Source organism: Streptomyces sp. NPDC048278 (assembly GCF_040652195.1).
Classification (GTDB): Bacteria; Actinomycetota; Actinomycetes; order Streptomycetales; family Streptomycetaceae; genus Streptomyces.
The window spans coordinates 57,672-115,342 of the sequence record NZ_JBEZLP010000030.1 but is presented as its reverse complement, the minus strand read 5'-3'; the positions used below and the strand labels follow the sequence as shown (position 1 = coordinate 115,342).

Below are 57,671 nucleotides of genomic sequence, written 5' to 3'. Positions count from 1 at the left end.
CGCCCGGTCCGTGCCGATGAGGTCCGGATAGGTCACCCGGACGACGTCGATGCCGTCGGTGGCGAGCCGGTCCAGGCGCCGGCGGACTTCTGCATGGTCTTGATCGCTCACCGTTGTCTCCTTGGGCGGACGGACGTCGGGACACCACGAACAGCCAGATGGTGCGGGAGGTGAGGGCGGGCGGCCGGGGTGCGGTGGCGGAGGCTCCCCGCAGCGCAACGGCCTGCTGTTTGAAGCCAAACGGTAGGCAGGGGTGCACCTTGCCGCAAGAGGGCGGCGCAAAGAATTTATCCATACGGATAGGTATTGACCAGGGGGTGACGGCTGCCTACCTTGTTTGAAGCCAAACGAGTCCGGACCGCGGTCCGCCGCAGTCCGTTGGCAGGGCCCGGTCGGCAGGACCGGCCGGGCCCACTACTTCTCTCCGTTCCCCCGTTCCCTTCGCTTCCGCTCCCCCAGGAGGACCGGCCATGAAGGTCGTCGTCGACATGAACAAGTGCCAGGACCACGGCCAGTGCGTCTTCGCGGCCCCCGACGTCTTCTCCCTCGACGACGCCGGCCACCTCGCCTACGTCTCCGACCCCGACGACGCGCTGCGCGACGAGGTCGAGGAAGCGGCCGACGTCTGCCCGCTCCAGGCGATCCGGATCGAGGGCTGACCGTGAACGCGCGCATCGTGGTGGCCGGCGCCTCCATGGCCGGCCTGCGCGCCGCCGAGCAACTGCGCGCGGCCGGCTGGAGCGGCGCCGTCACCCTCGTCGGCGACGAACCGCACATGCCCTACAACCGGCCGCCCCTGTCCAAGGAGGTCCTGGCCGGCCGGGCGTCCTTCGAGTCCCTCGCCTTCCGGCCGCGTACCAGTGTGTCCGATGTGGAGTGGCGGCTCGGCAGGACGGTGGTCGCCGCGCGACTGGACGAGCGGACGGTACGGCTCGACGACGGCACCGAGCTGCCGTACGACGGACTCGTCGTCGCCACCGGAATGCGCCCCCGACGCCTGGGCTGCCCGGGACCCCGGGCCGGGCGCCACACGGTCCGCACCCTCGACGACGCCCGGGGACTGCGCGCGGCGCTGACCCGGCCCGGTGTCCGGGTCGTCGTGGTCGGCGCCGGGTTCATCGGCTGCGAGGTCGCCGCGACCGCGGTGGGTCTCGGCGTCGCCGAGGTGACGGTCGTCGATCCGCTGCCCCTGCCGATGGCCGGGCCGCTCGGCGAGCTGCTGGGCCGGGCACTGCTGAAGCGGCACGAGGAGCGCGGGGTGCGTTTCGCACTGGGGTCCGGGGTGTCCGGCTTCCTGGGGGACGAGCAGGTGACCGGGGTGGAGCTGAGCGACGGTTCCGTGCTGCCCGCCGACGTGGTGGTCGAGTCGGTCGGTTCGGTCGCCAACACCGAGTGGCTCGACGGCAACGGGCTCGACCTGACCGACGGGGTGCTCACCGACTCCTGCCTCCGGGCCGGCGGCCGGCCGGACGTGGTCGCGGTCGGCGACGTGGCCCGGTTCCCCAACGCCCGTTACGACGGTGTGCCGCGCAGGGTCGAGCACTGGTCCATCCCGACCGACACCGCCAAGCACGCGGCGCGGACCCTGGTCGCCGACACCGCCCCGGTGCCCTTCGCGCCGCTGCCCACCTTCTGGAGCGACCAGCACGACTTCCGGCTCCAGTCCTTCGGGGCGCCGGCGCTCGGCAAGGACGACGTCCGCGTCCTCGACGGAGATCCGGCGGGGGACGTGCTCGTCGGCTACCACCACGACGGCCGGCTCGTCGGTGTCGTCGCGCTCGGCGGGCAGGCCGTCGCCGCGTCCGCCGCCCGTTACCGCGCCGAGCTGCTGAACCAGCCCGCCCTCACTGTGTAAGGAGCCCCAAGTGGCAAGTCTCCGCGGTTACTTCCATCCGAAGACGGCGAGCGGTGCCTCGTCGCTGATTCCCGCGCCACCGTGGCGGTACTCCGGTGACCTGCTGACCGTCGAGTACCGGACGGATCCCGCACGGGTGCGCGAACTGCTGCCCGAGCCACTGGAGCCGGCCGACGAGGATCCCGGCGCCGTGGCTCTGATCTGGGCCGACTGGCAGTCCTGCTCGGCCTCGGGGGACGAACTGCTGGACCCGGTGCTCTCCCAGTACAAGGAGGCCTTCGCGGTCGTGCGCTGCTCCTACCGGGGACAGACGTACTCGCGCTGCGTCTACATCTGGGTCGACAAGGACTTCGCGATCGCCCGCGGGCTGCACCAGGGGTACCCCAAGAAGCTCGGGTCGATCCATCAGACGCGACCGCATCCGTACGGGCCCGCTCCGCGGATCGAGCCGGGGGCGCGGTTCGGGGCGACGCTGGCGGCGGCCGACCGGCGGCTGGCCCAGGTGCTGGTGACGCTGCGCGAGCCGTCCGGGACCAACGGGTTCGTCAACGGGCATCCGATGGCTCATCACCGGTGGCTGCCGTCGATCGAGAAGGGGAAGGGGCTGGCCCTTGACGAGCTGATCGAGTCGGGGGCGGCGGAGTTCGAAGGGGGTCAACCGTGGGTTGGAGAGGCCGAGTTGGAGCTGTTCGAGGCGCCTACGGAGGAGCTGGCCCGGCTGGAGGTGCGGGAGCCGATCGCGGCGTACTACCGGCAGGTGGGGGTGGTGTGGGACGGGGGGCGGCTTCTTGAGTCCGGAACGTCGGGAGGGGGCGCCGAGTGAGGTGCGTGGTCGGGTGCGGGTGCGTGGGGGTTGGTCGCGCAGTTCCCCGCGCCCCTAGGTAAGCGGCAGTAACCTCAGTCGAGATTGGACCCTTGCTCATGTCTCACAAGATCATTGTCGCCGGAGTTCCCGTGGACACCCGGCACTGGATCGGTGGTGAACGTGTGGCTTCCGCCGAGACGTTCACCGACAACTCGCCCATCGACGGAAAGCCGATCGGGGAGATTGCCCGCGGCGGTCCCGCCGAAGCTCAAGCCGCCGTCGCCGCCGCCAAGGCGGCCTTCCCGTCCTGGGCCGCCACCCCCCGCGCCGAGCGCGCACGCCTTCTCCATGCCGTGGCCGACGGGGTCGAGAAGCGGATCGAAGAGCTCGCGATCGTCGAGACGACGGACAACGGCGCGCTGCTGCGGTCGCACCGCCGTGGGGTCATGCCCCGCGTCGCCCACAACTTCCGGTTCTTCGCGGACTGGCTGCTGACGCTGGAGCACGACGACTTCGAGACCCGCGGGCACACCAACCACGTCAGCTGGGACCCCGCCGGGCCCTGTGTGCTGATCACGCCGTGGAACGCCCCGCTCATGCTGGCCACCTGGAAGGTCGCCCCGGCCCTCGCCGCCGGGAACACGGTCGTCCTCAAGCCCGCCGAGTGGTCCCCGCTCACCGCCTCCCTGCTCGCCGACATCGCGGCCGAGGCCGGGCTGCCGGCCGGTGTGCTCAACGTCGTGCAGGGGTACGGCGCCGAGATCGGCGACGCGCTCACGTCCCATCCGGACGTGCGCCGGATCAGCTTCACCGGGTCCGTGCCGACGGCCCGGCGCATCGCCGCCTCGGCCGCCGCCAACCTGACGCCCCTGAGCCTCGAACTCGGCGGCAAGTCACCCCTGCTGGTGTTCGCCGACGCCGATCTCGACCTGGCCGTCGACCTCGCGGTGGAGCAGTACGACAACGCCGGGCAGGTGTGCCTGGCGGCTACCCGGCTGCTGGTGGAGGAGCCGGTCGTCGAGGAGTTCACCCGGCGGTTCGTGGCGAAGGCCACCGCGCTGCGGCAGGGCGATCCGCGCGACGAGGCCACCGACGTCGGGCCCAACATCCACCCCCGTCAGCTGGAGAAGATCGACGGGTTCGTGCGGCGGGCGATCGGCGCGGGGGCGCGTGCCGTGCTCGGTGGGCACCGCCAGGACGGGCAGTTCTACGCGCCGACGCTCCTCACCGATGTCGCACAGGACAGCGAGATCGTGCAGGAGGAGGTCTTCGGGCCCGTTCTCACCCTCCAGTCCTTCGCCGACGAGGAGGAGGCGGTCCGGCTCGCCAACGACACCCGGTTCGGGCTCGCGGCCACCCTCGCCACCGGCGACCCCGAGCGCGCCGAGCGGGTCACCGCGCGGCTGGTCGCCGGCACCGTGTGGGTCAACTGCTTCTTCGTACGGGACCTCCAGGCGCCGTTCGGCGGCTCCCGGCTCTCCGGGGTCGGGCGCGAGGGCGGTACCTGGAGCTTCGACTTCTACTGCGACCTGAAGAACACCGTCACCGCACCGAAGGGCTGGAACGACCATGGGTGAGATCGTCGGGGCGGGCCTCCTCGCCCACGTCCCCACCATCGTGCTGCCGGAGGCCGAGCGGCTGGAGCTCAACGAGGGCAAGGAGATCACCCTCGTCACCGGCCTCCGGCAACTCCGGGCGGACGTCTTCGAGCGGGACGACTACGACACCGTCGTCGTACTCGACTCGCACTGGGCGACCACCGTCGAGTTCGTGGTCGCGGCCCAGCAGCGCAGGGCGGGCCTGTTCACCTCCGAGGAACTGCCGCGCGGGATGTGCCGGATGCCGTACGACTTCCCCGGCGACCCCGAACTCGCCCGCAACATCGAGAAGTTCGCGGACAAGCACGGCACCTGGATCACCGCGATCGACGACGAGTACCTGCCCGTCTACTACGCCACGATCAACCTCTGGAAGTTCCTCGGCGAGGGCCTGCCCGACAAGCGGTGGGTGACCATCGGGGTGTGCCAGACCGGGGACATGGAGGACCATCTGCGGCTCGGGCGGGCACTCGCCGACGGCATCGCGGCCACCGAGGGGCGGCGGGTGCTGCTCATCGCCTCCGGTGCCCTCTCGCACACCTTCTGGCCGCTGCGCGAGCTGCGTGACCACGAGGCCAGTGACCCGGCGCACATCCGCACGCCCGAGGCGCGGGAGGCGGACCGCGAACGCATCGGGTGGTTCAAGGAGGGCCGGCACGACAAGGTCCTCGACACCATGGACGCGTTCTGGAAGGTCAAGCCCGAGGCGAGGTTCTCGCACTACCTGATGATGGCCGGCGCCCTCGGCGAACAGGGCTGCGTGGCCGGGGCCCGGCAGTACGGCGAGTACGAGAACTCCGTCGGCACCGGCCAGGTCCACCTCTGGTTCGACCGGCCGGCCGACGGCTGGACCGGCACCGGCACACCCGCCCCGCGCACCCCGCACAGCCGCCACTAGGAGCACCCATGCCCGAGTACCGCCGTATCCTCCTCGACGGCGCCGCCGTCCAGGTCACCGTCGACGGGGACGAACTCGTCGCCGGGGACGGGCGCCGCGTCAGGACCGAGGAGGCGCGGCATCTGCCGCCGGTCGTCCCCTCCAAGGTGATCGCCGTCCATCTCAACCACCGCAGCCGGGTCGAGGAGTTCCGGATCGGGCTGCCCGACACCCCGACCTACTTCCACAAGCCGACCTCCGCCCTCAACTCTCACCGGGGCGCCGTCGTCCGGCCCGAGGGCTGCAAGTGGCTCAACTACGAGGGCGAGGTCGCCATCGTCATCGGGAGGACCGCGCGGAACATCGCGCCGGCCGAGGCGGGGGAGTACATCGCCGGGTACACGGTCGCCAACGACTACGGCCTGCACGACTTCCGGGACACCGACGTCGGGTCCATGCTGCGGGTCAAGGGGTCGGACACGCTGTGCCCGCTGGGCCCCGGCCTGGTCACCGACTGGGACTTCCACGGCAAGCGGCTGCGCACGTACGTCAACGGCGAGGTCGTCCAGGACGGCTCCACCGACGAGATGAAGTGGGACATGCACTATCTCGTCGCCGACATCGCCCGCACGATCACCCTGTACCCCGGCGACGTGCTGCTCTCCGGCACCCCGGCCAACTCGCGGCCCGTGCAACCCGGCGACGTCGTCGAGGTCGAGGTGGAGGGGCTGGGGCGGCTCACCAACCACATCGTCACCGGGCCCACCCCGATCCGTACCGACGTCGGCGCACAGCCCACCGAGTCCGAGGAGGTGCTGTCCACCGCGCTGGGCGGGGACTGGGAGTTCCGTGGCGTCCGTGCGCCCCGCAGGTAGCCGCCACGGCAGGCGCCGGGAACCGGCGGGTAGGGTCGCGGCCATGACCGAATCCGCCGAGACCCCGCACCGGCCCGACGACCGGCCGCACGAGCGGCCGGAGGACCGGTCCGACGACCGGTCGCGCAGGCGGCTCGGCTACGGCGAGGGGCGCGAGGCGCTGCTCAAGGCCGCCGTGCGGGTCGTCGGCGCGCGGGGACTGCGGCACCTCACCTACCGGGCCGTGGCCGAGGAGGCCGGGGTCACCCACGGCCTGGTCGTCCACCACTTCGGCTCCCGGGACGCGCTGATCGAGGAGTCCCTCGCCTACGCCGTACGCCTCAGCCTGAGCAGCAGCCTGCTGGAGCCCGGCACCGGGGAGCCCGAGGACTTCGTGGCCGGTCTGACGGACATGGTCGAGGACGACGCGGACGGCCAGGCGTACCAGTACGAGCTGCTCCTGGAGGCCCGCCGCCGGCCCGAGCTGCTCCCGCAGGTCCGCGCCCTGTACGACGAGTACTTCGGCGCCTCCCAGCGCGAACTGGCCCGCATCCTGCCCGGCGGCGCGAGCCCTGCCTTCAACCGACTGGTCTTCGCCGCGCTGGACGGTCTGGTGCTGCACCAGCTCACCGGCATAGGCGACCGCGCTGACACCGAGGCCGCCCTGGCCGAGCTGCGTTCCCTGCTGCGGGCCCTGGGCGAGCGGTCGCCGGACGGTCGCGCCTGAGCGTGCCCGGCCCGGAACCCCCTGTCGCGGTCGCGCCGGGGGGTTCGCCATGCCCTGGGCGCGGCGGTTTCCCCGGCGTAAATTCCCCCTCCCACCCCCTTGCCAGATGGATAGTTCGGGCCCACCATGAGGCAACTCGTTTGGCTCAAAACGAAAACTCTCCCTTCCCCTCAGCAGGTGATCCGAGTGGACAGTCAGACGGTCGACGCCTCTCCGCAGGCCGGAGCGGGCGACCAGCCCGCGGCCACCCTCAAACGTAACGCCCTGGGTGTCCTGGGCATCCTCTTCTTCGTCCTGTCCGCCCAGGCACCGCTCACCGGCATCGCGGGCGCCGTCCCGATCGCGGTCGCCGTCGGCAACGGCGCCGGGGCCCCGGCCGCCTACGCCCTCGCCGGAGCGGTGATCCTGCTGTTCTCGGTGGGCTTCGTGGCCATGGGCCGGCACGTCGTCAACGCCGGCGCCTTCTACACGTACATCGGCAAGGGACTCGGCCGGACGACCGGCAGCGGCAGCGCCGCCGTCGCCCTGTTCGCCTACTGCACGGTCCAGGCCGCGATGTACGGCCTGTACGGCGCCACCGTCAGCGGGCTCGTCGAGCACTACTCCGGCGCGCACATCGCCTGGTGGGTCTGGGCCCTGGTGACCATGGCCGTGGTCCAGGTGCTCGGCGCCGCCGGGATCGAACTGGGCGCCAAGGTCCTCGCGGTGTTCGTGCTCTCCGAGTTCAGCATCCTGCTCGCCTTCGCCGTGGTCACCTTCGTCAAGGGCGGCGGACCCGAAGGACTCGACTTCGGCGGTACGTTCGCGCCGCACGCGGTGCTCCAGGGCGCGCCCGGCGTGGCCCTGATGTTCGCCGTCGCCTCGATGTTCGGCTTCGAGGCCACCGCCATCTACGGCGAGGAGGCCCGCGAGCCCCGCAGGACCGTCCCCCGCGCCACCTACCTCTCGGTCGCCGTGGTCACCGGCTTCTTCGCCTTCGTCTCCTGGATGCTGGTCTCCTCGTACGGCCCCTCGAAGGTCACCGCCGCCGCGGGCAAGGCCCTCGCGGGCGGCGACTCCACCGTCTTCGTCTTCGCGCCCATCGCCGACCAGTTCGGCGGCTGGGTGAACGACGTCCTGCCGATCCTGCTCGCCACCTCCCTCTTCGCCGGCATCCTCGCCTTCCACAACTCCGCCAACCGCTACCTGTTCTCGCTCAGCCGCGAGGGCCTGCTGCCGGGCGGCCTGCGCACCCTCAACCACCGGCACTCGCCGCGGGCCGCGGGCCTGGTGCAGACGGCGATCGCCGTACTCCTGGTGATGCCCTTCGCCCTCGCCGGCAAGGACCCCGTCCTCACCCTCTTCTCCTGGTTCAGCGGCGTCGGGGTCCTCGCCTGCATGCTGCTGTACTTCCTGACCTCGGTCTCGGTGATCGTCTTCTTCCGCCGCGAACGCCTCGACACCCGGCTCTGGAACACACGGATCGCCCCGGCCCTCGGCGCCCTCGGCATCGCCGCCATGATCTGGGTCATCCTCGCCAACTTCACGACCCTCATCGGCGGCGCCACCACCACGGCCGTCTGGCTCGTCCTCGCCGTCCCCGCCGTCCTGCTCCTCGGGGCGGGCACCGCACGCCTCGTCCACCGCCGCTGACCCACCCCGCCGGGCCCGGCCCCGCACGGCCGGGCCCCCGCCCATCGATGGGGAACCCCATGCTCGACCTCACCCCCGACGAACTGATCGGCCGGGCCAAGGCCCTCGACCTGCCCGCACACCACCACATCGACGGCACCGACGAACCCGGCGGAGGAGCAGCCTTCGCCGTCGTCTCGCCCCGGGACGGACAACTCCTCGCCCAGGTCGCCGACGCGGGACAGGCCGAGGTCGACCACGCCGTGGCCGCCGCCCGCCGCGCCTTCGACACCGGGCCCTGGCCGCGGACGGCGCCCGCCGAGCGCGGCCGGATCCTGCTGCGTCTGGCCGACCTCCTCGAAGAGCGGCGGGAGGAGCTCGCCCTCACCATCACGCTGGAGATGGGCAAGCCGATCACCGAGGCGTACGCCATCGAACTGCGCGCCGCCATCGCCACCTTCCGCTGGTACGGGCAACTGGCCGACAAGCTCACCGACGAGTCCCCGCACACCCCCTCCGACGCCCTCGCCCTGGTCACCCGCGAGCCGACCGGCGTCGTCGGCGCGGTGGTCCCCTGGAACTTCCCCCTCACCCTGGCGAGCTGGAAGGTGGCCCCGGCGCTCGCGGCCGGATGCACGGTCGTCCTGAAGCCGTCCGAGTCCTCCCCGCTCTCCGCCCTCCTCCTGGGCCGCATCGGCACCGAGGCCGGACTCCCGCCGGGCGTGCTGAACGTCGTCACCGGCGACGGGCCGACGGCCGGGCGGGCCCTAGGCCTCCACCCGGACGTCGACGTGCTGGCCTTCACCGGCTCCACCGCCGTCGGCCGCCACTTCCTGCGCTACTCCGCCGACTCCAACCTCAAACGGGTCTGGCTGGAGCTGGGCGGCAAGTCGCCCAACATCATCCTCCCGGACGCCCCCGACCTGGACCGGGCCGCCGCCACCGCCGCCTGGGGCATCTTCTTCAACCAGGGCGAGATGTGCACCGCGCCCTCCCGGCTCCTGGTCCACTCCTCGATCGCCGAACGGGTCACGGACGCCGTCGTGCGCCGCGCCGAGGAACTCCGCATCGGTGACCCGCTCGACCCGGCGACCGAGATGGGCGCGCTGGCCGGGGAGGCACATCTCGAGCGCGTGCAGGGGCATGTCGACGCCGGACGCGCGCAGGGGGCCCGGCTGCGCACGGGGGGCGGCCGGACCCTGACGGACACCGGCGGCAGCTATCTGCAACCGACGGTCTTCGACCGCGTCGACCCGGGGATGCGGCTGGCCCGTGAGGAGATCTTCGGCCCGGTGCTGTCCGTCCTCGCCTTCGACGACCCGGACGAGGCGGTCCGGCTCGCCAACGCCACCGAGTACGGGCTCGCGGCCGGCCTGTGGACCTCCGACCTGTCCACCGCGCACCGGGTCTCCCGCGCCCTGAAGGCCGGCACGGTCTGGGTGAACTGCTACGAGGAGGGCGATCTGACCGTGCCGTTCGGCGGGATGAAGCAGTCCGGCAACGGGCGGGACAAGTCCGCGCACGCGATCGACAAGTACACCGACCTCAAGACCACCTGGATCCAGCTGTGACCCGTCCGCCCGGTCGGCTCCGCCCGCTCATCGCCGTCCCCGCCCGGTTCTCCGCCACCACCTCGGCCCTCCGCTTCGCCGCCGAGGTCAACGCCCGGGCTCTGATCGAGGCCGTCTGGCGGGCCGGCGGCGAACCCGCGAGCATCCACCCCGCCGACGCCGACGCGGCCGGGCGGCTCGCCCGCTTCGACGGGGTGCTGCTGCCCGGCGGCGGCGACCTCGCCCCGTACCGCTACGGCGCCGCCGACACCCACGACAGCGTCTACGACGTCGACGACCTCCAGGACAGCTTCGACCTGCACGTCGCGCGCCACGCACTGGAGTCGGGGCTGCCGCTGCTGGCGATCTGCCGGGGACTGCAGGCCGTGAACGTGGCGCTGGGCGGCACGCTGGAGCAGGACATGGGCGGCCCGGACCGCACCCACCGGCACCTGCGCCACCCGGTCACCGTCCGTCCAGGGTCACGCGTCGAACAGGCGCTGGGGGAGGCGAAGGCGGACGCCTCCTGCTACCACCACCAGCGTGTCGACCGCCTCGGCACCGGCCTCACCGTCACGGCGACCGCGGCGGACGGCACGGTCGAGGGACTCGAACTGACCGACGGGCGGGGCTGGTTCACCGCCGTGCAGTGGCATCCCGAGGACACCGCGCACGAAGACCCCGTCCAGCAGCGGCTCTTCGACGCCCTCGTGCGGGCGGCAGCCGAATGAGGGTGCCCTGATCAGGCCTTGGGGCGCCGCCCGCTGCGGCGCGGCGCGGGCTCGGCGCCGCCGAGCAGCTCCCGCCGCCGCTCCTCGCCGTGGTCCTCGACCTGGAGCACGACCCGGCGCAGCAGCTCCGCGAGGGTCCGGCACTCGGCGTCGCTGAGCCCGGAGGTCACGAAGGCCTCCTCCGCGTTGAACTCCGGGAACACCCGCTGCATCAGCTCCTCGCCCTTCTCGGTGAGGCTGAGCAGCACCAGGCGGCCGTCGTCCGGATGCCCGGCACGGCCGAGCAGCCCACGCGACTCCAGGGTGCGGGCCACGCCGGTGAGGGTGCCCTTGGAGATCCCGGCTTCCTCCGCCACGTGCCGGGTCTCCGACTCGCCCCACACCCAGACGACCCACAGCACCACGAACGCGGTCCAGGTGAGGTCCGAGCCGCGCAGCACGGAGTTCTCCAGGTGCTGGCGCACGGCGGAGGCGGCCCGGTGGACGTTGGCCACGGCCGCCATCTGGTCCCGGCGGACCGGGATCCCGCCGAGCTTCGCCGAGGCGAGCTTCTCCGCTTCGGTGATGGACCGGTGACCGGGCACGGTGGCTCCTTCTCGACTTTCGTTCGGCCTCAAATTGTACGGAACGAAGCGTGCCGTCAGCGTGCGGCCGGGTGGGGCAGGTCGTGCGCCTCCAGGCTGATCAGCTGTTCCGCGGTCGGGGCGGTGAGCTCGGCGACGCGCTGGGCCTGGCGCTCGGTCATCTCCTGGAAGATCTGGCGGGCCGAGCGGCCGTTGCCGAACCCCTCGCCCCGGGGCATCGTCCGGAAGAGCGAGAACAGCTCGGTACGGGCCGTGGGGGTGAGCTCGTAGCGGTGCTGCCCCGCCTGGAACTCGACGATCGACACCAGCTCGCCCGGCTCGTAGTCCTCGAAGAGCAGCGTGCGGCCGAACCGGGAGGCCAGGCCGGGGTTGGAGCCGATGAAGCGGTGCATGTCGCCGGGGTAGCCGGCGGCGATGACGACCACGTCGTCGCGGTGGTCCTCCATCAGCTTCACCAGGGTCGCCACCGCCTCGGTGCCGAAGTCGTTGCCCGCGAAGGCCGGGGCCAGGGAGTAGGCCTCGTCGATGAAGAGCACACCGCCGAGCGCCCGGGTGAAGGCGGCGGTGGTCTTCGGGCCGGTGTGGCCGACGTACTCGCCGACGAGCGCGGTCCGGTCGACCTCGATGAGATGGCCCCGGCGGAGCAGGCCGAGTGCCTTGAGGAGGCGGCCGTAGAGGCGGGCGACCGTGGTCTTGCCGGTGCCGGGGTTGCCGGCGAAGACCAGGTGGCGGCTGAGCGGCGGGGCCGGCAGCCCGGCCTCCTCGCGGCGGCGGACCGTCTGCATCAGCTTCACCAGGGAGCCGACGTCCTGCTTCACGCGGTCCAGGCCGACCAGTTCGTGGAGTTCGCCGAGCAGGTCCTCCAGGTTCTCCTCCTCCGGCTCGTCGGAGTCGTCCCCGTTCCTGGCGGCGGAAGACGGGGAGGAGGTGGCCCCCGGCCTGCCGCCGGCCGGGGTCGCGGCCGGGGTGCCGAAGGTCAGCGGGGTGCCGTCGGCCGTGCAGTCCTCCAGGACCGGCTCGGCGCCCTCGTCGGTGCCCAGCGCCTCCGCGCAGTCCCGGATCCGGCAGTGCCGGAAGACCGGGTCGGCGCCCTTGGCGACATGCAGGGCCGGGAAACCCGCCCGGGTGACCTCGACCGCGGTGAACGTGCCGCCCGCGCCCTCGGCCAGGAACACCCCGTTCTTGCCCGGCCGGTCGATGTGCAGCCCGGTCACCTCCGGCCTGGCACCGGTCCACACGACGGCGCCGGAGCCCGCGCAGTCCTCCACCCGGCCGCCCGCCACCGTCGCCTCGGCGCCCTCGTCGACCACCAGACCGGCCGCCCCCGCGCCGCTGATCCGGATCCCGGCGAGGGAGACGGCGGCGCCCTTGGCGACCTGCACGCCGATCTCCTTCGTCCCGGTCACGGTGGTGTCCGCGACCGCGCTGCCGGCCGCGGAGCCGATGCCGATCCCGGCGGTGGACCCGGCGACCCGGCAGCCGGTGAGCGTGGCCACCGCCCGCTCCAGGACACTGACCCCGGTCATGGCGACGTCGGTGATCCCGCAGTCGGTCAGCTCGATCCGGGCCTCGCCCGTGGCGTGCACCCCGTGCTCGGAGCCGCCCCGCACCCGGCAGTCGGCGAGCCGCCCGACGGCCGTACCGGCCAGGTGCACCGCGCTGAAGGTGCTGCGGTCGATCCGGCAGTCGGCCAGGTCGGCCTCGGCCGAGCCCGTCACCAGGAGCCCGTTGGCCCCCGCGTCGGCCACCGAACATCCCGAGGCGCTGAGCCGCGCGGTCTCCTGTACGACCAGCCCGCTGGCGGCGGCGGCCCGGATCCGGCAGTCGGTCAGCTCGGCCCGCGCCGAACCGGTCAGATGCACGCCCGCCGCCCCGGGCGTCTCGATCCGCGACTCCCCGGCCGTCGCCTCCGTCGAGTCCTCCAGGAGCAGCCCCGCCCGGCCGCTGCCGGCCAGCACCGAGTCGGTCAGCCGCAGCCGGGACCGGCCGCGCAGCCGCACCCCGGACCCGGTCGTGCGCTCCAGCCGCAGCCGTACGGCGTCCAGGCTCGCGGTGCCGGACAGCACCACCCCCGTACCGTCGACGCCGGTCACCGCCGTGTCCTCCAGGCGGGCCCGGACACCGCCCGCCAGGTGCAGGCCGGCCAGCCTGGCCCCCTCCAGACGGCAGCGGCGCAGCACGACGGCGGTCGTGCCGCCCTCCTCGTCCTCCGGGCCCTTCACCTGGACCCGGCCGCCTTCCACCGAGCACTCCTCCAGGACCAGCCCGGCCCCCGGCGACACGCTCACCGCGGGCAGGCCCGCGTCCGAGCCCCACACCGTGATGTTGTGCAGGGCGCAGTCCGGCCCGTCCACGCTCACCGCGGGCACCTCACCGGGCGGCGCCGCGATCACCACGCTGCCCCGGCCGTGCTCGGCCGTGAGCACGACCGCGCGGTCCAGGACCAGGTTCTCGGTCCAGGTGCCGGGGGCGATCACCACCAGATCGCCGGGCGAGGCGGCGCGTATCGCCTCGCCGATGGTCCGGTAGGCGCCCCGGCCGCCCTGCCCCTTGGGCGCCACGGTGTGACGGGTGGTCATCTGCGTTCCTCAGTCCTCGGTGCGCGCCGCTGCCCGGTCACGGTGCCTGGTAGTACGTCGGGTTGATGCTCGCACGATACGTACTGGTCAGGTACAGCGACTGGATCGTCTTCTCGAAGATCTTGAAGGGTAGCTGGATCCAGAAGTCCGCGAAGCCCTGGCGGTGGAAGAGCCGGCTGCCCGCGCTCATCACGAACACGTTCTTGACCAGGCCGGTGGTGGCCGCCGTGGTGACCGAGGCGGCGGCGTTGATCCCGCCCTCCCAGACCGCGTCGCCGCCGTGCAGCTTCACGGTCTGCCCGTCCGCGTTGGTCACGCCCCACACGGCCGCGTTCATGCTGCCGTTGACCCAGCCGGACAGCGCACTGCTCAGGACACCGAACGAGAAGTCGTACATACCGCCCCGCCAGCGGGTCGGCGTCTCGTTGCCCGCCCACTCGTTGACCCACGTCTTGTCGTGGTTGAGCGGACGGCGGGTCCACGGCTTGCCGCCGTCGATGTTGGCGATGCCCGCCTTGAACTGGCCGAGCTTCTCGAACCCGAGGGCCCGGTTCTCGTGCACAGTGGTGCTCAGACCGGTCTTGATGCTCGCGCCGACCGCCGCGTTGGCGAACGACTTGAGCGCGTCCTTGCCGGTGAACGGCTTGTTCTGGACGGCGGCCACGATCCCGTTGACGGCGAGGTTCGCGCCGAACTCCAGGATGAACTCCTGGCCGAACTCCAGCGCCGCCTTCTTCGCCACCGACTGCCAGTACGGCTCGTACCGCGCCTCGCGCAGCGCCGCGTCGCCGTCCGGCAGCACCGTGCCGGACCACGGCATGCGCTGGGCCTCACGGGTGGTACGGCCCCAGCCGCGGATCTCGGTCAGCGCGCCGCGGAAGTCGTACTCGTTGCCGACCAGCCGCCATGTGTTGAACGTGTCCCGCTCGAACACCAGGCCGTTGTCGGTGCGCTGGCCGATCAGGTCGCCGTTCCTGCTGTAGCGGTTCCACTGGCCGCGCCACGCGTCGGTCTCCAGGAACCCGCCGCCGTCCGCCTTGCGCTCCCGCACCACGCTGCCGTGGTCGAACTCCTTCCAGACCGAGCCGGCCGGGGTGTTCGGCGTGACGGTCGTGCTGTACGCCCGGACCCGCAGGGGACCGCCGTTGTGCAGCGGGGTCTCGCGCAGCACGGTCGGCGCGCCCTGGCCGGGCACCCGCAGCTCGTCCCGGAAGTACCGGGCGCCGTCGGTCCACCGGTCCTGCCAGGCACGGCCGTTCCACCAGCGGCGGACCTGCTCGCCGTTGCCCACGGCGACGGGCGTGCCGTTGCGTTCGTGGGCACTGACGCGCCAGTCGCCCTGGTTGTCCCGCCAGGCGTCGACGTACCGGCCGGAGTCCAGCATCCGGCGCTCGCGGACCAGGTTCCCGTTGCCGTCGTAGTCCCGGTAGGAGTCGTCCCAGGGCAGCCGCGAGTCGTTCGAGCCACGGAAGAACTCCCGCCGCCCGCTGCCGAGTTCGGCGCCCTGGGCGTCCAGCTCACGCCAGGTCCAGCGGCCCGAGTCGGCGCGGCCGGAGCCCTCGACCACCCGCCCGGCCGTGCCGTCCGGGTTGGCGTGGCTCTGCCCGACGAGGTTGCCGTGCGGATCCCGGTCCACCCAGGTGCGGTCACCGGTGAACTCTCGCACGACCCCGTTCGGACGGCCCTCGCGGGCGGTTCGGGTGACGCCGCCGGCGTCCTGGTGGACGTCCTGCCAGAGCCTGCCCTGCGGGTCGTTCGCGAGCGGTTCGCGGTAGCCCCTGAGGTTGCCGGCCTGCCAGGGGTGGGCGGCCGGATCGGCCGGGGCGTGGCCGGGGCGCGCCGCGTGGTCGCCGACCTTCAGGGAGGTGCCGTCGTGCAGCTTGCCGCTGAACCGCGCGAAGGTGCCGTCGGCCGCCAGGTCCAGGGCGCTGCCGTCCATGCCGACGTACCGCACCCCGGAGCTCGTGGCGCCGTCGCCCGCCTCCTTCGTCCAGGTGAACAACTGGTAGGTGTCGTCGCCCCGGACATGGGCGTACGGCGGCCGGACGTGCTCCGCGCCGGCCAGCCAGCGGGTGCGGATCAGAGTGGGCGGGCGCTGCTCGCGCCAGCGGTCGGTGGTCAGGAAGCCGTCGCCGAACACCTCGTGCCTGCCGACCTCCTTGCCGTGCGGGGAGTGCCGCTCCCAGGTGGCCCGGAGGGAGCCGTCGGCCGGGTTCACGGCGTGTTCCTGGTACTGGCCGGCCCGCTCGGGCCATTCGGCCATGCCCCACTGCCGCTGGGCGATCCGGCCGTCCGCGGTGCGGTCGGTCCAGCCGCTCCCGATGTGCTCCCGGGTCCGCGGGCCCGAGGCGATCACCCGGCCGTCGCCGTCGTAACGGTGCCAGGTCCAGGCCCCGTTGCCGTCGTTCACGCCCAGGGTGTGGCCGGTGCGGCCGTTGAACTTCTGGAGCCCGTCGCGGTACTCGCGCACCGTGCGGCCCCAGCCGTCGGTGTCGCGCCAGCCGGTGCCCGCCGTGTCGTAGCGCCGGCTGCCCGTGCCGACCGGAGTGCCGGTGTCGTCCCAGCGCACCCAGTGGGTACGGGGGTTGGTGCGGGCGAAGTCGATCGTGTCGGTCCGCCGGAAGGAGTCGACCGCACCTCCCGAGGCACCGGGCAGCACCCGGCGCTCGAAGACCGGGACCTGCTTCTTGGTCGAGCTGAGCAGCCTGACGTGGCCGCCCGCGGCGCCGGACAGGTCGGCGGTGCCGTGCTGGAAGGAGCCGGCCGCCACCGGCGCACCGGACCTGGTGGTCCGCTCCCAGGTGTTCGTGGCGTGGTCGACGACGTACCGGTACTGCGTCGGCCGCCCGTTGTCGAGCACGTTGAAGCCCTGCCGGGCCACGCTGCCGTCGGCGGCCAGGTGCACGAACTCGCCGTGCCGCGGGCTGGTCCGGTCGGCGAACACGATCCGGGTGGTGCCGTCGGGCCGCCGGACGGCGTCCCAGTGCGCGAGCCGGCCGCCCGCCGCGTCCTCCAGCCAGGCGCCGGGGTGCTGCGCGGTCGGCGGTTCCACCACGAGGTGGCGTCCGCCGTGGCCCACGGGCAGCGGGGTGCCGGTGGCCGTGACGGCGCCCTGGCCGTCGTACCGGGTGAACGTCCCGTCGGCCAGGGTGGTCCGACGACCGCCGTCGGGCAGCGGGACCGTCTCCTGGACGAACCGTCCGGTGTTCTGGTCGAAGACCTGGTTGCCGCCGCCGGGGCGGGCGATCTCGATGCGGCCGGCCGGGTCGAGGGCGACCGCCCGCGCCGGGTCCGGTGCGAAGGTGTCGTCCAGCCAGTGCGGTGCCCCTGCGAGCGGCCGGTCGAGATGCCCGGCCGGTGCACCGTCCCGTCCGGTCAGCCGCAGCCCGTCGCCCGCGAGGTCGCCGTTGGGCGCGAAGGTGCGGTGACCGGTGTCGTGGACCGTGCGGAAACCGCCGTTGTCCGCCAGCGCGGTGACGGTGTCGGGCAGCCGGTTGCCGTCGGCGTCGGTGAGACGGAGGCCGCCGGCGCCGTCGGGCTCGGCGAACCGGGCGCCGCGCGGTCCGCCGGCCGGGTCGGCCAGCGCGGTCGAGGTGCCCGTCGGGCGGCCCTGGACGTCGTACAGCACGGACTCGCCGGTGACGTCGTCGATCGTGCGCGGCCGGTTGCCGTCGACCGCGATCACCCGCTCGGGCAGCGGCTGCCCCGCCGTGTCGGTGAGACGGTGACCGCCCGTGCCGTCCGGTACGACGATCCGGCCGCCGCGCGTGTTCGCCGCCGGGTCGAACAGCGCGAGGCCGGTGTCCCGGTAGCGGCCGTCGGCCGTGAACCTGCTGGTGGCACCGCTCGTCCCGTCGGTCACCCGGAAGCCGGCGCCGTCGGGCAGGGCGGTGACCGTCTGGGGCTGCCGGGCACCGGACGGGTCGGTCAGCGTGAAGCGGCCCGTGCCGTCGTCGGCCAGGAACCGCTCCCCGCGCGTGCCCCGCGGATCGGTCAGCGCGACACCGGTCTCCTGGAGGCGGCCCTGGCCGTCGTGGCGTACGGACACCCCGGTCGTCTCGTCGGTGACCCTGACGCCGTTCCCGTCGCCGAGATCCTGTACCCGCAGGTCCAGCCGGTCGCCCGCGAGATCGGTGACATGGACGTCGGCGCCGTCGGCGACCCGCACCCGGTCGGTCCCGGTGGGGACGCCGTCCCGGCCGGTGAGCTGGACGCCCTCGTCGAGATGGAGGCCCTGCGCGTCCACGCGCCGGGTGACGCCGGTGTCGAGACGGGTGATCCGGGTGGCGTCGCCGGGCAGCGGGAACGCGGTCAGCCGGTCCGCTCCGGGGCCGTTCACGGTCAGCGCCCCGCGCGTACCGTGGCCGTTGATGTCCGTGTGCAGGCGCAGCCCGGTCGGCCGGCCGTCCGCCCCGTGCAGCGGCATCTCGTAGCCGGTCCGGTCGCCGTTCGCGGTGTAGGTCTCGACGGTGTCCGACTGCGTGTTCCGGACGTCGAAACCGCCGCCCTGCCGGGCGACGACCGTGTGCGTCGGGTCCGGGTGCAGGTGCTGGTCGACCATCCGCAGCGTCACCGCGTTGTCCTGGCCCACGCTGCGCTCGATCGTCAGGCCGTTCGGCCCGCTCACACCCGAGTTGTTCAGAGCGATGTGGTCGACCGCGGGCGGGGCGGTGTCGGGCAGCGTGTCGTCCTTTCCCGCGCCGAGCGTCGCGCCCCGGCGGGTGGCGTCCCTCTCGATCTCGCTGATCCGGGCCTCGATCTCGGTCGGCCGGACACCGAGATCCTCGAGGTTCGTGTAGGCGGTGCGGAACCGTTCCCGGGCGGAGACCAGCTCGTGGTTCAGCTGCACGTCGAACTCGCTGACACCCTGTGAGGTACTGGCTCCGCCCGGCGCGCCGCGCAGGTCCTCGACCCGGTTCAGTTCGACCCGGGCGGACGACAGCTCGACCCAGGCCTCGCGGAACGGCCGGCCGTCACCGCCCAGCAGCTCGTCGAACCGCGCCGAATCCTGCGCCCACGGGGTCTCCCCGGGGCGGCGGGCGGTGTCGCCGGTACCCCGGAACGGCGGTGGGGTGCCGTCCAGCAGACTCAGGGCGTCGTTCTGCCGCTGGGCCTGCACGGACCGGTCCGCGCCGGTGGCGGGGGTGTCCGTACCGGCGTGGTGCGGCGCCGGCGAGGCGGTGTCGAGGTCGTGCGGTGCCGGGAAGGTGATGGCCGGGTCGTGCGGTGCCGGGAAGGCGGTGGCCGGGTCGTGGGCCGGGGCCGTGTGGACGTCCGTCGCACCGGACACGGACGGCGGCGCCGCCCTGGTCTCCGTGCCCGGCGGCAGGAACAGCGCGCGGCCCTTGTCCGTGAGGTGGAGGCCGTCGGTGTCACCGCGGACCAGCCCCTCGCCGGCCAGGTTCTTGAACGCCTTGCCGAAGGCGGTCCTGCCCAGGTCCACGGCCGCCGTGGTCTGCGCGCCGACCTTGGAGTCCGGCAGGGCCCGGAAGCCGTCGGAGTTGGCGAGCGCCCGGATCATCTTCCGCATGTGGTCGGTGATCCCCGTCACCCCGTTGAGCGCGTCCTCGGCCGCCCGCGGAAGCGTGTTCAGGTGGGGGCCGTCCACCGCGGCGGTCGACGAGGAGGTCCCGGTCCCGGCGCCCTGGTTCCGGCCCGGCCTGGGCTGTGCCTTCACCGCGTCGGTGTCGGGCTGGCCCTTGAGGGCGCCGATACGACCGTTGATGTCGTCGAGGAGTTTCGTCCGCTCGTCGAGCAGCCCCTTCGCCATGTCCTTGCGGGCGCCCTGGGCGATGTCGTGGAACTCCTGCGTCAGCTTGACCGCCTGTTCGGCCAGGGGCTGCGCCTTGTTGAGGTTGTAGCGCTGCGCCTTCCTGTTGCCGCTGACGACGGCGTTGTCGGCCTGGCGCACCTTGTCGGACGCCTCGTCGAACGCCTTGCCCGCGGCCCGTGCGGCCGGGTCCACCGTGCCGTCGGCGAGATAGCGTCCGTCGCCCTCCATGTCGTGGACCTGGAGCGGCTTCGGCCACCGGGATTCGACCTGGCTGGAGAACGGGTTGATCGGCAGCCCGGAACCGAACTTGGCCTCGGGCCGGTACAGCTTGGAGACGACCGCGCCCATCTTCTCCACGTCGGCCGGACCCTGGACGAGCTTGAGGACGTCGTCCTTGAACCCGCCGCCGATCCGGTGCACCTCGCGCACCACGGACAGGGCGAGCGCCTCCTGGACGTGCGCGCCGTGGAAGACCTCCTGGTCGAAGGAGACCGTGCGGGACCCGCCGCCGCCCGGATACTCGTACGTCCAGCGGGCCCGCTTGCCCATCTCCTCGAAACCGTCGTCGTACTTGGCGCTGCGGACGGTGTCGTCGCCGAACTTCAGGTCACGCATCGCCTCGCGGTCCAGCGGGTGCAGCTGGTCGTGCAGCGACACCCAACCGCTCCGCTCCTCAAGCACCTTGGCGTCGAAGACGAGGGTGGTCGGCCCGTACCGGGTCGCCATCGGCTTGTCGCCGGCCTCCATCCGGAAGAAGACGAAGTCGTCGTTGCCGAGGTTGGAGGTGTTCTTCCCCGAACTCTTGCCGGAGGCAAGGAACCTGATGCCCCGTCGGGTCAGGTCGCCCTGCGAGGACATCACACCGCTGTTGGCGATGGCGTGGTAGGCGGGCGTCGCGTGCTTGATGCGGTAGGGCAGGTTCTCCAGGCTGGTCAGCAGCTTCTCGAACTGGGCGCGCTCCGCCTGCGGCAGGCTGTCCAGCACCTCGCGGACGTCCTGGCGCAACTGCGTGATGTTGCGTTCGGACAGCTCCTGCACGAAATGCGTCTTCTGCGCGTCGGAGAGCTTCTCGAAGTCCTCGAACTCGGGGAAGGCCTTCTGCCACTGCTCCCGCGAACCGGGCAGTTCGGCCTTCCACTGGTTTCCGGTGGGCACCTCGGCGTACGCCTTGTTGCTGCGGAGGTGGCGGGCGACCTCCGGCATGTCGTGCTGGAGGCGGGAGATCGAGAACTCCGTGCCGTGGAAGCCCTTCAGGGCGATGGCGTCGCCGGGCCGCGCGGCCTTGACGGCGTCGTCGACCTTCCTGGCGAGCTCGTGGGCCACGGTGGAGACGGGGGCGTGCTCGTTGCGGAGGGTGTAGACACCGCCCAGCTCGGCGGCGTCCTTGACGAAACCCTTGAGGGAGGCGTCGAGGTCGCCGGCCGCCTTGTCCAGGGTCCGGGCGAGGCCCTGGAGTTCCAGCGGGGTCTTCTTGCCCGACCTGACCAGGTTCTCCAACCGCTGGGTGAGCCCGCGCAGTTCGAGTGACTGCTGCTCGATCTCCTTGCCGGTCCTGATGAAGTGGTCCGCGCCGGCGGTCTCGGGTGCGTGCCGGGCCTGGGCGTCCAGACCCAGGGCGTGTTCCTGGAACCGCAGGGCCCGCTGGATCTCACCGGCGCCGGCGAACTGGTCGACCAGCAGGTTGAGGTCGCGCTGGGAGAGCCGGCCGTCGGTCAGCGCCTGCGTCATGTCCTCGTCCAGGCGGACCGCGATCCGGGACGCCTCGTCGTTCGCCTTGTCCAGGGCCGCCTGCATGGCCGGGCGCTGGTTGGCGCCGGCGTTGGCGAGGTTGCTCTCGGCCTGCTGCACGCCGCGCTGGGCCTCGGCGTGCTCGCCGAGAGACCTGGACAGCTGTTGCGGAGGCGTCAGCGGGGTGGCCGCCTCCGTCTCGCTGTGGAGGGCCGGAGCGGAGTGGGCGGGCGGGGGAGTGACGTCGTCGGCGGGCAGGGCCGTGCCGCCGAGCGCGCGGGGCCGCTCCTTCAGGCTGAGCCGGCGCAGGTCGGAGAGCTGGGCCTCCAGCCGTACCGGGTCGATGCCGAGCTCGTCCAGCCGGCCGTGGGTGGCGTCGTACTGCTGCCGGGCGGTGTCGACGTTCTCGCGGGCGTGGATCTCGGGGGCGGTCGGGCCATCGGAGCTGCCCGCGTGGCCGTTGTGCGGCAGCAGGTCCTCGGCCCGGCCCAGGTCGTAGCGCGCCTGGACGTGGTCCCGCCAGGCCTCGCGGCGGGCCTGCCGCAGCGGGTCGTCCACGTGGCCGAACAAGGCGTCGACACGCTGCCCGTCCCGGAACCACGCCTCCTCGATCTGGGCCGGGGTGAGCCGCGGTCCCCGCCCCGGCAGGTCCTTGTCCCAGGACGTCGGCGTCGGCAGGGAGCCGACCGCGTCGCCGTGGAGTTCGGGCGTGCCGCCGCGCGGGGCCTCGACCGAGAGTTGACGGTCGCCGGGCACCCGGACGACGTCGGGGTCCTTCAGGAGCCCGTCGAAGCCGTCGGAGTGGGCCGCGGCGGGCGCTGCGTCGAAGGCGTCGCCGCCGTGGCCGGCGGAGCCGGACGGCATGTCGATCGTGAAGCCCTGCTTCTCGACCGAGTCCACGAAGTCGACGCTCGCCCCGTGCCGGTAGGGGGCGCTCGTCCTGTCGGTGACGACCTTGACCCCGTCGACGTCGTTCCCGGCGTGGCCCAGCGCGGATTCGTCGAACTGCAGCCTGTACTTGTCGCCCGAGGCCGAGCCGGCCAGGCCCTTGTCGGCGTCGGTGCGGGCGGGCGCGCCGGCGAAGGCGGGGCCGTCGGTGGTGCGGGCGCTGCGGCCGGTGTCGACGAGGTCGAGGGCCGAGCGGCCGTGGTCGCCGCCGGTGCCCGGGCGCCCCGAGCCGCCGACGGGTGCGGGAGCCGGCTCGTGGAGGCCCGCGTCGACGGTGAGCCGGTCGGAGGTGATCGGGTTCGCCGGGCTCGTCGTCAGCCGGTCCGGGGAGGCCGGCGTGATCGTGAGCCGGTCCGGTGTCCCCGGGGCCGGGGACGGCGAGCCGTGCGGCAGCCGCTCCGCCGGGCCGCCGGGGCGCGGGGAGCCCGGCTGGTGGAGGAGTTCGTCGAGGTGGAGGCGGGTCTGGTTGGCGTGCAGGGCGCTGGTGGTGCGGTCGGCGAGGGCATTGCCGGTGCCGGGTGCCACGGGGGAGTGCGGGGTGTTGTGGCGGGTGCCGGCGAGCAGGTCGAAGGCCGAGACCCCGGTGTCGACATGGCCCGGCCCGCCGTGCCCGAGGCCGGTCGGTGAGGGGTGGGCGACGGTCGTGGGGCCGGTGAGCAGGCTGTGCGGCGCCGTCACGTCGTGCGGGGCGCCGGGCGCCGGGGCCGAGTCGAGCGCGGTGTGGGCGATGCCGGTGCCCGGCGTGCCGGTCAGCGTGGTGTGGGCGGCGCCGATGCCGGGGGTGCCGGGGGCGTGGACCGCGCCCACGCCCGGGGTGCCGGTGAACGCGGAGTGCAGGGTGCCCGCGGTCGGGTTGGCGGTCGGCAGGTCGCCGAGTGTGGCCGCGACCGGCGGCGGTGCGGAGTGGGTGCCGGTGAGCACGGTGCTGCCCGGCACCTGGGTGGCGTTGTGCGCGCCGCCCGGCAGCAGCACGTCCGCGTGCGAGGTGAGGTTCGCCGGCGTCGGGGGCAGCCCGGTGAGTGTGGTGTGGGCGCCCCCGGAGACGGCGGTGACCGGCGTGCCGGTGATGCCGTGGGTGGCGCCCGGGACACCGGCCGAGGCGGGCACGTGCAGGCCGGACGCGGTGGTGATCGTCGGCGTGGCGCCGGCACTCACACCCAGCTCCGCATGGCCGCCCAGCGCCCCGAAGTTCTCCACGCGCACGTTGCCCAGCTGCACATGGGGCATGTCGACCAGCGCGTCCACCGTGCGCGCCGCGTGGACGCCGAAGTTGCCGCGGTGGGCGATCGCGCCGACGTCACCGAGGTTCAGCGACGGCGGACGCAGGGTGGAGGTGACGTCGAGGTGCGTGCTCGGGATGTTCAGATCCAGGTTGCGGATGCTGCTCTGCCCCGAACCCGCCCCGAACCGCACCTCGTTCAGCTGGATGCGGGGCATGTCGACCAGGGCGTCGACGGTGCGCGGGTCGACCGGGACCGAGCTGATCGTACGGCCGATGCCGCTGGTGATCGGGGCGCCGAAGACGTGCCGGCCGAGCACACCGCGGTCGAAGAGGCTGATCCGCAGGGCGCGCGCGAAGCCGTACTCGCCGATCTCCGCCGCGTCCACCGGCAGGAGGATCCGCAGCCACTTGGTGCCGCCGAACTCCTGGCCCACCCACTCCTTGGTGGTCTGCCAGCCCCGGGAGAGCGTCTCGGGCAGTCCGCGCACGAATCCGGGGATCGCCTTGAAGCCCTGCACGACCGTCAGGCTGAGGGAGTCGACCCCGTGGCTGATGATGTTGGGCAGGTTGTGGATGCCGTCCAGCACCCACAGGCCGCCCTTGTAGACCCAGGTGCTGCCGAGCCGCACCAGGTCCTTGAGGCCGAGCAGCAGGGTGGTGGGGCGGAAGCCGTTGGTGAACAGGTTGCGCAGGGCCTGGAACGTGCCCCGGGCGATGTTGGCGAAGCCCTTGGCGAACGCGCTCGTCGCGACGCCCTTGATGATCTGGAAGATCGGCAGCGCCTTCGTGGTGGGCGCCAGGATGCCCAGTCCGGCGAGGAAGAGGTCGAGGAAGCTCGCGTTGCCGTTGGCGAAGTCGACGATCGTCTTGATGAAGAGGGTCAGGTTGACGCCGAGGGCGAGCAGCGCGATCGGGCCGCCGAAGATCAGGGCCGGAATGATCAGGATGATCGCCAGCCACTGGAACGCCTCCCAGAAGATCTGGCACTCGGAGATCGGCAGCTGGATGTCGGAGACACCCGAGATGCTGCCCGCCGCGGCGGAGGCACCCTCGCCGTGCTCGGTGCCGGCCTGCCGGGCCGTGGAGGCGTAGGTCTCCCGGTCCGGGTCGTCCTCGGAGAGACCGCGGCCCGAGTTGAGCGCGCCGTCGGCCCGGGACTGGAGGTCGACCAGCTTGTCCGCCCAGGTGCTCAGCGCCGTCGCCGCGCTCTCGAAGGACTGCGCGACGTCCTCGATGTGCCCGCGCAACCGGTCGTTGACCTTGCCGCGCAGAGCGTCCGCGGCCTCGCCGACGAAGACGCTGTCACCGGCGGTGTTCATCACCGCGTCGATCGCCGTGCTGATGCGGCGGGCCTCGGAACCCAGGTGGTTGAGCTCGGTGGACAGCGTCCGGATCTGGTCGGGCTCGCCCGGCGTGGGATCGCTGTCCAGCCCGATCGCGTTCCAGTCGGTCGGGCGTGGCATACGGGTTCCTCCCGGAAGCTGCGGGGCTCGGGGCGGTCACTCCCCACCTGACCACGCCAGAGCGACCACCGCGGTTCACGTGACCTGGGTTACAGCCGCCGTACCGGGTGAACCGGCGGGGCGGGTGCGGCGTGGTCCAACTGACCGGAGTCACGACTGGGAGGCCCACGCATGGCCGATGGCCTGAAAATCGAATACAACGTGCTCAACGACGCCAAACGGGACCTGGAGAACCTGGCCGGCGACATCGGTCCGCTCCTCGACAACAGCACGTTCTCCCGGCTGGGCCAGACGGACTACGACGGATACACCTCGGGCGAGGCCCTGACGGTCCTCGGCGACCAGTCCCTGGCCGACGCGCTCTCGGGCTTCTACTCCAACGCCAGCAGCACCATGTCCCATGCGGACAAGGGCCTCAAGGAACTGGCGGGCGCCTTCGGCTCGGTGGGCGAGGCGTTCCTGTCGTTCGACTCCGAACTCGCCCAGGGCATGGGCATCACGGGCAGCAACCTGGGCCTGCAGAACTACTTCCGGGACAAGGAGCTGTGGGACTACAAGCAGTCCCACCTCGACCAGTGCGTGCCGGGCCCTGACGGCACGATGCCGGACTTCTGCTCCGCCACCGACCCCGGTGACCCGCCGCTGGACCAGACGATCACCACCGACCGCGGCAGCGTGCACACGCACCTCACGCTCGACGACCAGCACCACGTGATCAAGGAGGAGTCCACCGTCACCTACGACGGCAAGACGTACACCTCGGTCACCAACTACTCCAGCGACGGCAACCACTACACCACGGACACCTCGTACCCGGACGGCAGCACCGTGCACTCGGAGACCAACCTCAACTCCGACGGCAGCGGCACGATGGTGACCACCGGCAGCGACGGCGACACCACCCAGTACACCCGTGGCCCCAAGGACGCCAACGGCAACCAGCCGGACTGGCAGCAGGTGGGTGGCACCACCGATGACGACGACTGACGACTGACGACCCAACAGGAACGGACAGGAACCCCATGGCCAGCTACAACGGCATCAACCTCGACTACCACAAGATCGAGGAGGTCGTGAGCCTGCTGCACGACGCCCACGAGAACCTGCTGCCGGTGCTCAGCAACTTGCGCAACCGGGTCAACACCCTCGTCGACGACGGCATGGTCTTCCAGCAGTCCAGCGAGGTCATCCGCACGACCTACAACAACTTCGACACCAGCCTACTGGCCGCCGTGAAGGGCATCAACGACTTCTCCGAGATGTTCAACGGCATCAAGGAGAACGCCATCCAGTTCGACCAGGGCATCAGCAGCAGCTTGCAGAACAACTCGTAACACCCGTAACACCCGCATGCGGGAAGGGGCCTTCCCGGGAAGTCCGGGAAGGCCCCTTCCCGTGCCATGGGGCGGGGTCAGGACCGCAGCGGGGTGAGCGGCACCTGGAGGGCCAGCAGCCCTCCGTTCGGACCGGCCGTCCACGCCCGGCCCGGGTGCGTGGTCGCCCGGACCACGCTCGGCATCAGCCGTACGCCGACCAGGTCGCCCTCGGTGAGGTTCTTCGGCGCGAGGAGCAGACCGCGCCGTGCCCGGCGGGCCGCGAGCGTCCAGCCGCTCATCCCGCTCTGGAAGCCCTCCGCCGAAGCCGCGTAGACGAGGCCCAGGCCCCGGTCGCGGCCCGAGACGGCGATCTCCTTGAGGAGCTTGTCCGCCGCCGAGCCGGTGAGCAGGTCGGCGTCGTCGACCACCACCACCTTCGGCCCCGGCAGCGCGTCGAGCGCCGCCTGCACGGTGTCCGCCGACGGGTCGTTCTCGGTGAGCACGGTGGCCGTGGCGTGCCGCTCCAGGGAACGCAGCGGCGACTCGCGCGGGGTGAGCACGACCAGCGAGGTACCGCCGGCCAGCAGGGACACCGCGATCGAGGCGAGGGTGTTGCTGCGGCCCGACCCGGCCGGGCCGAACACCCCGAACGCCGAGGCGGAACCCGCCAGGTCGGTCCCGACCGGGCCGCCCTCGTCGCCGCCGACGCCGAGCAGCCCCCACATCGGCCGCCGGTCGGCCTGCGCGACCTTCTCGTAGGCCTCGGCGAACTCCACCGAGCGCGGCAGCACCGCGATCTGGAACGGCCGCCGGGCGTCCGGCACCTGCGCGTCCCGCTTGCGGGCACTCTCGCCGATCGCCCGCAGCGCCTCGGCCTGTTCGGTGCCGCCGCCGGCCGCCAGCTGCGCCACCTGGGTCTCGGTGCCGCTGAGGACGTGCCAGCCACGGCCCGGCGGGATGTCGGCCGGGATCTTGTTCGGCATCATGCCGACCGCCTGGTAGTCACTGCGGTCGCCCTGCCGCAGCAGCAGCTTGTGGTCGTTGTGCGCGGCCATCCGCCCGCCCAGCAGGGAGCGTTCGGAGGTGGCGACGACATGGATGCCGGCGGCGGCGCCCTCGCGGATGAGCCGGGTCACCTCCTGGACCAGCTGGCCGTGGTCGTGCTCGTCGATGATGACCGAGAGCGAGTCCCAGCCGTCGATGAACAGCATGATGTGCGCGGGCCGCTGGGCCTTCGGCAGCAGCTTGCGCAGCTCGGCGATGCCGGTCGCGCTGTGCGTCTGCGCCAGGTCCTGGCGCTCGGTCAGTTCCCGGTTCAGGCGGTGCAGCATCCGGCCCAGCCGCTCCAGGTCGTGCCGGGAGACCACGCCACCGCAGTGCGGCAGCGCACCGAGTGCGGTGAGCCCGCCACCGCCCGCGTCGATGCCGTAGATGTGCACGTCGGCGGTGCTCGCCGCGCGCGCCGCCGACCCGGCGATGGTCCGCAGCACCTGGGTACGGCCCGAGCGCGGGGCGCCGATCACGTACAGGTGCCCGAAGGTGGCGAGGTCGGCCACGGCCACCCGGCGCTGCTGGAGCTGCGGCACGTCCTCCAGGGCGTACGGGATCACCAGGCGGCCCTCGCGGGTGGCGCCGAGTTCGTCCAGGTCGTCCAGGGTCAGCTCGCGCCGGAGCGGGGGCAGCCAGGGGCTGGGCTGCGGGGTGAAGTCGTCCAGCAGGTCGGCCGCGGTGCGGATCTCCTCGACCAGCGCCTGGAGGTCGGTCGGGGCCGGGCCCTGCGCGGAGGCGACCGTCACCGTCCGTGCCTCGGCGGGCAGTTCGGCGGGTCGGCCGAGCGCGTCCCAGCCCACGTCCACCGCGCGCACCGGCGTGCGGGGACCGGCCTCCGGCCCGGCCGCGGCGGCCGGGGTCTGCCGGGGCCGCTCGGCTCCCACCCAGGCGGTCTGGAACGGGTCGGCCTGCTTCGGGCCGCGCCGCACCAGGGCCCGCCCGGGGGTGCCGGAGGAGATGTCGACGGCGTCCTTGACGTCGATGATGTCCTGGCTCTCGGTCATGTCGGTGACCCGCAGCGCGATCCGCAGATTGGTGTTGGCGCGGATGTCGCCGGTGACCACACCGGCCGGGCGCTGCGTGGCCAGGATCAGGTGGATGCCGAGCGAACGGCCGCGCTGCGCGATGCTGATCAACCCGGGCACGAAGTCCGGGACTTCGCGGACCAGGGTGGCGAACTCGTCGATGACCAGCAGCAGTCGGGGCAGCGGGGCCAGCGACGGATCGGCGGCCCGCTTGGCCCGGTACTCCGGGTGGTCCTTGGCGTCGGCGGCGGCCAGCACCTGCTCCCGGCGCCGCAGTTCGGCACCGAGCGACTCAAGGGCCCGCTCCACGAGGTGGGCGTCGAGGTCGGTGACCATGCCGAGGGTGTGCGGCAGACCGGCGCACTCCTTGAACGCGCTGCCGCCCTTGTAGTCGACCAGCACGAAGGTGAGTTCGTCGGGCCGGTTGGCGGCGGCCAGCGAGGCCACGAACGTCTGGAGCAGCTCCGACTTGCCGGAACCCGTCGTACCGGCGACCAGGCCGTGCGGTCCGTCCTGGACCAGGTCGAGGGAGAGCGGACCGTCGAAGCCGGTGCCGATGAGGAAGGACGTGGAGGCGGGTTCGGCCTGCCAGCGGTCCAGCAGGGCCTGCGCGTTGGGCGGCTCCTGGTCCAGGAGGTCCAGGAGGCGGACCCGTTGGGGCAGTCCGGCGTCGTGCTCGGGGCTGACGTCCCGGATCGGGGCCAGTGCGCGGGCCAGTTGCTCGCACCACTCGGGGGAGACCCGGTCGGCGCGCACCGCGGGCAGGTCGGGTGCACCGGGCCGCCGTACGGTCAGCCGTCCGTCGGCGGCGAGCACGACACCCGTGCTCTCCTCGGGCAGCAGCCGCTCCTGCTCGTCCAGGCAGATGCTGAAGATCCGCACCCGCGGCCCTTCCTTGAGCACCTGGACCATGCCGGGCACGTCGCGCAGCCGCCGCGCCCCGTCCGCGATCACCAGCACGTCGGGATCGGTGAAGACCACGTCCCGCTCGTTGCCGGCCTGCCGGCGGCGCGCCTGCACCTGGGAGACCAGTTCGCCGATCCGGGCGGCGGTGGACTCCGGGTCGTTGCCGATCAGCACGACGGGACCGCCGGCCGTGCCGGGCCGCAGATGCGGCAGCCAGCGCGTCCACGCCCAGTCCGCGACCCGGTCCGGCTCGGTCAGCACGACGATCCGCAGGTCGCGCGGGCTGTGCAGGACACCGGCCTGCGCCACCAGCCAGCGGGCCAGCGGCTGCACCTCGGCGGCCGGGCCCGCGACGCCCACCACGCCGTGCGCGGTGATGTCGACACCGATCGGCGTGTCGGGGATGTTCCAGCGGATCGAGCGGTGGTTCTCGTCCCGCGCCGGATCCTCCAGCTCCCGCACCGACGGCTGGTCCACCGTGCCGAGGCGCAGCACGAGATGGTCCGGGTCGCGGCGCCGCCGCTCCCAGAGCCGGCCGCCGGGACCGGTCGCGATCAGGGCCACCGACGCCGGGTCCGGGCCGGTCTTGTCCCGCACCCGCCGCTCGCCCACCACCGCGTCCCGGACCTGCTCCTCCAGGACGTCACGGCGCCGCTCGTAGGCCGCCTCCGACTCCAGGAACTGCTTGCGGGCCGCACGGCGGCCGGTCGCCCAGTTCGACAGCATCATCATCGGGCTGAGGAACAGGAACACCAGGAAGTAGTACGACTTGAAGATGCTGACCATGAACAGGCCGAGGACGATCGGGGAGATCATCATCACGGTCGGGAACGGCCGCTTCTGCGGCGGCGACGGCGGCTGCGGCAGCCGGACCCGCTCGGCGTCCAGGTGCGGGGCGATCCGCGGCGGCCGGTTGTAGTCCACGCCGTAGCCGTCGGCGGACGCGGTGACGGCCGCGTCCGCCTCCACCGGCCCGGTCATCCGCAGCAGCACCGGACCCACCGTCAGGTCCTCACCGGCCGGCCACGGCACCGGGCCGGGCCCCGCCGGGCGTTCGCGGGGCGGCTGCGGGCGGGGGCGGCGCAGCTGGGTGATGGCGTCGTCGGGCGGCGGCGAGGCGAGCCGGGCCCGCACGGCGGCCTCGGGGTCGCTGTCGATCCGCTGCCAGGTCGCGGTGCCGTCCGCGCCGACGGTCACCCAGAGCCCGTTCTCCGGCACGCCGTCGGCGGCGTCGAGGCGCAGGGCGCACAGCGGGTCGGTGCCGATCTCGTGGCTGCCGGGGCCGAGCCGCCAGGTGCGTCCGGCGCCGGGCCCGGAGACGAGGTGCACCTCGGCGAGCACCCCGTCCGGGTCGGCGTCGTCCTGGACCCGGACCAGGTCGGCCGGGCGGGGCGGGCCGCCGAGCCCGACCAGCCCGCCGTCCCGGATCCCGCTGCCGGACACGGGCGTGCCGGGATCGAGCCGGTGGTCACCGGCGTAGAGGTTCCGGGCCCGCGGCGCACCGGCCGCCGCCCAGTCCGCGCCGCCGGCCGCGGCGGCCTCGTCCTGGCTCAGGGCGGCGGCGAGATCGCCGACGGTGGCGTTCGAGGGCAGCCGGACCTGGTGGTCGCGGCGCTGTCCGTCCGTGGCGTCCACGGTGGTGATGGTGAGGTTCACGGCTCCCAGCCGGGCATTCGTTCGTACGGGAAGGGGACGGGTACGGCGGTCGGGGGGCACACCCGCCGACGGGTACGGCGGCTCCGGGACACGACCGCCGACGGTTACGGCGGCTGCGGGACGCGACCGCCGACGGATTCGGCGGCTGCGGGATGCGACCGCCGACGGATTCGGCGGTCACGGCGTCATCGCGTCACGGTGCCTGCGTCGAGGTCGCGGAGACCCCGGCCGCCTCGGAGGCGCTCGGTTCCGCGAAGTCGTCGTCGCTCGCGGGGGCCGCTGCCTGAACGGTCACCGGAACGGCGGCCGGCTCGGGCGCGGGGGCCGGCCGGGTCGCGGAGACCCCGGTCGGCCCGGCGGCGGGGGCGGCGCCGGCGTCGAGGTCCGGCTCGTCCGGCAGCAGGTCGGTGTCGGCCGCGGACACGGCGTCCGCCGGACCCGCGGGCTCGTCGTGCGGGAGTTCCGGGCCCGGCGGGAGCGCGGCCAGCGTCCGGGCCACGGCCCGCGACAGCGGCAGCACGTCGACCCGGGCCGCGGCGGGCGCGCCGTGCACCGTGAGCACCGCGTCCGGGGCGATCTCCAGCAGCCGGGTGCGGCCCCGGGCCACGCCCAGGCTCAGCAGCCGGACACCGGACGGCAGCGGGTGTTCCAAGGGGTCGGCGCAGACCGCGACCTCGATGCCGGGCTGCCCGACGGCCGCCGCGGCCGGCATCCCCGGGTGCCGCGGGTGCACCCCGGCGGCGATGGCGACCCGGCCCTCCGGCAGCCGGGCGTCCAGCTGCGCGGCCAGTGCCTGGAGCACCGCGCGGGCCGAACGGGCGGCGCGCGACGGGCCGTACACGGAGAGCGCGGGCGGACCGGAACGCACGTCGAGCAGCACGGCGTGGCCCATGGCGTGCCCCACGCACACCAGAAGCGGCAGGGCGGACTCCACGCCGTCGTCCGTCAGGTCGGCACGGTCGATCCACCACAGCCGCGGGTCGCTCTCGTCCGCCGCCCAGGGCTCCGGCGGCTGACGCAGCGCGTCGCCGTCCGCCGCGACCAGCACGGCCATCCACTCCGGGCCCGCCAGCACGCCGTAGGGCCGGACCCCGGGCCGGACGGCCGCGGCCAGCGCCGTGGCCCGCTCGGCGTCGGCCCAGACGGCCGGGTCGCGCAGCAGCCGCACCAGCAGGCGCAGACCGCGCCGGTAGCGCAGCTCCGTGCGGACCGGGCCCGTGAACGCCCTCACGGTCAGGCCGATCTCGCGCCCGAGCCGGCGCCACAGGGCCTTCCAGCCGCCGCCGCGCCGGACCAGCCAGTGCGTGACGGCGAGGACGAGCACCAGGACGCCGACGAGGCCGAGCAGGGTGGTGATGGTGTCGGAGGTCATGAGGTCGTGTCTCCCCGGAGATGCTCGGTCCCGGCCGGGCGGCAGCCGTGTGCGTCGAGGGTCGTGCGCAGCGCGCGGATGCCGTGATGGGTACGGGACTTGACCGTGCCCGGGGGCAGCCCGAGCTGGCGGGCCACGTCGGCACCGGACTGGCCCAGCAGATGGACCCGGGCGACGGCCTCCCGGTGCGCGGGAGCGAGCGTGCGCAGGGCGGAGACCAGCACCCGCCGGTCACCGACCTGTTCGGAGTGGTCGGGCACCGGGGCGGGGGCGGCGCCGCCGAAGTCCGCCGCCGTGATCCCCACCGGGATGCTCCGGTCCCGGCGCCGGCCGTCGACCACGAGGTTGCGGGCCACCCGGAACAGCCACATCCGGATGGGCCGGTCCCGCCAGTCCAGCCGGCCGGCCGACTGCCAGGCCCGCAACAGGGTTTCCTGGACGACGTCCTCCGCGCCGTGGGGATCGCGCCCCATCATGCCGGTCACGAAGCGGCGCAGGCTGTCGCGCTCCGCGAGAAGGAGGCCGAGCGTCCGGTCCGCGCTGTCGGCGCGGTCATGGTCGAGGCTCACGGCCTCCGCCTCCCGGTGTCGGTGGTGTTGTTGTGCTGTCCTGACGTGTTGCTCTGTGTCACTGAGCATCGCGTCAGCCACGAACGCTAGCGTGAATAACGCCAGTTCCCGAAGTCGCACCCGTCCGGTACTTAACAGATTTGTCACAGACAACTCCGCTTAGGTGTACGGAAGGTGACGTTCGGCGGGATCTTCGTGGACGGGTGGGCGGATCGGCGTCGTGCCGTGGTTACTGTTCCTGTGCCCCACCTGTTCCGGGCGTTCCGAGACCTTCCCCAGACCTTCAGGAGACGACGTGCCGCCCCTTCGCAAACCCCGGCCCTCGGCGGAACGGCCCGGTACCCCGGCGGGACGTTTCGGCGACACCTTCGCCCGCCGTCCCGCCATGCCCCGCCGCGGGCTGGTGCCGGGCGTGCGGGTATGGGCGACCGTCGGCGCGGCGGCCGGGCTCACCGTCGTCGTGGCCCTTGCCGTACCGCTGCTGAGCCGGGTGGACCTCTTCCCCGACCCGGACACCACCCCGGCCTCCGTGGTGGCGGCGGGGGAGCCGACGCCCCTGTCCGGCGTCGGCGAGTCCGTGTCCCCGTCGCCTTCCTCGTCCCCGACGCCCTCGCACACCCCCTCCCACAAGCCCGGGAAGACCACCTCGGGGGGTTCCGGGTCGGCCGGCGGCACGGGCACGGGTTCGACCGGCCGGCAGTCGGGAGGCGGCTCCGTCGGCTCCGGTTCGAACTCGGGCTCGGACTCGGCCTCGGGCTCGGGCTCGAACTCCGGCTCCACGTCGTCCGGTTCGAAGTCCGGCGGTTCCAAGTCCTCCTCGTCGGGCACGTCCTCGTCCGGCGGTTCCACGTCGGGAAGCAGCGGCACGAAGGCTCCCACCGTCCCCGGCGTGAAACTCGTCGGCACCGGATCCGGCCGGTGCGTCGACGTCACCGGCGCGGGCGGGGACGGCACCCGGCTGGAGATCCTGGACTGCTCGGGCGCCGCCAAGCAGAAGTGGGTCTTCCAGTCCGACGGCACCATCCGCTCGCTCGGCCTGTGCATGGACCTGGCCTGGGGCAACACCGTCAACGGCACCGCGATCCAGGTCGCCAGGTGCAGCGGCAACCGCGCCCAGCTGTTCTACCTCAGCGCGCAGGGCGACCTGGTCAGCGCCCTGGCCGACAAGTGCGTCGACGCCACCGACAACGCCACGGCCAACGGCACCAAGCTCCAGCTGTGGACCTGCTCCGGCACCCCCAACCAGAAGTGGCACAAGGGCTGACCTCGACCGGTCATCTGGTCCAGTAGCGGAGGTTGCGGAAACGGGCCTCCGCACGGCCGGAACCGTGGTTGTAGACGCCGTTCTTGAAGTAGCGGGTCGCCGGGCCCCGGTCGTCGACGGTCAGGGCGAGGGAGTCGTCCAGGTAGACCTTGACGGTCCCGGTCCCGGTGCTCGCCTGATGGGCGATCTTGACGTTGAACCAGGTGTCGTACGCGTCCGTCCTGAGCACTGTGCCGTCGTAGCGCCGCACGGTACCGCCGCCGGTGTCGTAGACGTCGAGCATGATGTCCGTGGCCGGGGTGCCCGAGGGATGGACGCTCCGCAGGATCTGCACGAACGTCGCGCCGTCGGTGCCGGACGGCAGATAGACGTCGGCGTCCCACATGTGGTCGCCCGTGCTGTAGTCGACCTTCCAGCGCATCTCCGTGCGCGGGTCGGTGTCGCTGCCCTCCTCGAACGGCTCGTCTGTGGCGTACACCCACATCCGCTCGACGCCACCGCTGGAGCTGTGCCGGTCGCTCAGATCGAGGTTCCAGGGCTTCTGCCAGCTGTAGGTGAACGAGGTCTGCGTCCACCCGTCGGTCGGGGTGGTGGCCGCGGCGGCCACGGCATCGGTCAGCGGAAGGGCGACCAGAGCCCCGGTGCCGGCCTGTAAGAAGGATCTCCGGTTCATCGACTGTCCTTTCCTGCGGAGGAGTCGCGAGAGGGTGACGCGACCGCAGGCAACTCCAATACATCGGAGGAGTCAAGGACTTGGGTCAAGGTTATTGATGTGAACGCAGAGCTCAAGCCCATCTGGCGACCCAACTCGGCGTGATCGTCGCCGTGTTGGGGATATTGACAGGTGCAAGCCGGGTCCCTAGGTTCCCCGATACACCCGATGTATCGATGATCCGTCAGGTCTGGAGGACGATGATGACCTCGCACCCGGAGCAACGTTGGCCGGTACCCCGCAGAGCCGTGCTCGGCACCGCCCTCGGCGGAGCGGCGGCCGTGACCCTGCCCGGAACCGCCCACGCGGCGTCCACGGAACCGGCCGCCCAGGGAGCCCGACAGCCCTGGAAACTGCGCAACACCATGACCACCGACGGCGCGTGGGAGCGTTTCCTGCGCGGCCAGGACCTGCTGTGGACCAGGCTCCCGGCCCTCTGGTACGAGGGGCCGTTCCTCGGCGACGGGCTGCTCGGCAGCATGATCTACCAGGAGCCGGGCGCCAACCAGATCCGCCTGACCGTCCAGCACGGCCGGGTCCAGGACCACCGCCCGGAGTTCGGCAGCGGCTGGGGCACCGCCCGGCTGCCCGTCGGACACCTCACCCTCGAACCGGTCGGCACCATCACCGCCGTCGACTGGCGCCTCAGCCTGTGGAACGCCGAGCTCACCGGCACCGTCACCACCACCGCCGGCACCCTCACCCTCGCCGCCCTCATCCACGACGAGGTCCTCGCCGTCCGCGCCACCGCCTCCGGCGGCGAACGCGTCACCTGGACCTTCCACCCCGAGGAGGCCATCAGCCCGCGCAAGATCCAGGAGGCGCCGCCCGCCGGCTACACCGCCAACCCGCCCTGGACCACCGGGACCACGGCCGACGGCACCGAGCAGGTCCTCCAACCTCTCACCGGCGGCGGCCAGACGGCCACCTCCTACCGCCGCAGCGGCGACGACCTGCTGCTGAGCGTCGGGCACAGCTTCCCCTCGGACAGCGCCGCCGAGGCGGACTCCCGGCGGCACCTGCGAAGTGCTGTGTCATACAGCACACTCAGGCGACGCCACACCCGCTGGTGGCACGCCTTCTACCGCAAGAGCTTCGTCTCGTTCCCCGACCAGCGTCTGCAGAGCTTCCACTGGATCCAGCTCTACAAGGTCGCCTCCGCCAGCCGCGCCGACGGCCCGGTCATGGCCACCTCCGGGCCCTGGCTGGAACCCACCCCCTGGCCCGCCGTCTGGTGGAACCTCAACGTCCAGCTCGAATACTGGCTGATCCACGCCTTCAATCACCCGGAACTGGACTCCCTCGCCACCACCCTGCGCCAGAACCAGGAACAGCTCACCGCCAACGTGCCCGCCGCCTACCGCACGGACAGCTCCGGCATCGGCCGCAGCTCCGACATGTTCACCAACCGCGAGGTGGGACGCCCCGGCACCGGCGCCGAGACCGGCGACCTCACCTGGGCCCTGCACAACGTCTGGCTGTCCTACCGCCACTCCATGGACAAGTCCCTGCTGCGCGACACGATCTACCCCCTGCTGCGCCGCACGATCAACTACTACTGGCACTTCCTCACCCCGGGCAGCGACGGCAGGCTGCACCTGCCGAGCACCCTCTCGCCCGAGTACCCGGTCGTCCCGCCGCAGGACACCAACTACGACCTCGCGCTGATCCGCTGGGGCTGCCAGACCCTCCTCGACTCCGCCGAACTGCTCGGCGTCGACGACGAGTTGAAGCCACGCTGGCAGGAGATCCTGGCCCGCCTCACCCCGTACCCGGTCGACGCCAACGGCTTCATGATCGGCGGCGACACCCCGTACGACCAGTCCCACCGCCACTACTCGCACCTGCTGATGGTGTACCCGCTGTACCTCGTCAACTGGGACCAGCCCGAGAACCGCGACCTGATCACGAAGTCCGTGGTCCGCTGGCACGCGCTGACCGGAGCCCACCGCGGCTACAGCTACACCGGTGCCGCCTCGATGTACGCGATGACCGGCGACGGCGACACCGCCATCGGCTACCTGCGGAAGTTCTTCGACCCCACGACCCGCTACCCCTGCCGGGCCAACACCCACTACACCGAGGCCGGTCCGGTCATCGAGACCCCGCTGTCCGCCTCGCAGTCCCTGCACGACATGTTCTGCCAGAGCTGGGGCGGGGTCATCCGCGTCTTCCCGGCCGTCCCGACCGCCTGGGCCGACCTCACCCTGCACGACTTCCGCACCCAGGGCGCCTTCCTGGTCAGCGCGGTGCGGAAGGCCGGCAGCACCCGCTTCATCCGGATCCGCAGCCTGGCCGGCGAGCCGCTGAGGCTCCGGCACGGCCTGACCGGCCGGCTCACCGTCCTGCTCGACGACGGCACCCCGGCCCGCACCCACGACCTCGGCGACGGCACCCTCGCCATCGACCTGCCCCGCGACCGTGAGGTCCTCGTGTACTCCGGCTCCCGCCCCGACCTCGTCGTCGCCCCCGTCGCCGTCAGCGAACCGGGCGCGGCGTGGGGACTGCCGTAACCACCGACCGGAAGGCAGCGTTCTCATGGCCGTTCCCCGCACCAGAACCATGGCCGCCGCGCTCTGTACCGGGCTGGCGGCCACCCTCCTCGCGACCGCGACCGGGCCCGCACGGGCCGAGCAGCCGAAGCCGCACACCTGGACCGTGACCGAGGCGGCGCACGCGCCCCGCGCCCGGATAGCCCTCGACGACACCACCGGCACCCTCAGCCTCGCGGTCACCCGCGACGGCCGCACGGTCATCGAGCCGTCGCCCGTCGGCATCCTCACCCAACAGGCCGACCTCTCCCAGGGGTTGCGCTTCCTGCACCGCAAGGACCGCACGGTCGAGGAGCACTACCGGGCGAAGTCCGGCAAGCGCCTGGACCGCCGGGTACGCATGAACGAGACCCGGCTCTCCTTCGCCACCGCCGCCGGCGCCCGCCTCGACCTCGTGGTGCGCGCCGCCGCCGACGGCATCGCCTACCGGTACGTGCTGCCCGCCGGGTACGGCGACGTCCTCGGCGAGACCTCCGCGTTCAACCTGCCGGCCGACGCGGGCGCCTGGCTCAGCACCTACCGGGTCGACAACGAGGGCCAGTTCAACCAGTACACCGCCGCGACCGCCCCCACCGGCGAGTACTCGGACCAGGCCCTCTTCGCCACCGACGGCGGGTACACGCTGCTCGCCGAGTCCGACCTCACCGGCGGCTACTCCGGCGCCCGGCTCGCCCACACCCAGGGCACCGGCACGTACCGCGTCCGGCTCGCCGACAGCCAGGTCCACACCGACGGGTCCCTGACCACCCCCTGGCGGGCGATGATCACCGGCGACCTCGCCACCGTCACCCGGTCCACCTTCACCGACGACCTCGCCCCCGCCTCCAGGGTCGCCGACACCTCCTGGATCCGCCCCGGCACCGTGCTCTGGACCTGGCTGGCCGGCGGTCGCACCGCGGGCCAGAGCCTCGACGCGCAGAAGGCGTACGTCGACTACGCGGCCGAGCGGCACTGGCCCTACGAGGCCGTCGACGCCGGCTGGTACTTCAAGACCGACGCGTGGGACACCACCGACCCCGACTGGCAGACCGACAGCTGGATGCCCCAACTCGTCGACTACGCAAGGGCCAAGGGCGTCGGCATCGTCGTCTGGATCCACCAGCGCGACCTCGACACCCCCGAGGAACGCGCCCAGTGGCTGCCCACCCTGGAACGCTGGGGCGTCAAGGGCGTCAAGATCGACTTCATGAACTCCGAGGCCCAGTCCATGCTCCAGTGGTACGACGCCATCCTCCCGGAGACCGCCGCGCACCACCTCATGGTCGACTTCCACGGCGCGACTCTGCCCAAGGGCATCCAGCGCACCTGGCCCCAGGTGATGAGCATGGAGGCCGTCGGCGGCGAGGAGAAGCGCACCAACACCGCCGCCCACCTCACGACCCTGCCCTTCACCCGCAACGTCATCGGCTCCATGGACTTCACCCCGGGCGGTTTCCAGCGCGTCGGGATGCGCCCGAACTCGGACGCGGCCGAGGTCGGGCTCACCGTCGCCTACGAGTCGGGGCTCCAGATGTTCGCGGGCACCCCCGAGTCGTACGACCAACGGCCCCTGGCCCGGGCCTTCCTGGACCAGGAGCCCGCCGCCTGGGACGACACCCGGCTGCTGGCCGGCAGCCCCGGGCAGGAGGCCGTGCTCGCCCGCCGCAGCGGGGACCGCTGGTTCCTCGGCGGGGTCTACGCCGGTGCCGCCCACACCGCCACCGTGCCCCTGACCGTCGGCCCGGGCCGGTGGCTGGTGCAGACAATCAAGGATGGCGCCGATGGCGCCGATGGCGCCGACGGTCTCGTCCAGGACAGCCAAGTCCTGCGCGGCGGCGCCGAGTTGAGCATCGACGTCGTCGACAACGGCGGCTTCGCCGGGATCGCCTGCCGCTGGCACCCGGGCATCACCACCTGCTACCGCTGAGCGCGCACCGCCGCCCGGCGGGCACCGAGCAACAGCCTCAGGGTGCCCGCCGTGGACGGTGACGCCGAACCCCGCAGCACCCCCGTGCCGCGGGCCAGTACCGCCTCGGCGGTCATCAGCTCGATCTCGATGAGGGCGCTCACCATCGGCCGGTGCGGCGCCGGCATGAGCGGCAGCACCTCCCGCCCCGACCGCAGATCGGTCCGGGCCCGCTCGACCTCGTGCTCCACCAGGGAACGCAGCCCGGCGGAGGCCCGGCCCGCCGCCAGGTCCTCCACCGTGACGGAGAAACGCTTCAAGGTCTCCGCCGGGATGCCCACATGTCCCTCCCGCAGGTCCTCGGCGAGGTCGTTGACGAAGTCCAGTCGCTGGCTGCCGTCGATGAGGGTGCGGCAACCCGCCCGGAACCGTCCGTCGGTGTCGCTCTCCGGCCCCAGCAGCCCGGCGATCGGCAGGAAGGCGGGCAGCGAGTAAGCGTCCACATAGGCCTGGTAGTCGGTCTCGGTGGCGAAGCCCTCGAACGCCAACTCCGCGGCGGCGGTGGCCAGATACGACTCGACGGCCGCCCGGTGCCGCGGGTAGGCGGAGACGGTGTGCAGCAGGGTGCGGATCAGCGGGTCGTCACCGGTCCCGGTCTCCAGCGCGGTGCGCACCCGCCGTTCCCAGGCGGCCCAGGCCACCGCCCGCTCCGGCTTCGGGCCGCTGTCCAGGAGCGTGTCCCCGTGGTGCATCACGGCGGTCGCGGCCACCACATGGGGCAGCACGGCGGGCGGCAGCAGCACCCGGCAGGCCAGATAGGCGCTGCGCCGGTACTGCCGCACCGCCCGCCGCTGGACGCCGTAGTCCAGGCGCAGTTCCGGGTCCGTGATGCCCGCCGCGGTCAGGGTCTTGTTCCACGCGCTCACGATGAGATCGTAGAGGTACGTCCGGACGGCGGAGCCCGGCCCCCGAGGCGCTCAGGCAAGGGACGTGAGGAAGTCCAGCAGCGCCGCGTTCACCTCGTCCGGCCGCTCCTGCTGGGTCCAGTGCCCGCAGCCCGCCAGCTCCAGCGGCTCGCGCACCAGGTTGGGCATCAACTCGGGCAGCCGGGCGATGAGTTCGGGTGTGCCGGGGAACGCCGGGACCAGGTCGCGGTCGCCGTAGACGTACAGCGCGGGCGGGGTGACGACGGCGCCCTGCCAGGGGGCGGTCAGTTCCCAGTTGCGATCGAGGTTGCGGTACCAGTTGAGGGCGCCGGTGAAGCCGTGGGCGAAGCTCTCGGTGAGCACGTCGAGGTCCGCCTCGGTGAACCACCCCGGCAGGGTCTGCGGATCCGGCATGTCCGCGAGCCAGCCGCGCTCGGGGTCGACCAGCGGCTGGCGGACCTCACCGGTGCCCGCGCCCTCCCCGGACGCCATGGTGAAGAACTTCCGCAACGTGGTGCGCGGGTCGCGGCCGAACTCGGCGTCGGCGACACCCGGGCGGTTGAAGTAGTTCCAGTAGAAGCGCCCGCCGAACCTCCGGTCCATCGTCTCCAGCGGCGGCTGCGCCCCGCGGAACGGCGGCGGCACGCTCAGCCCGGCCACCCCGCGCACCAGGTCGGGGCGGAACAGCGCGGTGTGCCAGGCGACCGGCGCGCCCCAGTCGTGCCCGACGACGAACGCCCGTTCCTCGCCCAGCTCCCGGATCAGCCCGACGACGTCACCGACCAGGTGGAAGATGCTGTACGCCCCGACGTCCGCGGGGTGGTCGCTGCTGCCGTACCCGCGCTGGTCGGGGGCGACCACGTGGAAGCCGGCCGCGGCCAGCGGGCCGAACTGGTGCTGCCAGGAGTGCCAGGACTCGGGGAAGCCGTGCAGCAGCACGACCAGCGGGCCGGAGCCCTCCTCGGCGATGTGCAGCCGGATCCCGTTCACGTCGACCATTCGATGCTGAACCATGTGCACGAGCGTACGCGCAACGATCTTCGGCCACCCGTCCTGACCGGCTCCGGAGCCCTCGTCGGCTGCACCCTGAACGCGTGCACCCCGACCCGCAACGCATGCACCCCGACCCGCTCGGACGGGAGCCGGACCGACCCGCTGTGACCCGGGTCGGCCGGGCTCCGCCGTGCTCAGAACGGGTAGTGCGCCTGCCGGGTCGCGAGGGTCACCCAGCGGGTGTTGGAGAACGCCTCGATGCCCCACCGGCCGCCGAACCGGCCGTACCCGGAGGCCTTGACCCCGCCGAAGGGGGCCTGCGGCTCGTCGGCCACGGACTGGTCGTTGATGTGGACGATCCCGGTACGGATCCGGCGCGCGACCGCCAGCCCGTGCGTCGCGTTCTCGGTGATGATGCCGCAGGTCAGCCCGTTGTCCGTGTCGTTGGCGAGGGCGATCGCGGTGGCGTCGTCGGCGAACGTCTCGACGACGCCGAGCGGTCCGAAGGCCTCCGCGTGGTACAGCTCGGCGTCCTTGGGGACGTCGGCGAGGACGGTCGCCGGATGCACCGCGCCCTCCGGCCGGCCGCCCCCGGTGAGCACGGTGGCGCCCTTGCCGACCGCGTCCGCCACCAGCCCGGCCACGCGCTCCGCGGCGGAGGCGGTGACCAGCGGGCCCACCACCGTGCGCGGGTCGCCCGGATCACCGGACGGAAGGGCGGCGACCTTGGCACTGAGCTTGCGGGTGAACTCCTCGGCGAGGGAATCGTGGACGAGGATGCGGTCGCCCGACATGCAGATCTGCCCGGAGTTCATGAACATGCTGAAGGCGACGGCGTCCACCGCGTAGTCCACGTCGGCGTCCGCGAGGACGAGCACCGCGTTCTTGCCGCCCAGCTCCAGCACGGCCGGCTTGAGGTGCCGTGCCGCGTGGGTGCCGATGATCCGGCCGACGCCGGTGGAGCCGGTGAAGTTCACCGCCCGCACCCGGGGGTCGGCGATCAGCGCCTCCGCGATCCCGGCCGCGTCCTCACGGGCGTTGGTGACCACGTTCAGCACCCCGTCGGGCAGGCCGGCCTCGCGCAGCACGTCCGCGACCAGCAGCCCGCAGGCGATCGGCGCGTCCTCGCTGGGCTTGACGACGACCGTGTTGCCGGCGGCGAGCGGCGCCGCGACCGCCCGGACGCCGAGGATGACCGGGGCGTTCCACGGCGCGAACGCCGCCACCACCCCGAGCGGCTCCCGTACCGCGAGCCCCAGCGCGCCCTCCTCCTGGGCGCTGAGCACCTCACCCCGCGGCGCGGTGATCGCGGCCCCGGCCTCGCGCAGGATGTTCGCGGCGAGACCCACGTTGAAGCCGGCCCACGGCCGGGTGCCGCCGACCTCCTGGGCCATCAGGTCGGCGACCTGCTCCGCGCGGGACTCCAGCAGGTCGGCGGCCTTCAGGAAGATCGCGCGGCGGGCGAAGGGGGCGAGCGCGGCCCACGCCTCGAAGGCCGCGTCGGCGGCGTCCACGGCACGGGTCACGTCCTCGGGCCCGGCCGCGGCGACCGTGGCGTAGACCTCGCCGGTGTAGGGGGCGATGTCCTCGGTGGTGCGGCCGGACAACGCGGGGACGTCCTTGCCGCCGATCAGAAGTTCGCGAATGAGGGGCATGGGCGCAACCGTAGGCACCGCATGTTTATGGTTCAAGCATTCGCGCTCTACTTCTCGACGGCCGCCACCCGGGTGGGCCGCCCCAGCGCCCAGAACAGGACACCGAGGAGCATGAACCCGACGAGCGGGATCAGCTCCGTGAGCAGGTACTTCCCGCGCTCGGCGTGGGTCCAGCCGTCCGGCGCGTAGTCGGCGCCGAACCAGTGGTCGCCGGCACCGGGCGCGACCAGCTGCACGCTGGCGAAGAGGATCAGCAGCGTGAGGACCCCGCTGACGACCCAGGGGAACGGGGCCCGGTACGGGCGGGGCGTGTCCGGGTACTTGCGGCGCAGGAACGGCAGCGCGGGGAAGATGCCCAGGTAGCTGACGAGGGTGGTCGACACGGCCAGGCCGAGGACCGCGCCGAAGAGCTTGGCCGCGCTGCCGTTGGTCAGCTGGTGGGCCAGGACCAGGACGCCGGTGGAGACCAGGCCGCTGAGGATGTTCACCCGGACCGGGGTGCCGAACCGGCTGGAGATCACGCCGAGGAAGCGGGGCGCGGCGCCGTCGTAGCCGGAGACGGCCAGGGCGCGGTCCGAGCCCATGATCCAGGTGACGCCCGAGGACAGCACCGTGAGGATGAACATGACCGCGGCCAGGTCGCCGAGCACGGTGCCGAAGCCGCTGAGCGTGGGCGTGCCGTCGGCGGCGACGTGCCCGCCGTACACCGTGAAGACCTGCCGGATCGCGTCCACGAAACCGCCGAGACCGGTGATCGCCTTCACCGGCAGCACGAGCAGGATGCCGAGGATCGGCAGCGCGTAGAGGAGGACGGAGAGGACGGCGCTGCGGAAGATGCCGTAGGGGACGTCCTTCTGCGCGTTCGTCATCTCGTCGCCGGCCGTGTTGGGCAGCTCGAAACCGACGTAGTTGAACATCAGCACCGGTACCAGGCCGACGAATCCCGCGTAGGTGGGCGAGAAGTCACCGATGCCGAAGCCGTGCAGCCCGTGCTGGATCCCGTACACCACCACCGTGACGGTGAACAGGCCGAGCAGCACGAACCGGCTCCAGGCGCCGATGGTCGGGATCCACTTGCCGATGTCGAAGGAGAGGATCGCGGCGAGCACGCCCACCCAGACGAAGACGACGGTGAAGACGTAGAAGGCGGCGGTGCCCAGCTCCTTCCCGTCGTTGAAGAAGGTGGTGTACGCCGTGACCGCGGAGACGGCGAGGGTGCCGCCCAGCCACACCGGGTTGGTGATCCAGTACAGGAAGTTGTTGACGGCACCGGCCAGCCGCCCGAAGGCCCGGCTGGTCCAGATGTAGGGGCCGCCCTCGTCGGGGAAGGCCGCCCCGAGCTCGGCGATCAGCAGCGCGGACGGCACGAAGAACACCACGGCCAGCACGATCAGCCAGGTGAACGCCTCGGCACCGGAGGAGGCCACGGCGCCGATGGTGTCCACGCCGACGATGGTGCACAGCAGGAAGAACAGGATGTCGAAGCGGCCGAAGTGCTTGCGCAGCTTCTGCCGCTCCACCCGGGCGGCGGCCGGCGCGTCGACCGGCTCGGGTGCGAGGGGGGCAGCGGTCACCGGGAGCTCCAGCGTGCTCGTGAGGGGCGCGATTCGGCCATGGTCCACGGCACCGCACAACCGCACAACCGCTCGGACCCAAGTCGTGACCATCGCTCCCGGCACTCATAGCCGCCGGAAATCTCCCGGAAACCGAGGACCGGATCACCCGCTTCCCGTACCCGGCGTCGATCAGGCGCCGGGTCGTTCGGTTCTACGGCCCGCCAGGGCCGCGCCTGCGCCGGCTCCGGGCACGGCTCGTGGGGTCGGAAGACGGGTCGGGCGGTGTCGGGGGCGGTTTGACGAGGCCGTGGAGGTGGGCGTAGGCGACCGCCTGGACGCGGTCGCGGAGGTGGAGTTTGGTGAGGATGCGGGAGACATGGCTCTTCACGGTCTCGTCGCCGATGCCGAGGCGGTCGGCGATCTCGGCGTTGGTGCAGGCCTCGGCGATCAGCAGCAGCACGTCGTGCTCCCGCGAGGTGAGCTCGTCCAGGCCGGCGGGGACGGCCGGCGGCGCGACCCCTTCGGCGAGCCGGGTCAGGAGCCGCCGGGTCACCGAGGGGTCGATGAGGGCGTCACCGCGGGCGGCGACCCGGCCGGCGGCGATGAGCTCCTCCGGAGGGAGGCTCTTGAGCAGGAAGCCGCTGGCTCCGGCGCGCAGGGCGCGGTGGACGTAGGCGTCCTGGTCGTAGGTGGTCAGCAGGATGACCCTGGTGGTGTTCTGCGGGTCGGCCAGGATCGTCTCGGTGGCGCGCAGACCGTCCAGCAGGGGCATGCGGATGTCGAGGATGGCGACGTCGGGGCGGAGCCGGCGCACCTCGCTCACCGCGCTGCGGCCGTCGGAGGCCTCGGCCACGCACTCCAGGTCGGGCTGGCTGTCCAGGACCGCGCGCAGGCCGGAGCGGAACATGGCGTGGTCGTCGGCGACCAGGACGCGCAAGGTCATGACGGATCCAGGGGGTCGAGCGGGAAGGTGACGGTGGTGGTCCAGGCGGTGCCGTCGGGCGTGGGGCCGTAGGTGACGGAGCCGTGGAAGAGGGCGGCGCGGCTGCGGATGCCCTGGAGGCCGCGGTGCGGGGAGTCGGGCCGGCCGCGCGTTCCGACGGGGAGGGGGTTGGCCGTGGTGACGGTGAGGGCGGCGGGGGAGTAGCGCAGCTCGACCTCGGCGACCCCGCCGGCCCCGTGCCGCAGGGCGTTGGTGAGCATCTCCTGCACCACCCGGTACGCGGCGATGTCCAGGGACTCCGGCAGCCGGGGCGGCACGCCGTGCACGGTCACCCGGGTCTTCAGACCTACGGCACGGACGGTGTCGAGGAGCCCGGAGAGGTTGTCCAGGCCCGGCTGGCTGTCCTCCCCGGCGGGGGCGCCGTGCAGGAAGTCCAGCAGGCGCCGCAGGTCGACCATGGCCGCCCGGCTGGACGTCTCCACCGCGGTCAGCGACTCGGTGACGTCGACGCCGTCCGGCGCCGCCCCGGCCCGCAGCCGGGCGACCCCCGCGTGCATGCTGATGGCGCTGACGTGGTGGGAGATGACGTCGTGCAGATCACGGGCGATGCTGCTGCGTTCCTCGGCGATGGCCTCGGCCAGGGCCTGCTGCCGCTCGTGCCGCTCCCGCTCGGAGCGCTGCTCCAGTTCGGCGATGTAGGCGCGGCGCGCGGTGGTGTACCGCCCGACCAGCCAGGGCAGCAGGGCATCGCCCAGGGCGCCGAGCAGGATTCCCCCGTGCCCGAAGTGCTCGCCGCCGAGCAGCTGCCCCCCGACGATCCCGGTCGCCAGGCAGAGCAGGGACGCCACGGCGGGCCCCCGGTCCAGCCAGGCGCCCGCCCGGTAGGCGGAGACCAGCATGCCCGCGTTGTTGAGCTGGGGCAGCGGACCGTGACCGGGCAGCAGGACGCTGCCGCCGACCGCGACGACCGCCTGGGCGACGGCCACGGCTCCCGACAGCCGTGGCGGGGTGGCCAGGGCGGCGTCGACCACGACGACGGCCGCGAGGACCACCCAGTGCCACGCCGTCAGCGGGTGGGATTCACCGGCGAGGAGAAAGCCGAGGCAGTCCACGACCAGGGTGGTCGCGGCGACCAGGAGCGACTGCCGGGTCAGCGATCCGCGGACGTCGCGTGTGCGGACGTCGCGTGTGCTGACGTCGTGTGTGCTGACGTCGTGTGTGCTGACGTCGCGTGTGCGGACGTCGCGTGTGCTGACGTCGTGTGTGCTGACGTCGCGGGCGCTGACGGACGCCGCTCGGCGCGTGCCGCGTGCTTCACGCCCCTCGCTCTCGGGCAAGGCAGTCCTCCTCTCCTCCGCGCCACGGACGCCTTGGACGACCCATGATGCCTGGTCACGGCCTTGGGCGGGTCCCCCGTCCGGGGGAGGGAACCTCCCCTGTCACCGTGACGACACCGGCGCGCCGCCGCCATAGCTTGGCCCGACCATGAACGACACGCCCCCTCGTACGACGGCGCGCCCCACCCGCCCGCGTACCCACCACCCCCACCGACGCCGCCTGCGGACCATGCTCTCCGTCCTGGTGTGCGCCGTGCTCCTGCTGCTGATGTCGAGCCCGGCGGCCACCGCGGACTCCGCGTCCACCGGCAACGACGTACAGGTGGCCCAGACGCTCGGCGACCGGGAACTGACCGTCGTCCTGCGCCGGATCACCGGAGTGCCGGGTCCGCTGCACGTGGACGTGATCACACACAGGGGCACGGCCGCCGGCCGGATCGAGCTCGCGGTGACACCCACCGGCGTCTCGACGTCCGCGTCGAAGGGCAGGGCATCCGGTACGACCGCCGACTCGGCCGTCGTGAAGCTGGGCAGCACCCCCGGCTCCTACTCCGCCCAGATGGACGTCGACGAGGTCGGCCCCTGGGAACTGACGCTCGACGACGGATCCGGGCACACCGCGAAGATCCCCTTCGTCGTCTCGAAGACGACCACCTCACCGGCGGAGAAGGCGGTCTACGTCGGTTTCATCGGCGCCGGCGCCCTCATGCTGGTCACCGTCGTCGTGGCCGTACGCGTGCGGCGCGGCTGGTGGACGTTCGTGCCGTCCGGCGGCGTGCTCGCCTGCCTCGCCGTGGCGGTCACCGGCGCCGTCCTCTCCTCCGACCTGCCGCTGCCGGTGTCCCAGGGAGCCCAGGTGGACGCCACGATCGACGGTGTCGGCAACCCGTACACCTCGGTCGTCCAGCAGACAGCCGACTACTCGCGCCCGCCCGCCACCATGCTGCTGACCTCCTCAACGGCCCGCGCGGGCGAGACCGACACCCTGACGCTGAAGCTGACCGACGCCTCGACGGGCCTGGCCGTCGACGACCTCGTCGTCCACGACGGGGCATTGGTGCACCTGTTGGTCGTCGGCCCCTCGGGGCAGCTGTACCACCTGCACCCGGTCATGACCGGGTACGGCACCTTCGAGGTGGAGCTGCCGCTGCCCGAGGCCGGCCACTACGCGGTCTCCGCCGAGTTCGCCCGCCGTGGCGGCGGCGTCCAGGAGGTCCGCTCCGCGACCGGCATCGACGCGACCGGCATCGACGCGACCGGCATCGATGCGACCGGCTCGACGAAGGCGGCCTCCAGCAGCTTGCCGACGCAGGTGGGGACCGGCACCCGGACGGTCGACGGGATCCGCGTCCGCACGACGGCGTCGTCGCTCGTCGCAGGCAAGGCGGCTGTCCTGACCGCTCGGATCGGCGACTCGGCGACTCTCCAGCCGTGGCTCGGCATGCTCGGTCACATGATCGTCGTCGGCCCGCTCAGGTCGAGGACCGCGGCGCTGGGCGCGGAGACACAGAACGCCGAGGTCTGGGCGCACTCGCACTCCATGGGCTCCGTCGCCGACGACATGCCGGGCATGGCCATGAGCTCCGGCGACATGAGCTCGATGAGCGGCCTGACCTCCGTCAACGGCGACAGCACCGCCGACGAGACGGTCGCCGCCTACGGGCCCGACGTCTCCTTCGTCTACACCTTCCCGACCGCCGGTGACTACCGGATCTGGATCCAGGCCGAGCGCGACGACACGATCATCACCGTCCCCTACCTGCTGCACGTCACCGACGCCGCCACGGAGACGACCCGATGAGCGGGCCCAGGTCATCGTCCCGCCGCCGACGCTTCCGGATGGGCGCGGTCCTTCTGGCCACCGTCCTGTTCACCGTGCTGGCGCTGCGCCTGATGCTGCCGTCGGGTACGACCGGCTCCTCGTCCGGCTCCTCATCGGGCGGTACGACCCTCACCGGCGGTACCGCCCACGACGTGGTGACCCTGACGATCGCCTCACCGAAGACCGGCACGACGGCGGTCGAGGTACGCCTCACACCGCGCGAGGGGATCGGGACGACCGGAGCGGCGACGGTCGTGACCGTCTCGGCCGTGCTGCCGACGGCGGGCCACGCGGTGCCCGACCACACCGCCGTGCGGACCGCGAACGACCGCTACCAGGTCGCCTCCCTGCCGCTGATGATGACCGGCCGCTGGGAGTTCCTCGTCGACATCGACATCGACATCGACGGCCAAGGCCGCGACGACCACCTCGTTTTCCCGCTCACCCTCACTCGCTGACCCCGCTGAAAGGCATTGCCGATGGACGCCGTCCCCGAATCCACACTCACCGTCGCCCCCGACGAACCGTCACCACCCGGCAACCCGCCCCGGCCGCACGCGGACCGGGCCGGCCCCGTCGCCGCCTTCACCGTGCTGGCCGGCACGCTGACCTCGCTGATCGGCATCAGCTGGGACATCGAGTGGCATGTCGACGTCGGCCCGGACACCTTCTTCACCCTCTCCCACCTGCTGCTGTACTCCGGCAGCGCCCTCGCCGGTGTCGCCGGCCTGGTGATGGTGCTGCGCTCCACCTTCGCGCAGCGCGCCGGACGCGCTACCGACCGGGCCGTGGGCGGGGCGCCGGTCCGGGTGTTCGGCGGCACGTTCACCGCACCCCTCGGCTATCTCATCGCCGGCACCGGCGCCGCACTGTTCCTGATGTACGGCCTGGTCGACCTGTGGTGGCACTCCCTGTACGGCTTCGACGCCGTGCTCAACTCCCCGCCGCACGTGGCGCTGTTCATCTCCATCAGCCTGACCATGGTCGGCAGCATCACCGTCTTCGCCGCCGCCCGGGAGCAGCTGTGGGGACGGATCGGCCTGGTCGTCAGCACCCCGGTGCTGATCACCTTCTGCCCCCTCACCACCTACGCGTTCCAGGGGGTGTCCCAGACCGTCGACCCGCAGCTCGCGGGCAACATCTTCTTCTCCGTCTGCCTGCTGATCACGGGGGCGCTGACCCTGCGTCGCCGGGGCATCGCGGCGGCCATCGCGGCAGTGCTCGGTGTCATGCAGCTGTTCCTGTGGTGGTTCTCGCCGTGGGCGGCCAAGTGGTACGCCGGCTACGTCGGGCTGCCGCTGCGCGACAACCTCATGAACGCGGCGCCCGTACTGCCCTCCGGCATCCCCATGTTCATGCTCGGCGTGGCCGTCGTGATCGAGGCCCTGCTCCTGCTCGGCCGCAGGCAGAACTGGTCGGGCCGCTGGATGCCGCAGGCCGTCGGCGCGGTCGGCGGTGTACTGGTCAGCCTTTCGATGCTCCTCCAGACCTCCCTGGTCAGCGGAGGCGGCGGCGGAGGTGGAGGCGGCGGTGGCGGCGGCGGTGGCGGCGGTCCGATGGGCCAGTCCGGCACCTCCGCGAGCACGTTCCTCACCGACGCCGTTCTCGGGCTGCTGATCGGCGCACTGGCCGGCTACCTCGGCTCCCGCTTCGCCGTTCTGCTGCGGCTCAACGCCACCGTCACCGACCAGGAAGACAGCCTGACCCGATGAACACGCACCGCGCCCGCGCCCTTGTCCTCGCTCTCTTCGCGACGGCGGGCATGCTCTTCGTCTCGGCCCCGTCCGCCCAGGCATACGCGCCGGTCGACATCGTCCACACCGAGAAGGTGAAGGTGGGCCCGTACAACCTGACGGTCGGCTTCTCCAAGTGGCCCCTGCGCGCCAACCAGTCCCTGGACTTCACCTTCGCCCCCGACGGAGGCATCAAGGGCAGGTCCGGCACCCTCTCCATGAGCCTTGCCGGCCAGAAGAACGGCATGAGCGGTCCGGGCGGCGGGGGAGGGGACGCCGGAGGCATGGGCGGTCAACTGGCACGGCACCCGCGCAAGCTGTCGGTCTGGGGCCTGGACGTCCAGTCGCTGTCCACCGCCGGCACCTGGAACTTCACCTTCACCATCAACGGCTCCCAGGGCACCGGAACGGGCGCGCTGAAGAACATCCCCGTCCTCTCCCAGCCCGGCCCGCCGTACGCGCTGAGCTGGACCGTCTGCACGCTGCCGCCTGTCGGCGGCCTGATCGCCCTGCTCACCGTGGCCTGGCGCCGCCACCGCCCGGGCCGCCGCATCGCGGCGATGACCCACTGACGAGCAGATCCCCGTAGCACGCACCGCTGCCCACGGCCGCGCGTCGGTTGGTGCTCGAAGGGCGTGTGCGCGGACCGGCGAGGGTGCAGCCGCACCCTCGCCGGTCCGGCCGGCCGTCACAGGAGCGGCCGGCCGGACCGCCGGGCTGGGTGTCAGCCCCTGCTGTCGGGCATCGGTCAGTTGGTGTACACGGCCGGGGAGCCGCTGACGCTGCTGTCGACGACCGGTGCGTAGGCGGCTGTGAAGTATCCGCTTGCCGCGCACAGGGACGAACCGGACGACTTGGTGAAGGCCTGGTTGGTGAAGGTCAGGCTGTTGGCGGTGTTGGAGCTCACCGCGGAGAGACCGGACGCCCGGTAGACGCAGTTGACGGTGCCCAGCAGGGTGGAGAGGACCACCGTGGTCTGGATGGTGCTGCCCGAGGCCGGGGTCACGGTCACGGCGCCGCCCGAGGCCGCGGACGTGGTGTAGGGCAGGTTGTTGACGGTGACGCTCTGCACGCCGGTGACGCCGAGGACGTTGCTGGTGCAGCCGCTGAAGGTCTGGGCGGTCGCGGACTCGGTCGCGGTGCCCGGGGCGGCGGGGTTCGACGTCACCGTTGCGGACAGCGACGAGGCGGTGCAGGTGATGCCGCTGGAGCCGCCGCTGGCCGTGGCGAGGGTGGCCTTGGTGCCGCTGGCCAGTGACGCGGTGAGTACGTCGCCCACGGAGACCGCGTTGCCGCCGGCGCTGCCGTAGGTGAGCACGGAGCCGGCCGCCGACACCGAGGCGGCCGGAAGGAGGGTCAGGGCGGACAGGGCGGCGGTGACGGCTAAGGCGGAGACACCGATTCTGCGCATGCGGGAGTCCTCTTTCGGGCGTGCGGGTGGTATGAGGGAGGGGCGCCCGTCCGGACATGGAGAAGGACGGGCGGCCCGGGCATGGCGGTCCCGGATCGCGGACTGCCGGACCGGTGCGCGTTGCTGATGACTGACCCGGCGTCAGGGACGCCGGTGCACTTGTTGGCGCCTTGCGGGTGCGTGACACTGACGGCTCCAGCAGGTCGTCCACCGCAGGTCCGCATGAGAAGAAAACCTGTGAAGGTTGTAAACCTGACGAGTATTCAACGTCAAGGCATGACACATGACGTCGTGAGAAGGGGCCTGGAATGGCAGCAGGTTCGCCGGTGCCGCCTCCGCTGGTGTTGCCCGGTACCCGCAGGGCACGCGACCCGGAGCGCTCGCTGCGGCGGGGTCCGCGCCGTACCTCGCCGGAGGCCGTCGCCGCCAACCAGCGGGACCGGCTGCTCGACGGGTTCGTGCGCACCGTCGCCCAGGTCGGCTACGCTGGCACCCGGGTCAGCGACATCTGCCAGGCCGCCGGCGTGACCAGGCCGGTCTTCTACGAACTCTTCAAAGGGAAGGAGGACGCCTTCCTCGCCGCTCACCACCACGGCACCTCCCTGGTTTTCGCCGCGATGGAGGAAGCCCGTGCCCAGGCCCGCGACTGGCCGGGGCAGATGCGCGCCGGCCTCGGCGCACTGCTGGTGATCCTCGCCGAGGCACCCGAGTTCGCGGCGATGGCGATCGTCGAGATCGACGCGGTGGGCCCCGCAGGACGAGAGGCCCGCGAGCACCTGCTGACCCGGTTCCGGGACTGGTTCACCGACCTGCCCGAGCTGGAACTCCCTGTTCCACAGGAGGAGTTGGTCGACACGGTGGTCGGCGGCGCGTACTCCGCGATCTACCGTCGCATAGCCACGGGCCGGACCGCCGAACTGCCCGCACTCCTGCCCGGCCTGGCCTTCTCCGTACTCGCCCCGTTCCTGGGCCCGGAACGTGCCGCCGCCTGCCTGGCCGCCCCGCCCCCTGCCACGGGCCCCCTGCCGTCCTGCCTGAACCCGGAGCCCTGAGCGGAACGCGCCCATGGCGACCGAGTCGCCGCGACGGACCGTGCCCGGACCCCGGCACTAACGGACCGTGCCCGGACACCCGGCACTAACGGACCGTGCCCGGACACCCGGCACTAACGGACCGTGCCCGGACACCCGGCACTAGAGGAACGGCGTCCCGGCGTCCAGCCCTGACAGCACCCTGCCGTGCAACTCCAGGTTGGCGGCGGGATTGACGAACGAATGCAGGTTCAGGGCGTTCAGGTCCCGCACGATCCGCTGGATGGGCACCTCCCGGTGCAGGGAAGAGGCACCCGAAGCGGACCCGAGCAGGTCCGCGGCCTCCTTGCACAAGCGCGCCAGATACCCGCACTGCGCCCTGATCCGGGACCGCTCCAGGACCGTGTAGGGCTCCCCGTCGGCCACCCGGGATTCGATCAGCCCCACGAAGTCGGCGGCGAGGAGTTCCGCGGAGGAGACCTTCATCGCGGCCTCGGCGAACTGGAGATGCGTCACCGGCGCCTCGTGCTGGCGCTCGTAGAAGGTGTAACTGATCCCGCGCCGATGGATGCGCTCGCCGAACTCCGTCAGAGCCGCCCGTGCCAGACCGAGGGCGTTCGCGGCCGTCCAGGCGCAGAACAGCATCAGCACCGGCATGTGGTAGAAGGGATCTGCGCCCGCGCGCTGCGACGGAAACACGCCCGTCAGCAACGGCCCCAGCGGCAGTACGCGACGGGCGGGTACGTGAACGTCCTGCGCGACGACGGTGTTGCTGCCGCTCCCGGCCAGGCCGGAGACGTTCCAGTCGTCCAGGACCTTGAGATCGGTCATGGGGATCGCCAGCCACAGCAGCTCCGGCGGCCCCTGTCCGGTGTCGGCCGACGCGGTCAGCAGATGCCAGTCGGCGTCCTGACAGCCGGTCGCGAAGGGGGAGTTCCCGCTCACCACATAGCCGCCGTCCACCGCGACGGCCTTCGAGCCGGGGATGAGCGTGCCACCCACCCGTACATCGGGACGGGTGAAGATCTCGTCCTGTGCCTCGTCGGGGAACAGGGCCGCGATGAACGCGCACCCGGCCTGGATCAACGCCATGAACCCGGCCGACCCGCACGCGGCGGAGACCTCGCTCAGCGCGTCGACCTGCGTCCGCAGCGAACTCTGGTAACCCCCGTGGCGGCGGGGGACGTTCATACGGAAGATCCCGGCGCCCGCGAGAGCCTCGACGACCTCCTCGGCGACTCGCCCCCGCTGCTCGGCACGCAAGGCGTGGGAGCGGATGAGGGGGTGGAGCGCACGTACGCGTTCGACGAGATCGGTGTCCGAGCGAGGTGCTGACGAACCGGCCAAGTGACGACCTCCGCTCTCGGGACCCAGCAGGAACCCTCACCGTCGCGCCGATCCCGTCCACTGTCAACGCGCCGCCACGGCAACGGAGTTGAGCCAACCCCACATGGTGTCAGGTCGTGGCGGGCGGCAGGGGCGGGAGGCGGGTGTCGTAGAGCCAGGCGCGCAGCAGGGGCTCTGCTGTCGCGGGCATGGAGCGTGCGGCGTGGGCGATGAAGGCCGCGGTGTCGGCGCTGCTGCCGCGGTGGGCACGGTGCCAGCCGCGCAGCATCGCGAAGAACCGCTCGTCGCCCGCCGTCAGACGTAGAGCGTGCAGGGTGCACGCGCCGCCGGTGTAGACGCGGTCGTCGAAGATGCGGTCCGGTCCGGGGGCGGCGATCCGCAGGCCGTCGTGCCGCCCGGCCATGGTGTGCCACGCCGCCCTCGCGATGGTGTCGGCGGAGTCCTCGCCGATGTGCTCCGACCACAGCCACTCCCCGTAGGTGGCGAAGCCCTCGTTGAGCCAGATGTCCCGCCAGTCCCGCAGGCTCACGCTGTTTCCGTACCACTGGTGGACGAGTTCGTGTGCGACGAGGGTCTCCCACGTCCGGTCGCCGTCGATGTGGTTGCGGCCGAAGACGGACGCCGTCTGGTTCTCGACGGGCTCGTCCAGATCGGCGTCCACCACGACCGCGCCGTAGGTCTCGAAGGGATACGGACCGAACCAGCCGGTGAAGGTCTCCACCATCTCGGGCTGACGGGCCAGGTCGTACGCGGCCTGCCCGGAGATGCGCGCGGGGTACGCGTCGCGGCCGGTGACCCGGCGGCCGGTCGCGCTGTCGCGGGCCTGCCAGGTCCGCTGGGCGAACCGGCCGGTGTAGAGCGCGGCGAGATAGGGGGCCATGGGACCGGGGTGACGGTACGTCCAGCACTCGGTCGAACCCGTGCCCTCGCGGTGCAGGAGCGTGCCGTTGGCGATCACCTGATGGCCGCGGGGCACGGTCACCCGGAAGGTGAACCCGGCCTTGTCGTCCGGCCGGTCGTTGCACGGGAACCACGACGGGGCGCCGAGCGGCTGCGCGGCCACCAGAGTGCCGTCGTGCGGGTCGCCGGTGCGGTCCCAGCCGATGAGGCCGAACGGCGTGCGCACCGGGCCCGGCCGGCCGCCGTAGCCGATCTCCAGGGTGAACGGCGTGCCCGCCCCGATCGGCCGCGGTGTGGGCAGGACCAGTTTGTGCCCCTTGCGGTACGGCCGTGTGGGGGTCCCGTCGACCAGGGCGTCGTGCACGCTCAGCCCCGCGAGGTCGAGGTGGACCTGCCGCAGCGTCCGCTCGGCCACCGCGCGGATGTGCGCCCGGCCGTCGAGCGTGGCGGCGGCCGGGTCGTACGTCAGGCGCAGGTCGTAGGCGAGAGTGCGGTGGCCGTCGGTGCCGTGGCTCGCGAAGTAGCGCTCGGCCTCGCGGGGCAGGCTGTCCATGGCCGTCGCCGCCAGGGGAGCGAGCGCCGCACCGCGCAGCAACGTACGCCGACTGCACCACGTCATGCGGCTTCCCCTTCGCCGTGGCCGGTCGTAGCGCCTGTCGTAGTGCTCGTCGTAGTGCCCGTTGCAGTACCCGCCGCGGTGCCGGTCGCGGGGACGCCGGCGATGGGGTTGCCCGCCCAGCGCGTGCCGTCGGGCACCGTCTCACCGCGCATCACGAGGGAGGCCGCGCCGATGGACGCGCCGGCGCCGACCGCGGTGCCGGGCAGGGCGATGCTGTGCGGGCCGAGTGAGGCCCCGGCACCCAGACGCACGGTGTCCATCCGCATGATCCGGTCGTGGAACAGATGGGTCTGCAGGACACATCCGCGGTTGACGCTGACCCCGTCGCCGAGGCTGACCAGATCGGTCTCCGGCAGCCAGTACGTCTCGCACCACACCCCACGGCCGATGCGCGCCCCCAGCGAGCGCAGCCACCAGTTCAGCGCGGGCGTGCCGAGGTGCGCACCCGCTCCCCACGGCACGGCCAGCGTCTCCACGAACGTGTCGAACAACTCGTTGCGCCACACGAAAGACGACCACAGGGGCCGCTCGACCGCCCGGAAGCGCCCCACGAGCAGCCACTTGACGCCGGTCGTGATCAGGCAGGCCAGCACCGACGCGGCGAGCAGCAAGGGAACGCCGGCCACCGCGGCCAGGAGGAGTCCGCCCCGGTCCAGGGCCTCCTGCCCGGTCAGGAACAGGCACTCGGCCAGGAGCGTGCCCAGCATCATCGGCAGCAGCCGGCACACCTCCACGGCCGCGCGGGCCGCCACCAGCCGACGGCGCGGGGCGAACGTCCGTGCGAGGTCGGCGCTGTCGGGAACGCGCGGCAGCGGCATCACCGGCCGGCCGATCCAGGACATGCCCGGCCCGCCGTCGGCCGGCGCGTCGGACAGCACACCCACCAGCGCCCGGTCGGGGACGTCACGCCCGGGCGCGACGATGCCCGAGTTACCCACGAACGCCCGCGCCCCGATGCGCACGGGGCCCAACCGCAGCCATCCGTCGCACAGTTCGAACGGCGCGACGAGCGTGTCGTCGGCGAGGAAGGCCCCGTCGTCCACGCGGAGCAGGGACGGCAGCGGCAGGACGGTGGAGATCTCGGTGCCGCGGCCGACGCGTGCGCCGAGCAGCCGCAGCCAGTACGGCGTGGCCAGACTCGCGTAGAGGGGGAACAGACTGCCGCGAGCGCCGTCGAGGATCCGGGTCACCAGCCACGCCCGCCAGGCTACGCCCCCGTCCGCGCGGTACAGGCCGGGCCGGATCGAACGGCTCAGCAGCCGCACGGCGACCACGGTGACGAGCATCCCGCACACCGTGGTCAGGACCGTGAACAGCGGCGCGGCAACGAGCAGATGCCCGGCCGCGTCCGGCAGCGTCGGTGTGTCGCGCACCAGCAGCCAGGCCACGAACAGCGCGGGGGCCGCCGCGAGCAGGGACAGCAGGGGAAGCAGGGCGAGGGAGAGCGCGTAGGCCGGCTGCCAGGCGCGCGAGCGGTTCGCCGGCCGCGTGGGCCGGCCGGTGCCCGCGAGGTGTTGCCCGGGTTCGGCCGGCCGGGCCGGCGAGCCGGTCCATACCCGGCCGTCGGGGATCCGGCCGTCGAGGCAGCCGCCGGCGGCCAGTTCCGCACCGCGTCCCACCACGGCGCCCGGCAGCAGCGTGCTGCGGTGGCCCACCCGGGCGCCCGCGCCGACGGTGACGGCGCCGATGTGCAGCGTGTCGCCGTCGAGCCACCACCCTGCGATGTCCGCCCCGGGCTCGATGCTGCATCCGTCGCCCAGTTCGGCCAGGCCCGTCACCGGGGGCATGGTGTGCAGTCGTACGTCCCGTCCGGTCCGGCAGCCGAGGATCCGGGCGTAGCGGACGGCCCACGGGGTGCCGAGCAGGGCGGGGACACCGAACGCGGCCACGGCCCGTTCCGCGGTCCACAGCCGCAGGTGGACCCGTCCGCCGCGCGGATGGTCCCCCGGGGTGATCGAGCCGGCCAGCGTACGGGCGAGGCCGGCGCCGATCAGGCAGCGCAGCGGCGCGCTGAAGAGCACCGCCCAGCCCACCAGGACCAGCCACCACGACGTGTGCGGGGCCCAGCGGTGCGGGGCGACCCAGCCGAGCACGTCGTCCGCCACCGCCAGGCCGACCAGCCCGCGCAGCGCGGTGATTCCGTAACCGGCCTGGACGACGGCGAACTGGACGACAGCCCTCCACCG

General features: G+C 72.6%; 38 protein-coding genes (2 of these 38 cut by a window edge). 20 read left to right on the top strand and 18 right to left on the bottom strand.

Annotation, left to right across the window (positions count from 1 at the left end):
- Window positions 1–111, bottom strand: partial view of a glutamine synthetase family protein gene (locus AB0D74_RS37770; protein ID WP_362597075.1) — the beginning only. 1,284 nt of this gene lie to the left of the window's left edge; the window shows 111 of its 1,395 coding nt (coding positions 1–111); it begins with the start codon at window positions 109–111; its stop codon lies beyond the left edge, outside the window.
- Window positions 112–470: 359 nt separating this feature from the next.
- Here AB0D74_RS37770 and AB0D74_RS37765 point away from each other — a divergent pair, with 359 nt between their 5' ends.
- From AB0D74_RS37765 to AB0D74_RS37720, 10 genes are all read left to right on the top strand, one after another.
- Window positions 471–659, top strand: coding sequence for a ferredoxin (locus tag AB0D74_RS37765; RefSeq protein ID WP_362597072.1), 189 nt, complete (start codon window positions 471–473; stop codon window positions 657–659).
- Window positions 660–661: 2 nt separating this feature from the next.
- Window positions 662–1,855, top strand: a complete 1,194-nt coding sequence (locus tag AB0D74_RS37760) for an FAD-dependent oxidoreductase (protein ID WP_362597069.1) — start codon at window positions 662–664, stop codon at window positions 1,853–1,855.
- Between the two features lie 10 nt (window positions 1,856–1,865).
- Complete coding sequence (locus AB0D74_RS37755; RefSeq protein WP_362597066.1) at window positions 1,866–2,678, top strand: acetoacetate decarboxylase family protein; 813 nt, start codon at window positions 1,866–1,868, stop codon at window positions 2,676–2,678.
- Between the two features lie 98 nt (window positions 2,679–2,776).
- Window positions 2,777–4,237: an aldehyde dehydrogenase gene (locus AB0D74_RS37750; protein ID WP_362597063.1), complete on the top strand. Its 1,461-nt coding sequence runs from the start codon at window positions 2,777–2,779 to the stop codon at window positions 4,235–4,237.
- A complete protein-coding gene (locus AB0D74_RS37745) occupies window positions 4,230–5,156 on the top strand; it encodes a 3,4-dihydroxyphenylacetate 2,3-dioxygenase (RefSeq protein WP_362597060.1) in 927 nt (308 codons plus the stop codon). The genes AB0D74_RS37750 and AB0D74_RS37745 overlap by 8 nt, the downstream gene beginning before the upstream one ends.
- A gap of 8 nt (window positions 5,157–5,164) precedes the next feature.
- On the top strand, window positions 5,165–6,010 hold the full coding sequence (locus AB0D74_RS37740) for a fumarylacetoacetate hydrolase family protein (protein ID WP_362597056.1): 846 nt from the start codon (window positions 5,165–5,167) through the stop codon (window positions 6,008–6,010).
- A gap of 43 nt (window positions 6,011–6,053) precedes the next feature.
- Window positions 6,054–6,716, top strand: a complete 663-nt coding sequence (locus tag AB0D74_RS37735) for a TetR family transcriptional regulator (protein ID WP_362597051.1) — start codon at window positions 6,054–6,056, stop codon at window positions 6,714–6,716.
- 186 nt (window positions 6,717–6,902) lie between these two features.
- Window positions 6,903–8,348, top strand: a complete 1,446-nt coding sequence (locus tag AB0D74_RS37730) for an APC family permease (RefSeq protein ID WP_362597048.1) — start codon at window positions 6,903–6,905, stop codon at window positions 8,346–8,348.
- Between the two features lie 59 nt (window positions 8,349–8,407).
- Window positions 8,408–9,898, top strand: a complete 1,491-nt coding sequence (locus AB0D74_RS37725) for an aldehyde dehydrogenase (RefSeq protein WP_362597045.1) — start codon at window positions 8,408–8,410, stop codon at window positions 9,896–9,898.
- Complete coding sequence (locus AB0D74_RS37720; RefSeq protein ID WP_362597042.1) at window positions 9,895–10,608, top strand: type 1 glutamine amidotransferase; 714 nt, start codon at window positions 9,895–9,897, stop codon at window positions 10,606–10,608. Before AB0D74_RS37725 ends, AB0D74_RS37720 begins: the two co-directional genes overlap by 4 nt.
- Window positions 10,609–10,619: 11 nt before the next feature.
- Here AB0D74_RS37720 and AB0D74_RS37715 read toward each other — a convergent pair whose 3' ends face one another.
- From AB0D74_RS37715 to AB0D74_RS37705, 3 genes are read right to left on the bottom strand one after another with little or no spacing between them, the layout of a single operon-like run.
- Complete coding sequence (locus AB0D74_RS37715) at window positions 10,620–11,192, bottom strand: MarR family winged helix-turn-helix transcriptional regulator (protein WP_362597040.1); 573 nt, start codon at window positions 11,190–11,192, stop codon at window positions 10,620–10,622.
- Window positions 11,193–11,248: 56 nt separating this feature from the next.
- Window positions 11,249–13,771: a right-handed parallel beta-helix repeat-containing protein gene (locus AB0D74_RS37710; RefSeq protein ID WP_362597037.1), complete on the bottom strand. Its 2,523-nt coding sequence runs from the start codon at window positions 13,769–13,771 to the stop codon at window positions 11,249–11,251.
- Window positions 13,772–13,808: 37 nt separating this feature from the next.
- Window positions 13,809–24,905, bottom strand: coding sequence for a hypothetical protein (locus AB0D74_RS37705; RefSeq protein ID WP_362597160.1), 11,097 nt, complete (start codon window positions 24,903–24,905; stop codon window positions 13,809–13,811).
- Window positions 24,906–25,076: 171 nt separating this feature from the next.
- On the opposite strand from AB0D74_RS37705, the gene AB0D74_RS37700 reads away from it, so the two are divergent.
- Together AB0D74_RS37700 and AB0D74_RS37695 are read left to right on the top strand one after the other, a co-directional pair.
- Window positions 25,077–25,892 carry a hypothetical protein gene (locus tag AB0D74_RS37700; protein ID WP_362597034.1) on the top strand — a complete coding sequence of 272 codons (816 nt, stop codon included), beginning with the start codon at window positions 25,077–25,079 and terminating at the stop codon, window positions 25,890–25,892.
- Window positions 25,893–25,927: 35 nt separating this feature from the next.
- A complete protein-coding gene (locus tag AB0D74_RS37695) occupies window positions 25,928–26,239 on the top strand; it encodes a hypothetical protein (protein ID WP_046730425.1) in 312 nt (103 codons plus the stop codon).
- A gap of 77 nt (window positions 26,240–26,316) precedes the next feature.
- Here the strand turns inward: AB0D74_RS37695 and AB0D74_RS37690 are convergent, their stop codons facing one another.
- The 3 genes from AB0D74_RS37690 to AB0D74_RS37680 form a co-directional block, all read right to left on the bottom strand.
- On the bottom strand, window positions 26,317–30,858 hold the full coding sequence (locus AB0D74_RS37690) for an FtsK/SpoIIIE domain-containing protein (RefSeq protein WP_362597031.1): 4,542 nt from the start codon (window positions 30,856–30,858) through the stop codon (window positions 26,317–26,319).
- A 193-nt stretch (window positions 30,859–31,051) separates the two neighbouring features.
- On the bottom strand, window positions 31,052–32,230 hold the full coding sequence (locus tag AB0D74_RS37685) for a hypothetical protein (RefSeq protein WP_362597028.1): 1,179 nt from the start codon (window positions 32,228–32,230) through the stop codon (window positions 31,052–31,054).
- On the bottom strand, window positions 32,227–32,799 hold the full coding sequence (locus AB0D74_RS37680) for a sigma-70 family RNA polymerase sigma factor (protein WP_362597025.1): 573 nt from the start codon (window positions 32,797–32,799) through the stop codon (window positions 32,227–32,229). The genes AB0D74_RS37685 and AB0D74_RS37680 overlap by 4 nt, the downstream gene beginning before the upstream one ends.
- Window positions 32,800–33,094: 295 nt before the next feature.
- On the opposite strand from AB0D74_RS37680, the gene AB0D74_RS37675 reads away from it, so the two are divergent.
- A complete protein-coding gene (locus AB0D74_RS37675) occupies window positions 33,095–34,063 on the top strand; it encodes an RICIN domain-containing protein (protein ID WP_362597022.1) in 969 nt (322 codons plus the stop codon).
- Between the two features lie 10 nt (window positions 34,064–34,073).
- Here AB0D74_RS37675 and AB0D74_RS37670 read toward each other — a convergent pair whose 3' ends face one another.
- Window positions 34,074–34,736 carry a polysaccharide lyase family 7 protein gene (locus AB0D74_RS37670; RefSeq protein WP_362597019.1) on the bottom strand — a complete coding sequence of 221 codons (663 nt, stop codon included), beginning with the start codon at window positions 34,734–34,736 and terminating at the stop codon, window positions 34,074–34,076.
- A 242-nt stretch (window positions 34,737–34,978) separates the two neighbouring features.
- On the opposite strand from AB0D74_RS37670, the gene AB0D74_RS37665 reads away from it, so the two are divergent.
- Window positions 34,979–37,288 (top strand): Tat pathway signal sequence domain protein, encoded by a 2,310-nt coding sequence (locus AB0D74_RS37665; protein ID WP_362597157.1) that lies wholly within the window; start codon window positions 34,979–34,981, stop codon window positions 37,286–37,288.
- A gap of 25 nt (window positions 37,289–37,313) precedes the next feature.
- Window positions 37,314–39,233: a glycoside hydrolase family 97 catalytic domain-containing protein gene (locus tag AB0D74_RS37660; RefSeq protein ID WP_362597016.1), complete on the top strand. Its 1,920-nt coding sequence runs from the start codon at window positions 37,314–37,316 to the stop codon at window positions 39,231–39,233.
- Here the strand turns inward: AB0D74_RS37660 and AB0D74_RS37655 are convergent.
- The 6 genes from AB0D74_RS37655 to AB0D74_RS37630 all read right to left on the bottom strand — a co-directional run bounded on the left by AB0D74_RS37655 (window position 39,224) and on the right by AB0D74_RS37630 (window position 46,622).
- Window positions 39,224–40,138, bottom strand: coding sequence for a squalene/phytoene synthase family protein (locus AB0D74_RS37655; protein ID WP_362597013.1), 915 nt, complete (start codon window positions 40,136–40,138; stop codon window positions 39,224–39,226). The two genes, AB0D74_RS37660 and AB0D74_RS37655, sit on opposite strands and share 10 nt — an antisense overlap.
- Before the next feature lie 51 nt (window positions 40,139–40,189).
- On the bottom strand, window positions 40,190–41,152 hold the full coding sequence (locus AB0D74_RS37650) for an alpha/beta hydrolase (protein ID WP_362597011.1): 963 nt from the start codon (window positions 41,150–41,152) through the stop codon (window positions 40,190–40,192).
- 173 nt (window positions 41,153–41,325) lie between these two features.
- Entirely contained in the window at window positions 41,326–42,786 is a 1,461-nt protein-coding gene (locus AB0D74_RS37645) for an aldehyde dehydrogenase family protein (RefSeq protein WP_362597008.1), read from the bottom strand.
- A gap of 47 nt (window positions 42,787–42,833) precedes the next feature.
- Entirely contained in the window at window positions 42,834–44,360 is a 1,527-nt protein-coding gene (locus AB0D74_RS37640) for an APC family permease (RefSeq protein WP_362597005.1), read from the bottom strand.
- 193 nt (window positions 44,361–44,553) lie between these two features.
- On the bottom strand, window positions 44,554–45,285 hold the full coding sequence (locus AB0D74_RS37635) for a response regulator transcription factor (RefSeq protein ID WP_362597002.1): 732 nt from the start codon (window positions 45,283–45,285) through the stop codon (window positions 44,554–44,556).
- The gene (locus AB0D74_RS37630) at window positions 45,282–46,622 is read right to left on the bottom strand and encodes a histidine kinase (protein WP_362597000.1); all 1,341 of its coding nucleotides are present in this window, start codon (window positions 46,620–46,622) and stop codon (window positions 45,282–45,284) included. The genes AB0D74_RS37635 and AB0D74_RS37630 overlap by 4 nt, the downstream gene beginning before the upstream one ends.
- A gap of 148 nt (window positions 46,623–46,770) precedes the next feature.
- On the opposite strand from AB0D74_RS37630, the gene AB0D74_RS37625 reads away from it, so the two are divergent.
- Genes AB0D74_RS37625 through AB0D74_RS37610 form a run of 4 tightly spaced genes read left to right on the top strand, consistent with a single transcriptional unit; the run spans window position 46,771 to window position 50,749 of the window.
- Window positions 46,771–48,423 (top strand): hypothetical protein, encoded by a 1,653-nt coding sequence (locus AB0D74_RS37625; RefSeq protein ID WP_362596997.1) that lies wholly within the window; start codon window positions 46,771–46,773, stop codon window positions 48,421–48,423.
- Window positions 48,420–48,902 carry a hypothetical protein gene (locus tag AB0D74_RS37620; protein ID WP_362596994.1) on the top strand — a complete coding sequence of 161 codons (483 nt, stop codon included), beginning with the start codon at window positions 48,420–48,422 and terminating at the stop codon, window positions 48,900–48,902. Before AB0D74_RS37625 ends, AB0D74_RS37620 begins: the two co-directional genes overlap by 4 nt.
- Before the next feature lie 21 nt (window positions 48,903–48,923).
- Complete coding sequence (locus tag AB0D74_RS37615; protein WP_362596991.1) at window positions 48,924–50,156, top strand: hypothetical protein; 1,233 nt, start codon at window positions 48,924–48,926, stop codon at window positions 50,154–50,156.
- On the top strand, window positions 50,153–50,749 hold the full coding sequence (locus AB0D74_RS37610; protein ID WP_362596988.1) for a hypothetical protein: 597 nt from the start codon (window positions 50,153–50,155) through the stop codon (window positions 50,747–50,749). The genes AB0D74_RS37615 and AB0D74_RS37610 overlap by 4 nt, the downstream gene beginning before the upstream one ends.
- 176 nt (window positions 50,750–50,925) lie before the next feature.
- Here the strand turns inward: AB0D74_RS37610 and AB0D74_RS37605 are convergent, their stop codons facing one another.
- Window positions 50,926–51,588, bottom strand: coding sequence for a Tat pathway signal sequence domain protein (locus tag AB0D74_RS37605; RefSeq protein WP_362596986.1), 663 nt, complete (start codon window positions 51,586–51,588; stop codon window positions 50,926–50,928).
- Between the two features lie 308 nt (window positions 51,589–51,896).
- Here AB0D74_RS37605 and AB0D74_RS37600 point away from each other — a divergent pair, with 308 nt between their 5' ends.
- Entirely contained in the window at window positions 51,897–52,640 is a 744-nt protein-coding gene (locus AB0D74_RS37600; protein ID WP_362596983.1) for a helix-turn-helix domain-containing protein, read from the top strand.
- 141 nt (window positions 52,641–52,781) lie between these two features.
- On the opposite strand, the gene AB0D74_RS37595 is transcribed toward AB0D74_RS37600, so the two are convergent.
- From AB0D74_RS37595 to AB0D74_RS37585, 3 genes are all read right to left on the bottom strand, one after another.
- Window positions 52,782–53,966: an acyl-CoA dehydrogenase family protein gene (locus AB0D74_RS37595; protein ID WP_362596980.1), complete on the bottom strand. Its 1,185-nt coding sequence runs from the start codon at window positions 53,964–53,966 to the stop codon at window positions 52,782–52,784.
- Window positions 53,967–54,075: 109 nt separating this feature from the next.
- Complete coding sequence (locus AB0D74_RS37590) at window positions 54,076–55,485, bottom strand: M1 family metallopeptidase (protein WP_362596977.1); 1,410 nt, start codon at window positions 55,483–55,485, stop codon at window positions 54,076–54,078.
- Window positions 55,482–57,671 carry the 3' portion of a Pls/PosA family non-ribosomal peptide synthetase gene (locus AB0D74_RS37585; RefSeq protein WP_362596975.1) on the bottom strand. Its footprint extends 1,857 nt past the window's final position, so only the last 2,190 of its 4,047 coding nucleotides appear in the window; its start codon lies off the right edge, out of view; its stop codon occupies window positions 55,482–55,484. The genes AB0D74_RS37590 and AB0D74_RS37585 overlap by 4 nt, the downstream gene beginning before the upstream one ends.

Bases quoted from the DNA above. Each gene is read 5' to 3' on its own strand.
- AB0D74_RS37660 (WP_362597016.1), top strand. From the start codon at position 37,314: ATGGCCGTTCCCCGCACCAGAACCATGGCCGCCGCGCTCTGTACCGGG.
- AB0D74_RS37765 (WP_362597072.1), top strand. From the start codon at position 471: ATGAAGGTCGTCGTCGACATGAACAAGTGCCAGGACCACGGCCAGTGC.
- AB0D74_RS37710 (WP_362597037.1), bottom strand. From the start codon at position 13,771: ATGACCACCCGTCACACCGTGGCGCCCAAGGGGCAGGGCGGCCGGGGC.
- AB0D74_RS37605 (WP_362596986.1), bottom strand. From the start codon at position 51,588: ATGCGCAGAATCGGTGTCTCCGCCTTAGCCGTCACCGCCGCCCTGTCC.
- AB0D74_RS37615 (WP_362596991.1), top strand. From the start codon at position 48,924: ATGGACGCCGTCCCCGAATCCACACTCACCGTCGCCCCCGACGAACCG.
- AB0D74_RS37685 (WP_362597028.1), bottom strand. From the start codon at position 32,230: ATGACCTCCGACACCATCACCACCCTGCTCGGCCTCGTCGGCGTCCTG.
- AB0D74_RS37635 (WP_362597002.1), bottom strand. From the start codon at position 45,285: ATGACCTTGCGCGTCCTGGTCGCCGACGACCACGCCATGTTCCGCTCC.
- AB0D74_RS37670 (WP_362597019.1), bottom strand. From the start codon at position 34,736: ATGAACCGGAGATCCTTCTTACAGGCCGGCACCGGGGCTCTGGTCGCC.
- AB0D74_RS37620 (WP_362596994.1), top strand. From the start codon at position 48,420: ATGAGCGGGCCCAGGTCATCGTCCCGCCGCCGACGCTTCCGGATGGGC.
- AB0D74_RS37625 (WP_362596997.1), top strand. From the start codon at position 46,771: ATGAACGACACGCCCCCTCGTACGACGGCGCGCCCCACCCGCCCGCGT.
- AB0D74_RS37645 (WP_362597008.1), bottom strand. From the start codon at position 42,786: ATGCCCCTCATTCGCGAACTTCTGATCGGCGGCAAGGACGTCCCCGCG.
- AB0D74_RS37745 (WP_362597060.1), top strand. From the start codon at position 4,230: ATGGGTGAGATCGTCGGGGCGGGCCTCCTCGCCCACGTCCCCACCATC.
- AB0D74_RS37665 (WP_362597157.1), top strand. From the start codon at position 34,979: ATGACCTCGCACCCGGAGCAACGTTGGCCGGTACCCCGCAGAGCCGTG.
- AB0D74_RS37725 (WP_362597045.1), top strand. From the start codon at position 8,408: ATGCTCGACCTCACCCCCGACGAACTGATCGGCCGGGCCAAGGCCCTC.
- AB0D74_RS37740 (WP_362597056.1), top strand. From the start codon at position 5,165: ATGCCCGAGTACCGCCGTATCCTCCTCGACGGCGCCGCCGTCCAGGTC.
- AB0D74_RS37590 (WP_362596977.1), bottom strand. From the start codon at position 55,485: ATGACGTGGTGCAGTCGGCGTACGTTGCTGCGCGGTGCGGCGCTCGCT.
- AB0D74_RS37600 (WP_362596983.1), top strand. From the start codon at position 51,897: ATGGCAGCAGGTTCGCCGGTGCCGCCTCCGCTGGTGTTGCCCGGTACC.
- AB0D74_RS37650 (WP_362597011.1), bottom strand. From the start codon at position 41,152: ATGGTTCAGCATCGAATGGTCGACGTGAACGGGATCCGGCTGCACATC.
- AB0D74_RS37695 (WP_046730425.1), top strand. From the start codon at position 25,928: ATGGCCAGCTACAACGGCATCAACCTCGACTACCACAAGATCGAGGAG.
- AB0D74_RS37705 (WP_362597160.1), bottom strand. From the start codon at position 24,905: ATGCCACGCCCGACCGACTGGAACGCGATCGGGCTGGACAGCGATCCC.
- AB0D74_RS37610 (WP_362596988.1), top strand. From the start codon at position 50,153: ATGAACACGCACCGCGCCCGCGCCCTTGTCCTCGCTCTCTTCGCGACG.
- AB0D74_RS37735 (WP_362597051.1), top strand. From the start codon at position 6,054: ATGACCGAATCCGCCGAGACCCCGCACCGGCCCGACGACCGGCCGCAC.
- AB0D74_RS37700 (WP_362597034.1), top strand. From the start codon at position 25,077: ATGGCCGATGGCCTGAAAATCGAATACAACGTGCTCAACGACGCCAAA.
- AB0D74_RS37750 (WP_362597063.1), top strand. From the start codon at position 2,777: ATGTCTCACAAGATCATTGTCGCCGGAGTTCCCGTGGACACCCGGCAC.